The sequence below is a fragment of the Mesorhizobium sp. M0615 genome, assembly GCF_040320805.1.
Classification (GTDB): Bacteria; Pseudomonadota; Alphaproteobacteria; order Rhizobiales; family Rhizobiaceae; genus Mesorhizobium.
In genome coordinates, this window is record NZ_JAMYQI010000005.1 from 110,158 (window position 1) to 166,301 (window position 56,144).

At 63.9% G+C, this 56,144-nt stretch carries 53 protein-coding genes (2 of these 53 only partly in view); 26 read left to right on the forward strand and 27 right to left on the reverse strand.

Features of this window, described 5'->3' with window-relative positions:
- The 5 genes from NKI46_RS10100 to NKI46_RS10120 form a co-directional block, all read right to left on the reverse strand.
- Positions 1-1,285, reverse strand: the 5' portion of a protein-coding gene (locus NKI46_RS10100) for a sugar ABC transporter ATP-binding protein (RefSeq protein WP_352746015.1). Its footprint begins 263 nt before the window's first position; 1,285 of the gene's 1,548 nt are visible here — the first part of the coding sequence; the start codon lies at positions 1,283-1,285; its stop codon lies off the left edge, out of view.
- The gene (locus NKI46_RS10105; RefSeq protein WP_352746017.1) at positions 1,282-1,926 is read right to left on the reverse strand and encodes a DUF2291 family protein; all 645 of its coding nucleotides are present in this window, start codon (positions 1,924-1,926) and stop codon (positions 1,282-1,284) included. The genes NKI46_RS10100 and NKI46_RS10105 overlap by 4 nt, the downstream gene beginning before the upstream one ends.
- Positions 1,927-2,020: 94 nt before the next feature.
- Positions 2,021-2,962 carry a D-ribose ABC transporter substrate-binding protein gene (locus NKI46_RS10110; RefSeq protein ID WP_352746019.1) on the reverse strand — a complete coding sequence of 314 codons (942 nt, stop codon included), beginning with the start codon at positions 2,960-2,962 and terminating at the stop codon, positions 2,021-2,023.
- Between the two features lie 313 nt (positions 2,963-3,275).
- On the reverse strand, positions 3,276-4,103 hold the full coding sequence (locus NKI46_RS10115; protein ID WP_023688186.1) for a phosphogluconate dehydrogenase C-terminal domain-containing protein: 828 nt from the start codon (positions 4,101-4,103) through the stop codon (positions 3,276-3,278).
- A 221-nt stretch (positions 4,104-4,324) separates the two neighbouring features.
- Positions 4,325-4,552: a KTSC domain-containing protein gene (locus tag NKI46_RS10120; protein WP_023681706.1), complete on the reverse strand. Its 228-nt coding sequence runs from the start codon at positions 4,550-4,552 to the stop codon at positions 4,325-4,327.
- Between the two features lie 151 nt (positions 4,553-4,703).
- Between NKI46_RS10120 and NKI46_RS10125 the strand changes: the two genes are divergently transcribed.
- From NKI46_RS10125 to NKI46_RS10145, 5 genes are all read left to right on the forward strand, one after another.
- On the forward strand, positions 4,704-5,300 hold the full coding sequence (locus NKI46_RS10125) for an alpha-ketoglutarate-dependent dioxygenase AlkB (RefSeq protein WP_352459126.1): 597 nt from the start codon (positions 4,704-4,706) through the stop codon (positions 5,298-5,300).
- Positions 5,301-5,364: 64 nt separating this feature from the next.
- On the forward strand, positions 5,365-5,751 hold the full coding sequence (locus NKI46_RS10130; RefSeq protein ID WP_352459127.1) for a hypothetical protein: 387 nt from the start codon (positions 5,365-5,367) through the stop codon (positions 5,749-5,751).
- A gap of 77 nt (positions 5,752-5,828) precedes the next feature.
- The gene (locus NKI46_RS10135; RefSeq protein ID WP_023739052.1) at positions 5,829-6,263 is read left to right on the forward strand and encodes a cupin domain-containing protein; all 435 of its coding nucleotides are present in this window, start codon (positions 5,829-5,831) and stop codon (positions 6,261-6,263) included.
- 109 nt (positions 6,264-6,372) lie between these two features.
- Positions 6,373-7,143: a copper homeostasis protein CutC gene (locus NKI46_RS10140; RefSeq protein WP_031201829.1), complete on the forward strand. Its 771-nt coding sequence runs from the start codon at positions 6,373-6,375 to the stop codon at positions 7,141-7,143.
- The gene (locus tag NKI46_RS10145; protein ID WP_023739054.1) at positions 7,143-7,652 is read left to right on the forward strand and encodes a GNAT family N-acetyltransferase; all 510 of its coding nucleotides are present in this window, start codon (positions 7,143-7,145) and stop codon (positions 7,650-7,652) included. The genes NKI46_RS10140 and NKI46_RS10145 overlap by 1 nt, the downstream gene beginning before the upstream one ends.
- Positions 7,653-7,718: 66 nt before the next feature.
- On the opposite strand, the gene NKI46_RS10150 is transcribed toward NKI46_RS10145, so the two are convergent.
- From NKI46_RS10150 to NKI46_RS10165, 4 genes are all read right to left on the reverse strand, one after another.
- Positions 7,719-8,741, reverse strand: a complete 1,023-nt coding sequence (locus NKI46_RS10150; RefSeq protein ID WP_023739055.1) for an acyltransferase family protein — start codon at positions 8,739-8,741, stop codon at positions 7,719-7,721.
- A 288-nt stretch (positions 8,742-9,029) separates the two neighbouring features.
- Positions 9,030-9,827, reverse strand: coding sequence for an FAD binding domain-containing protein (locus NKI46_RS10155; protein ID WP_023672622.1), 798 nt, complete (start codon positions 9,825-9,827; stop codon positions 9,030-9,032).
- A 105-nt stretch (positions 9,828-9,932) separates the two neighbouring features.
- Positions 9,933-12,278, reverse strand: a complete 2,346-nt coding sequence (locus tag NKI46_RS10160) for a xanthine dehydrogenase family protein molybdopterin-binding subunit (RefSeq protein WP_023688177.1) — start codon at positions 12,276-12,278, stop codon at positions 9,933-9,935.
- A 123-nt stretch (positions 12,279-12,401) separates the two neighbouring features.
- Positions 12,402-12,902, reverse strand: coding sequence for a (2Fe-2S)-binding protein (locus NKI46_RS10165; protein WP_023725653.1), 501 nt, complete (start codon positions 12,900-12,902; stop codon positions 12,402-12,404).
- A 296-nt stretch (positions 12,903-13,198) separates the two neighbouring features.
- Here NKI46_RS10165 and NKI46_RS10170 point away from each other — a divergent pair, with 296 nt between their 5' ends.
- Both NKI46_RS10170 and NKI46_RS10175 read left to right on the forward strand, forming a co-directional pair.
- On the forward strand, positions 13,199-14,335 hold the full coding sequence (locus NKI46_RS10170; RefSeq protein ID WP_031200506.1) for an FIST signal transduction protein: 1,137 nt from the start codon (positions 13,199-13,201) through the stop codon (positions 14,333-14,335).
- Positions 14,336-14,338: 3 nt separating this feature from the next.
- Positions 14,339-15,679 carry an ATP-binding response regulator gene (locus NKI46_RS10175; RefSeq protein ID WP_352746022.1) on the forward strand — a complete coding sequence of 447 codons (1,341 nt, stop codon included), beginning with the start codon at positions 14,339-14,341 and terminating at the stop codon, positions 15,677-15,679.
- A 123-nt stretch (positions 15,680-15,802) separates the two neighbouring features.
- Here NKI46_RS10175 and NKI46_RS10180 read toward each other — a convergent pair whose 3' ends face one another.
- Complete coding sequence (locus NKI46_RS10180; protein WP_023730729.1) at positions 15,803-16,486, reverse strand: response regulator; 684 nt, start codon at positions 16,484-16,486, stop codon at positions 15,803-15,805.
- Positions 16,487-16,694: 208 nt separating this feature from the next.
- On the opposite strand from NKI46_RS10180, the gene NKI46_RS10185 reads away from it, so the two are divergent.
- From NKI46_RS10185 to NKI46_RS10195, 3 genes are read left to right on the forward strand one after another with little or no spacing between them, the layout of a single operon-like run.
- Complete coding sequence (locus tag NKI46_RS10185; protein WP_023701706.1) at positions 16,695-17,417, forward strand: fumarylacetoacetate hydrolase family protein; 723 nt, start codon at positions 16,695-16,697, stop codon at positions 17,415-17,417.
- A 4-nt stretch (positions 17,418-17,421) separates the two neighbouring features.
- Positions 17,422-18,072, forward strand: coding sequence for a maleylacetoacetate isomerase (maiA, locus tag NKI46_RS10190; RefSeq protein WP_023672629.1), 651 nt, complete (start codon positions 17,422-17,424; stop codon positions 18,070-18,072).
- A 36-nt stretch (positions 18,073-18,108) separates the two neighbouring features.
- Positions 18,109-19,149 carry a zinc-dependent alcohol dehydrogenase family protein gene (locus NKI46_RS10195; protein WP_023825747.1) on the forward strand — a complete coding sequence of 347 codons (1,041 nt, stop codon included), beginning with the start codon at positions 18,109-18,111 and terminating at the stop codon, positions 19,147-19,149.
- A 28-nt stretch (positions 19,150-19,177) separates the two neighbouring features.
- Here NKI46_RS10195 and NKI46_RS10200 read toward each other — a convergent pair whose 3' ends face one another.
- Complete coding sequence (locus tag NKI46_RS10200) at positions 19,178-20,041, reverse strand: DMT family transporter (protein ID WP_023823043.1); 864 nt, start codon at positions 20,039-20,041, stop codon at positions 19,178-19,180.
- Between the two features lie 106 nt (positions 20,042-20,147).
- Here NKI46_RS10200 and NKI46_RS10205 point away from each other — a divergent pair, with 106 nt between their 5' ends.
- On the forward strand, positions 20,148-21,566 hold the full coding sequence (locus NKI46_RS10205) for an aminotransferase-like domain-containing protein (RefSeq protein WP_352459130.1): 1,419 nt from the start codon (positions 20,148-20,150) through the stop codon (positions 21,564-21,566).
- Positions 21,567-21,570: 4 nt separating this feature from the next.
- Here the strand turns inward: NKI46_RS10205 and NKI46_RS10210 are convergent, their stop codons facing one another.
- The gene (locus NKI46_RS10210) at positions 21,571-22,464 is read right to left on the reverse strand and encodes a LysR family transcriptional regulator (RefSeq protein WP_352459131.1); all 894 of its coding nucleotides are present in this window, start codon (positions 22,462-22,464) and stop codon (positions 21,571-21,573) included.
- Positions 22,465-22,585: 121 nt separating this feature from the next.
- On the opposite strand from NKI46_RS10210, the gene NKI46_RS10215 reads away from it, so the two are divergent.
- The gene (locus tag NKI46_RS10215) at positions 22,586-24,055 is read left to right on the forward strand and encodes an MFS transporter (protein ID WP_023739061.1); all 1,470 of its coding nucleotides are present in this window, start codon (positions 22,586-22,588) and stop codon (positions 24,053-24,055) included.
- Positions 24,056-24,070: 15 nt separating this feature from the next.
- Here the strand turns inward: NKI46_RS10215 and NKI46_RS10220 are convergent, their stop codons facing one another.
- From NKI46_RS10220 to NKI46_RS10230, 3 genes are all read right to left on the reverse strand, one after another.
- Positions 24,071-24,568, reverse strand: a complete 498-nt coding sequence (locus tag NKI46_RS10220) for a MaoC family dehydratase (RefSeq protein ID WP_023681725.1) — start codon at positions 24,566-24,568, stop codon at positions 24,071-24,073.
- 159 nt (positions 24,569-24,727) lie between these two features.
- On the reverse strand, positions 24,728-25,150 hold the full coding sequence (locus NKI46_RS10225) for a phasin family protein (RefSeq protein ID WP_023672638.1): 423 nt from the start codon (positions 25,148-25,150) through the stop codon (positions 24,728-24,730).
- A gap of 108 nt (positions 25,151-25,258) precedes the next feature.
- The gene (locus NKI46_RS10230) at positions 25,259-26,554 is read right to left on the reverse strand and encodes a DUF445 domain-containing protein (protein WP_023739062.1); all 1,296 of its coding nucleotides are present in this window, start codon (positions 26,552-26,554) and stop codon (positions 25,259-25,261) included.
- Positions 26,555-26,849: 295 nt separating this feature from the next.
- Between NKI46_RS10230 and rirA the strand changes: the two genes are divergently transcribed.
- A complete protein-coding gene (gene rirA / locus NKI46_RS10235; protein WP_023672640.1) occupies positions 26,850-27,311 on the forward strand; it encodes an iron-responsive transcriptional regulator RirA in 462 nt (153 codons plus the stop codon).
- Positions 27,312-27,420: 109 nt separating this feature from the next.
- Here the strand turns inward: rirA and NKI46_RS10240 are convergent, their stop codons facing one another.
- The 5 genes from NKI46_RS10240 to hemP are packed head-to-tail and all read right to left on the reverse strand — an operon-like array spanning position 27,421 to position 31,521.
- A complete protein-coding gene (locus NKI46_RS10240; protein ID WP_023681728.1) occupies positions 27,421-28,209 on the reverse strand; it encodes a heme ABC transporter ATP-binding protein in 789 nt (262 codons plus the stop codon).
- Between the two features lie 6 nt (positions 28,210-28,215).
- Entirely contained in the window at positions 28,216-29,310 is a 1,095-nt protein-coding gene (locus NKI46_RS10245) for a FecCD family ABC transporter permease (protein WP_286461669.1), read from the reverse strand.
- 4 nt (positions 29,311-29,314) lie between these two features.
- Complete coding sequence (locus tag NKI46_RS10250; protein ID WP_031253349.1) at positions 29,315-30,196, reverse strand: heme/hemin ABC transporter substrate-binding protein; 882 nt, start codon at positions 30,194-30,196, stop codon at positions 29,315-29,317.
- A gap of 10 nt (positions 30,197-30,206) precedes the next feature.
- Positions 30,207-31,265, reverse strand: coding sequence for a hemin-degrading factor (locus NKI46_RS10255; protein WP_352459133.1), 1,059 nt, complete (start codon positions 31,263-31,265; stop codon positions 30,207-30,209).
- A gap of 49 nt (positions 31,266-31,314) precedes the next feature.
- A complete protein-coding gene (hemP, locus tag NKI46_RS10260) occupies positions 31,315-31,521 on the reverse strand; it encodes a hemin uptake protein HemP (protein ID WP_023673860.1) in 207 nt (68 codons plus the stop codon).
- Positions 31,522-31,794: 273 nt separating this feature from the next.
- Here hemP and NKI46_RS10265 point away from each other — a divergent pair, with 273 nt between their 5' ends.
- From NKI46_RS10265 to hmuQ, 4 genes are all read left to right on the forward strand, one after another.
- Positions 31,795-33,924, forward strand: coding sequence for a TonB-dependent hemoglobin/transferrin/lactoferrin family receptor (locus tag NKI46_RS10265; protein WP_352459134.1), 2,130 nt, complete (start codon positions 31,795-31,797; stop codon positions 33,922-33,924).
- 5 nt (positions 33,925-33,929) lie between these two features.
- Positions 33,930-34,364 (forward strand): hypothetical protein, encoded by a 435-nt coding sequence (locus NKI46_RS10270; RefSeq protein ID WP_023739066.1) that lies wholly within the window; start codon positions 33,930-33,932, stop codon positions 34,362-34,364.
- Positions 34,365-34,491: 127 nt separating this feature from the next.
- The gene (locus tag NKI46_RS10275; RefSeq protein WP_023681733.1) at positions 34,492-35,451 is read left to right on the forward strand and encodes an energy transducer TonB family protein; all 960 of its coding nucleotides are present in this window, start codon (positions 34,492-34,494) and stop codon (positions 35,449-35,451) included.
- Positions 35,452-35,506: 55 nt separating this feature from the next.
- A complete protein-coding gene (gene hmuQ, locus NKI46_RS10280) occupies positions 35,507-35,821 on the forward strand; it encodes a heme-degrading protein HmuQ (protein ID WP_023739067.1) in 315 nt (104 codons plus the stop codon).
- A 45-nt stretch (positions 35,822-35,866) separates the two neighbouring features.
- Here the strand turns inward: hmuQ and NKI46_RS10285 are convergent, their stop codons facing one another.
- Positions 35,867-36,931, reverse strand: coding sequence for a glycosyltransferase (locus NKI46_RS10285; RefSeq protein ID WP_023681735.1), 1,065 nt, complete (start codon positions 36,929-36,931; stop codon positions 35,867-35,869).
- Positions 36,932-37,018: 87 nt separating this feature from the next.
- Positions 37,019-40,627 carry a bifunctional proline dehydrogenase/L-glutamate gamma-semialdehyde dehydrogenase PutA gene (gene putA / locus NKI46_RS10290; RefSeq protein ID WP_352746029.1) on the reverse strand — a complete coding sequence of 1,203 codons (3,609 nt, stop codon included), beginning with the start codon at positions 40,625-40,627 and terminating at the stop codon, positions 37,019-37,021.
- Between the two features lie 164 nt (positions 40,628-40,791).
- Here putA and NKI46_RS10295 point away from each other — a divergent pair, with 164 nt between their 5' ends.
- A complete protein-coding gene (locus NKI46_RS10295) occupies positions 40,792-41,244 on the forward strand; it encodes an Lrp/AsnC family transcriptional regulator (protein WP_023739069.1) in 453 nt (150 codons plus the stop codon).
- 1 nt (position 41,245) lies between these two features.
- On the opposite strand, the gene NKI46_RS10300 is transcribed toward NKI46_RS10295, so the two are convergent.
- Together NKI46_RS10300 and NKI46_RS10305 are read right to left on the reverse strand one after the other, a co-directional pair.
- A complete protein-coding gene (locus tag NKI46_RS10300) occupies positions 41,246-42,445 on the reverse strand; it encodes a cytochrome-c peroxidase (protein ID WP_023739070.1) in 1,200 nt (399 codons plus the stop codon).
- A 4-nt stretch (positions 42,446-42,449) separates the two neighbouring features.
- A complete protein-coding gene (locus tag NKI46_RS10305; protein ID WP_023739071.1) occupies positions 42,450-42,893 on the reverse strand; it encodes a FixH family protein in 444 nt (147 codons plus the stop codon).
- Positions 42,894-43,047: 154 nt separating this feature from the next.
- Between NKI46_RS10305 and NKI46_RS10310 the strand changes: the two genes are divergently transcribed.
- Positions 43,048-43,968, forward strand: a complete 921-nt coding sequence (locus tag NKI46_RS10310; RefSeq protein WP_352746034.1) for a sugar kinase — start codon at positions 43,048-43,050, stop codon at positions 43,966-43,968.
- A 4-nt stretch (positions 43,969-43,972) separates the two neighbouring features.
- Here NKI46_RS10310 and NKI46_RS10315 read toward each other — a convergent pair whose 3' ends face one another.
- The 3 genes from NKI46_RS10315 to NKI46_RS10325 form a co-directional block, all read right to left on the reverse strand.
- Positions 43,973-44,992: an aldose epimerase family protein gene (locus NKI46_RS10315; RefSeq protein ID WP_023739073.1), complete on the reverse strand. Its 1,020-nt coding sequence runs from the start codon at positions 44,990-44,992 to the stop codon at positions 43,973-43,975.
- A gap of 205 nt (positions 44,993-45,197) precedes the next feature.
- Entirely contained in the window at positions 45,198-46,655 is a 1,458-nt protein-coding gene (locus NKI46_RS10320; protein WP_023670445.1) for an NAD-dependent succinate-semialdehyde dehydrogenase, read from the reverse strand.
- 250 nt (positions 46,656-46,905) lie between these two features.
- Entirely contained in the window at positions 46,906-47,856 is a 951-nt protein-coding gene (locus NKI46_RS10325) for an AEC family transporter (protein WP_023681741.1), read from the reverse strand.
- Positions 47,857-48,001: 145 nt separating this feature from the next.
- Here NKI46_RS10325 and NKI46_RS10330 point away from each other — a divergent pair, with 145 nt between their 5' ends.
- The 7 genes from NKI46_RS10330 to NKI46_RS10360 all read left to right on the forward strand — a co-directional run.
- The gene (locus NKI46_RS10330; RefSeq protein ID WP_023739074.1) at positions 48,002-51,070 is read left to right on the forward strand and encodes a caspase family protein; all 3,069 of its coding nucleotides are present in this window, start codon (positions 48,002-48,004) and stop codon (positions 51,068-51,070) included.
- Positions 51,071-51,168: 98 nt separating this feature from the next.
- Complete coding sequence (locus tag NKI46_RS10335; RefSeq protein WP_352746038.1) at positions 51,169-51,717, forward strand: histidine phosphatase family protein; 549 nt, start codon at positions 51,169-51,171, stop codon at positions 51,715-51,717.
- 209 nt (positions 51,718-51,926) lie between these two features.
- Entirely contained in the window at positions 51,927-52,208 is a 282-nt protein-coding gene (locus NKI46_RS10340; protein WP_010909964.1) for an acyl carrier protein, read from the forward strand.
- A gap of 55 nt (positions 52,209-52,263) precedes the next feature.
- Entirely contained in the window at positions 52,264-53,454 is a 1,191-nt protein-coding gene (locus NKI46_RS10345) for a beta-ketoacyl-ACP synthase (protein ID WP_023681743.1), read from the forward strand.
- Between the two features lie 42 nt (positions 53,455-53,496).
- On the forward strand, positions 53,497-54,768 hold the full coding sequence (locus NKI46_RS10350; RefSeq protein WP_023706061.1) for a beta-ketoacyl-ACP synthase: 1,272 nt from the start codon (positions 53,497-53,499) through the stop codon (positions 54,766-54,768).
- Positions 54,769-54,804: 36 nt separating this feature from the next.
- Positions 54,805-55,833: a zinc-binding dehydrogenase gene (locus NKI46_RS10355; protein WP_352746040.1), complete on the forward strand. Its 1,029-nt coding sequence runs from the start codon at positions 54,805-54,807 to the stop codon at positions 55,831-55,833.
- 4 nt (positions 55,834-55,837) lie between these two features.
- Positions 55,838-56,144, forward strand: partial view of a lipid A biosynthesis lauroyl acyltransferase gene (locus NKI46_RS10360; protein ID WP_352746043.1) — the 5' portion only. 701 nt of this gene lie beyond the right edge of the window; the window shows 307 of its 1,008 coding nt (coding positions 1-307); it begins with the start codon at positions 55,838-55,840; the stop codon falls past the right edge of the window.

Sequence of the window (56,144 nt, forward strand, 5' to 3'; positions counted from 1 at the left end):
GCAGCACCTTCGGCCCGGTGAGCAGCGCCTTGCCGATTACCACCTTTTGCTGGTTGCCGCCCGACAGCGATGAGACCTCCTGCGCCGGGTCGGCGACCTTGATCGCCAGTTCCCGCACCATCTGCGTCACCGCCTGCTTCTCTTGGCCGCCGCGAATGTGAAACAGGCGGACAAAACGCGACAGGCTGGCCAGTGTCAGATTGCTGGCGACGGAGAGGATCGACACCAGCCCTTCGCGTTGGCGGTCTTCGGGGATCAGCGCCAGCCCGCGCCGGATACGCCGCGTCGTGTCGCGCTCCTTGACCTTTTTGCCGGCGATGAAGATCGCGCCGGTAGCCTGGCCATGGCGGCCCATGATGCAGTCGAACAGCTCGCTCCGCCCGGCGCCCATCAGGCCGTATATGCCGAGGATCTCGCCGGCGCGCAGCGACAGCGAGACGTGATCGACCGCCAGCCCGCCGGTGGCGCGCGGCAGGCAGATGTCCTCGGCGCGGAATATTTCTTCGCCGGGAACATGGCCGTCGGCCTTGGCGAAATCCTTGGCGTCGGAGCCGATCATCTGCCGCACGATCCACCGGGTGTCGACGTTTTTCATCTCTTCCTGGCCGGTGATGTGCCCATCGCGCAGCACGGTGATGTAGTCGCCGATGCGGATCAGTTCTTCCAGCCGGTGCGAGATGTAGACGATCGCCACGCCGCGCGCCTTGAGGTCGGCGATCACCTTGAACAGGATCTCGACTTCCGCCGCACTGAGCGCCGAGGTCGGCTCGTCCATGATCAGGATGCGCGCATCGAGCGAAACCGCCTTGGCGATCTCGACCAGCTGCTGCTGGCCGATGCGCAGATCCTCGACCAGCATGTCGGGCCTTATCCCGGCCTGCAGGCGTTCGAGAAATTGCGCCGCGCGACGCTCCTGCTCCTTGCGGTCGATCTTGCGGAACCGGTTGGTGATCTCGCGCGTGGCGAAGATGTTCTCGGCGACGGTCATATTGCCAAACAGGTTCAGCTCCTGGAACACCATGCCGATGCCGCGGTTCACCGCGTCGCCCGATGACGAGAAGGAGACCTCCTCCCCTTCCAGGAGGATCCGGCCGAGCGTCGGCTGTTCGACGCCGGCGATGATCTTCATCAGCGTCGATTTGCCGGCGCCGTTTTCGCCGACCAGCACATTGACGGCGCCCTTGCGCACCTCGAAATTCGCGCGCTTGACCGCGACGGTGCCGGAATAGACCTTGGAGACGTCCTCCAGCTTCAAGACGACATCGTGAGCAACCGCAGCGCTCATGGCTTCGGCCCGATTTCTGCCTCCGCCGGCGTCACCAGCGGCAGGTCCTGGCCGCTCTCGAGCGTATAGGCGCCGAGAACCTTGGCGGTCCGGCCTTCCAGCGCGTCACGCGGCAGTTTGGCAAACAGGGCCTTGACGGCATAGGCGTTGAACGCCTTGCCGAACTGGGCGAAGTCGATCTGGTTGGTAAAATCGTTGAACTGGATGAAATCGAGGCTGTCGCGCAGCGCGGTTCCGCGCATCGCCGGTCCGATCTGTACCCGCGCATCGGCCTTGCCGTCGCCGTCGACATCGATATCCATGGTCGCGGCCCGCGACTGCGTGTTGGCTGCGATGATCTTGCCCTCGACGCGAACCGCGAAGGTCCATGGCGAATTCGCCTGCTTCTTCGGATTGCCATATTTGGCGCCGGCGGAAGCAGGATCGGTTTTCGCCAGAGCGTGGACTTCGGCAAACGGCCCGGCTTTCTGCTGGAGGTAAGGCACGACCTTCGCCGCCCATATCTCCTCGACCATCTTGTCCGGGTTGAAGACGGCGGCATTGCCGCTGTCCCCCGAAGGGGTCGGGAGGATCTTGCAGGCGGTCAGGCTGATGCCGACTGCAACGACAAGGATCGGCCAGTTCGGCTTGTTGTTCAGCATGATGGTTTGTTGTTCAGCATGGTGGTCGGCACCCACGGAAAATGGCGGCGAGGGACGACCTAGGGTCGCCCCTCGCTATTCATGTCACGCCGGCTCAGTTGGTCAGCGCAAACGTTTCCAGCTTGGCAGCATTGTCGCCATTGACCAGGACGCAGTCCATCAGTTGCTTCTCCTTCTCGGGCGACTTCTTGTTCTTGATGAAGTCGTTGGCCTGCTCGACCGCCATCTGCGCCTGCGCATAGGCCGGCTGCAGCACGGTTGCCTTGATGCCGCCCGCGGTGATCGAATCGCGCACGTCGTTGGATCCGTCGAAACCGACGACGATGACTTCCTTGCGGTTCGCCGCAACCAGCGCCGCATACGCGCCCATGGCCATCGTGTCGTTGCCGGAGATGACGCCCTTGATATCCGGGTTGGCCTGCAGGATCGATTCCATCTTGGAATAGGCTTCCGTCTGGCTCCAGTTGGCCGATTGCTGGGCGACCATCTTCAGGTCCGGATAATCGTCGATGACGTCATGATAGCCCTTCGAGCGAATGCCGGCATTGGTATCGGATTCCTTGCCGACCAGCTCGACGAAATTGCCCTTCTCGCCCATCAGCTTGACGAACTCCTGCGCGCCGAGCTGGGCGCCCTGGTAGTTGTTGGAGACGATCTGAGCCACGGCGACGCCGGTGGCGTTGATCTCGCGATCGATCAGGAACGACGGCACGCCTGCGTCCTTGGCCTTCTGCACGGCAGCGACAGTGGCGTCGGCGCCGGCATTGTCGAGGATGATCGCCTTGGCGCCGCGACCGATCGCCGTATCGATCAATTCGGATTGCTTGTTGGCGTCGTCAACATGGACGAGCACAAGCGCTTCGTAGCCGAGTTCCTTGGCCTTGGCTTCGGCGCCGACGGCTTCCGCCTTGAAGAACGGATTGTCGTGCGAGGGCGTGATGATGGCAATGAGGTCGGCCGCATAGGCGGGTACCGCCGTGCCAAGCGCCAGCATGCCGGCGAACGCCGCAAGTGTCATTCTGCGTGTGAGTTTCATGATGTCCTCCCGTTTGAAAAATTGCCTTGGCCTCTGCATTCGAATTCATCGCGCAACGCGGGCCGCCGATCGGTTCAGGCTGAATGCCGGTGCCGGCTTCCCAAAGGATCGCTGCTCCCCCGCCGTCCCTCCACTCGCCCAGGCTTCGTACTTCCCGCGAACCCTTGCTCAAGCCATCAACAGCTAAGCCAACTGGTATGATGAGTCAATCACTAATTGAGGTGACATGTTCCCACTGAGCAAAACATCTGTTCGTCATGGCGGGTGTGTCGAGCCATCGAGGCGCTCCGGCAAGCGCCCGACTCGGCCTGTCTCAGGTAATGCGCCGAATGCTCGCGGCGATCTCTTCGGGCTCGAACACCCGCTTCCAGTCGTCGCGCATCAGCACCGGCTTGCCGAATTCGATCGCCTTGTTGCAGGCATCCGAGAATACGCCCTTGGTCTCGCCGAAAATCACGGCGCCGAGCACGTTCATGTGGCCGAGCAGGAAGTCGAGCGCCGCCTGTTGGTCGACGCCTCGCGCGACGACCTCGTCGACGGCTTCCTTCATGACGACAAGCAGTGACGCGCACACCGTCTCCGATAGACCGGGCTCCAGCAGCGCCATCTGTTCGACGGTGACACGGTGCGAGCGCATGACCGGCGCCCAGATGATTTTTGCGACCGCCTCGCCCTTGGCGTAGTCCGCTTCCGGCCCCTGCATCAGCGCGCTGACCATATGCTGCTTGGCCTTGACGCCGCCAAAATAATCCTTCTTGGCCGCCATGTCGGTCTCGTCGTTGAAGATCGGCGGATGACAGGGATGGGTGACGAAATAGGTCAGGTCCGGCCGGTTGGGCAGATGGCCGGCGAAGGGTGCGGCCGCGTCGAGCACTATCACCATCGTGCCAGGCGCGAGCTTGCTCTCGATATCAGCCGCCACCTTGCCGATATGCGTGTCGGGAACGGCCAGGATGACGATATCCGCCCCGTCGAGCGCCGCATCGGCACTGACCGCGTCGAAGCCCAGTCCGGTCTTCAGCCGCTCGCGGCCGGCCTCGCTGACCTCGACATGGCGTACCGTGTAGGGCGATCCGCGAAAATTGGTCGACAGGCGGTAACCCATTTTGCCGCCGGCACCGAACAGCGCAATCGTCGTCATCTATCCCTACTCCCGCATTAAACGACGGCCGCGCCGATCGTCATGTTATTAACTGGTATAATCACCTTACCACGAATTGAGGAGTTGAACAGGGCTTTGATGAGCGGCTATACGGGCGCCCGTTTGGCATTCCACTCGCACTTGGCGGGCCTATAGCTGCCTGGGTCCCTGGTCTTCTCAGCCCGAAAACTATCCCTGCGCTGCGACTCCTGGTAGCGCCTTCAGGATCCAGTCACGCGCCGGCGCCCTTCTTCAACCAGGTGAAACCGGTAGCGATCGCGTATGAACTCGTTGAAAAATTGCCCCTTCGAGAAGGCGGCGCGGAACGCCGCATAGGTCTCGGGTTCGACCTCTTCATAGTCGTAGCGGGCTCCGCTCGGGACGAACCAGACCGAGAGGATTTTCGTCGACGGGTCGTAGTGGGTGTTGCGAATGGCAGTGGACGGCATGTCGAAAATCCTGCTTCGTCCCCAAATCTTTCGCCCCAAATCCTGCTTCGAGCATGCGTAATGCCGCAACGATGCGGAGGTTCCGTCAGGGAGGCGCACCACAACGCCGAAAATCTTGCCCGGGCCGCGAGGCTTCCTATCTCTCCGTCAGATGTCACAGACGAAATCCAGTACAACAGCGTATGCCAGCCAGGGCGATCTCTTCGGCGCGGCCGACACGCTGCCGGAAGGATTTTCCTACCGGCCGGGCCTGATCACAACGGATGAAGAGGCGGAACTGGTCCGTCACCTCAATGAACTGTCCTTCAAGCCCTTCGATTTCCACGGCCATCTTGCCAACCGGCAAGTGGCCGGTTTCGGCCTGCGCTACGACTACGACCGGCGCCAGGTCGTCGAAGCGCCGCCCATACCTCAATTCCTGCTGCCGCTCCGCGACAAGGTCGCGGACTTTGCCGGCCGGTCCGCCACAGAGTTCGCGCAGGTGCTGATCAACGAGTATCGGCCGGGCGCGGGCATAGGTTGGCATCGCGACAAGCCGCATTTCGATCTCGTCGCCGGCGTCTCGCTGCTGGCGCCCTGCAGCTTTCGGCTGCGCCGCAAAAACGGCTCGAAATGGGATCGCGAGACGATCGAGGTCGAACCGAGGTCCCTCTATCTCATGGACGGTCCGGCGCGCCACGAGTGGGAGCACAGCATTCCGCCGGTCGCCGGGCACCGCTATTCGATCACGCTGCGCACTCTGAAATAGGCGATACTCCAAGCCACGCAGCAGCCGCTCTGGAAGGCAGCACGCAGTTGTGCTTCGATTGTATATGAGCGTTGATCGCAGCAAAATCCTGGCCATCCGCGTGGCGCTCTTTCTGTGGGCATGCCTGTCCTGCGTTCTGGCTCTGCAGTGGCTCGTCGACCTCGGCATGGTCGGCGTTCCCGACGGATACATAACGCCCTATGCCCGAGCAACGAGCACGCTGTTGCATGTCCTTGTCTGGCCATGCCTGGCTCAAAGTCTCTACTTCGCTTGCCGAGCCTTGCTTGGCAAACGCTTCGAGCCTGCTCCTCTCTTCCTGCAAATCCTGATCGCCGCCGCACTGACTGTCGTGCCGGCATTCATCGTAAAACACTGTCCGCGGTCTCAGGTATGCAGCAACATCTATGAAGCGCTCACGAATACGGTGATGGACGACGGCACCGGCGGATGACGTTGTGTCTCCAGTAACTGACGAGAGTTAGAACTTTGGCGTCGCGCCGCGCGGTGGCGGTAAAACCTGGAGGAACCATGCGAAAGATCCTGGCATCGATGCTGCTGTTCGCGGCAGCGCTATTTGCAAACCCCGCTCGGGCGCTGGACAGTACCATCCCGCCGGTTGTCGTCACACCGCTTGCGGATCGCAGCCAGACGGCGTCCGGTCAGCCGATCGTGCTGCCGCAGAAAAATGTCCAGGTCCTGGTTTCAACCTATGACATTGCGGTCGGCGCCACTCTGCCGGTGCACAAGCACCCGTTTGCCCGCTACGCCTATGTCGAGGCCGGGACACTCAAAGTGACGAATGTCGAGACCGGCAACAGCAACACCTACAAGACGGGCGATTTCATCATCGAGATGATCGGCCAATGGCACCAGGCCACCAACATCGGCGACGCCCCGGTCAAGCTGCTGGTCATCGACCAGGTCGAACAAGGCGCCAAGAACACGGCGCTGCAGAAACAATAGATCTCTCGCTACGGACCTAGGCAGGGTTGCCGGGCTGGCCCAAGCAGCGACTGGCTGTTCCGGCTTCCCCACCAACCGAGCCGATGCTAGGGCTGGCCGTCATGCAATCATGAAGGATCGCCCCTTGGCAGGAAATGCTCGCCCCCTGATCGAAATCTGCGTCGAAGGCATCGATGGACTGCTGGCCGCGCAGGCCGCCGGCGCCGACCGGGTCGAGCTCTGCGCCAGCCTGGTCGAAGGCGGCATCACGCCCAGCCTCGGCACGGTGCGCGCCGCACTCGAGAGCGCGACCATTCCCTTCCATGTCATCGTGCGGCCGCGCGGCGGCGATTTCCTCTACAGCGAGGCCGAATACAGCTCGATGCTCGCCGATGTCGCAGCGCTTCGTGACCTCGGCGTCGCCGGTGTCGTCGTCGGTTGCCTCAATGCCGACGGCACCATCGATGAAACCCGCATGGGCGCGCTGGTCGATGCCGCCGGTCCGCTCGCCGTCACCTGCCACCGCGCCTTCGACATGACGCGCGACCCGGCCGAGGCGCTGGAAGCGCTGATCCGCTGCAAGGTCGGCCGCGTGCTGACCAGCGGCCAGAGGGACACCGCGGTGGAAGGCGCCGGCCTGTTGGCGGATCTCGTCCGCCAGGCCGACGGCCGCATCATCATCCTCGGCTGCGGCGCGCTGGACCCCGAAAACATCGCCGGGGTGCTGGCATCAACCGGGCTGACGGAAATGCATTTCGCCGCGCTCAAGGACGTACCGAGCGCCATGGCCTACCGCAACCCGCAAGTCGGCATGGGGGGCACCGATCTCGACCGCGAGTATCGCACCACAGTCACCGATGGGGCGCTGGTTGCGGCGACGATTGCGGCGGCCAGAGCATGATGAGCAAAGCCGTGACTGGGCGGCCATCGCCGATCAGCCGCGTCCTGCCTCAGGACGAAGCCGCCATCCTCGCGCTCAACAATGAGCACGCCGCCGAACTGTCATGGCTCGAGCCGGAACGGCTGTCCTTCCTGCTTGGCGAAGCGTTTTACATCAGGCGCATCGGCGCGCTCGAAGCCTTCATCATGACGTTCGACCAGAATGCGGCCTACGACAGCCCGAATTTCCTCTGGTTCCGCGAGCGCTATCCACGCTTCGTCTATGTCGACCGCGTCGTCGTCGCGGCGCAAGCGCGCGGCCGCGGCCATGCCCGCCGGCTCTACGAGGATCTGTTCGGGGAAGTCGCCCGCGCGGGCCACAGCATCGTCACCTGCGAGGTCAATGTCGAACCGCCCAATCCGGCTTCGGACGCCTTCCATGCGGCGCTTGGCTTTGCCGAGGTCGGTGACGCGGTGATCCATGGCGGCAAGAAGGCGGTGCGCTACTACCTCAAGGAGATCGCCGGCTGATGGGTCGCTGGCTGATGATCGGCAAGCAGATCGCCACGGCGGCATAAGATTAGGAGTCCGTAGCCCTCACCAATTCCGGTTCAGCCAGGCCCGCGCGGGCTTCTCGACCAGATAGTAGCTGCATAGTGCACAGGCGAAGACAGCCGCCAGCATCGGGATCGGCGCACTGCCCTGCTCGGCGACGAATTTGTAGAAGGGCTGTTGCCAGAGATAGAGCGAGTATGACCACAGCCCGATCATCACCATCGGCCTGGACGATAGCAGGCCGGTCAGGTGCCGGCTGCTGGTGTCCAGCGTATTGACGGCAAGCGCCAGCAACGGCACCGCCAGTAGGTAATGGATCGGCGTCGGCACCGGATCGAGGAACAGCAATATAGCCGCCGCCGCCGACACGAGGCTGACATAGGGGCTCTTCAGGAATGCCGGCAGCCGGTCATCGTGCTTGAGCAGGCAGATCGATGCCGACAGCAGGATCGAGGCGATATGCACATCGGTGCGCCAATAGCTGTGCTCGTAATCCATGCCGAGTGCCCAGTACGAAATGGCGCCATTGGCCATCGCCAGCAGCGACAGCGTCACCAGCAGCCGAACGACATTACCCCGCCCGGTCACCACCACGCTGATCAGCGCCAGGATGATGTAGGCATGCTCTTCCACGCATAGCGACCAGATGTGGTCGAGCGCGCCGGCGCGGGTGATGAGAATTCCGGCATAGTTGTAGGTGAATGTCAGCGCCGTCAGCGCCGCCTTCCATTTGAAGCCGATAAAGGTGCCGGAGAGCCCGATCATGGCTGATGTCACGAACACCAGCAGCGCGGGATAGATGCGCGAAAAGCGGCGCTTGAAGAATTTTTTCAGCGGAAAGCGTTCGATGAACAGTATCTCGCCCATCAGCCGGCCTGAGAGCACGAAGAAGAACTCGACGCCGAGCACGCCGAGATTGATCCCGGGAACGGGGAAGAAATGGCCGATCAGCACCAGTGCGATCGAAAGCCCGCGCCAGCCATCGAGATAGGCCAGTCTTGCTCTGGCTGCTTTGTCGGCTGTGGCCCGCGGCAGGGCAACAGACGCTGCGGAGATGTCGGCCATGCCGATCCTCTACGACCCAAGATCTTGGCGCAGCTCACACCGCCGCGCGCAGAATCCACCCCGTGTTCCGCCAAGCTATACATATTGCAGTGCAATATCAGATTGTGCAAGTGCGAGAATGGGGCTGGGCAGTCCCTTGGGAAGTATGCGCCTGTTCTTGCACGGGAATTACCTGAAACAACGGATTTGCGCGTGGCAGCGAACCCGCAAGGACTGGGCAGTTACAGCCCGCCGCAGACGAACAAAGGGGCCGCGATGGCCCCTTTCCATGTCAGTAGCTTTATGATGTCAGGCGTTGGCTGCCGCCACCGCGCGTTTGGCCATCACGGCGATCAAATTGGCACGGTATTCGGCCGAAGCGTGGAGGTCGGTCATCAAATTCTTCGCCGGCACTTTCACGCCGTCGAGCGCCGATGCGGCAAAATTTTTCGCCAGTGCGGCTTCGATCTCCTTCGAGCGGAACACGCCGTCATCGCCGGCACCGGTAACGGCAACGCTGACCCCGTCCTTGCCCTTGGCCACGAACACGCCGACAATCGCATAGCGCGAGGCCGGGTTGCGGAATTTTTCGTAAGCAGCCTTGGCCGGCGCGGTAAAACTCACCGCGGTGATGATCTCGCCTTCTTTCAGCGCCGTTTCGAACAGGCCGGTGAAGAATTTCGCGGCTGAAATCTCGCGCTTGTTGGTGACGATGGTGGCGCCCAGCGCCAAGAGCGCCGCCGGATAATCGGCGGCTGGGTCGTTGTTGGCGACCGAGCCGCCGATCGTGCCCTTGTGGCGCACCGCCGGATCGCCAATCAGCGACGCAAGGTGCGCAAGCGCCGGACAGGCCTTCCGCAGCTTCTCGTCATTGGCGACGTCGTAATGGGTTGTGGCGGCGCCGATGGTGACGGTCTTGCCCGACACCTTGACGCCTTGCAGTTCCTTGATCCGCGACAGGTCGATCAGGTCGGAGGGTGCGGCGAGCCGCGTCTTCATCGCCGGGATCAGCGTCATGCCGCCTGACAAAAGCCTGGCGTCGCCGCTCTTCACCAGCTTGGCGGCGTCGGCGACCGAGGCGGCGCGGTGGTAGTTGACTGCGTACATGGGATCCTCCCCTGAAGTGGTTAGGCAGTAGTGAGTAGGGAGTAGGGAATAGGGACGCTGTCATCTCCGGTAATGCCCATTCCCTACTCACTACTCCCTACTCACTCATTTCTTCGCCCTAATCGCCGCCCACACCGTCGACGGCGAGGCCGGCATGGCGATGTCCACAATCCCCAAAGCGTCGGTGATGGCGTTGATGACCGCCGGCGGCGAGCCGATGGCGCCGGCCTCGCCACAGCCCTTGATGCCAAGCGGATTGCTCGGACACGGCGTGTTCGAGGTCGACACCTTGAATGACGGCAGGTCGTCCGCGCGCGGCATGGTGTAGTCCATGTAGCTCGCCGTCAGCAGCTGCCCGCTATCGTCATAGTGCGCGCCTTCCAGCAGCGCCTGGCCGATGCCTTGCGCGATGCCGCCATGGACCTGGCCTTCGACGATCATCGGGTTGATGATGTTGCCGAAATCGTCCGCCGCAACGAACTGGACGATCTCGGTCGTGCCGGTTTCCGGATCGATCTCGACCTCGCAGATGTAGCAGCCCGCCGGGAAAGTAAAGTTCGCCGGATCGTAGAAGGCGGTTTCCTTCAGTCCCGGCTCCATGCCTGCCGGCAGATTGTGAGCGGTGTAGGCGGCAAGCGCCACCTGGAACCAGGGCAGGCTCTTGTCGGTGCCGGCAACCTTGACCTCGCCATTCTCGATGACGATGTCGCCCTCGTCGGCCTCGAGCAGATGGGCGGCGATTTTCTTGGCCTTGGCCTCGACCTTGTCGAGCGCCTTGGCAATTGCCGACATGCCGACCGCGCCCGAGCGCGAGCCGTAGGTGCCCATACCCATCTGCACCTTGTCGGTATCTCCATGGACGATCGAGACCGAGTCCAGTGGCACGCCAAAACGCTGGTTGACGAGTTGCGCGAAGGTCGTCTCATGGCCCTGGCCGTGGCTGTGCGAGCCGGTCAGCACCTCGATCGTGCCGACGGCATTGACCCGCACCTCGGCCGATTCCCACAGACCGACGCCGGCGCCGAGCGAACCGACCGCCGCCGACGGCGCGATGCCGCAGGCCTCGATATAGCAGCTCATGCCGATGCCGCGCAGTCTGCCCTGGCTGGCGGCCGCCGCTTTGCGCTTGGCAAAGCCGGCATAGTCGGACGCCTGTGTCGCCGCATCGAGTGAAGCTCCATAGTCGCCGGCGTCATAGTTCATGATGACCGGCGTCTGGTGCGGAAACTCGGTGATGAAATTGATGCGCCGCAACTCCGCCGGAGAGACCCCAAGTTCACGCGCGGCGGTCTCCATTGTCCGTTCGAGCAGATACGTGGCTTCCGGCCGCCCTGCCCCGCGATAGGCATCGACGGGTGCCGTGTTGGTGTAGACGGTGCGCACATTGGCGTGGATCGTCGGGATGTTGTACTGGCCCGACAGCAGCGTCGCGTAGAGATAGGTCGGCACGCAAGACGAGAACAGCGACATGTAGGCGCCGAGATTGGCGATGGTGTCGACTTTGAAGCCGGTGATCTTGTTGTTCTTGTCGAACGCCATTTCGACCGTCGAGACATGGTCGCGGCCATGTGCGTCGGTGAGGAAGCTTTCGGTGCGGTCGGCGACCCATTTGACCGGGACGCCGGTTTTCTTGGACGCCCACAGGCAGACGATCTCTTCGGGATAGATGTAGATCTTCGAGCCGAAGCCGCCGCCGACATCGGGCGCAATGACGCGCAGCTTGTTTTCCGGCGCGACATTGTAGAAGGCGCTCATCACTAGCCGCGCGACATGCGGGTTCTGCGACGTCGTCCAGCAGGTAAAATGGTCCTCGGCCTTGTCGTAATGGCCAAGGGCCGCGCGCGGCTCCATGGCGTTGGGAACCAGCCGGTTGTTGACGATCTTCATGCGGGTGACATGGGCCGCCGCCTGGATCGCCGCGTCGGTCGCCTTGGCATCGCCGATCTCCCAGTCGAAGATAAGATTGTCCTCGGCTTCGGCATGGACCTGCGGCGCACCTTTTTGCAGCGCCTTGGTGGCATCGACCACCGCCTTCAATTCCTTGTAGGTGATCTCGACCGCTTCGGCCGCGTCGCGGGCCTGGCCCTTGGTTTCCGCCACCACGATGACGACCGCGTCGCCGACATAGCGCACCTTGTCGACGGCCAGCGGCGACCACGCGCCCATCTTCATCGGCGAGCCGTCCTTGGAATGGATCATCCAGCCGCAGATCAGGTTGCCGATGCCGTCGGCCTTGAGCTCCTTGCCGGTCAAGACGCCGATGACGCCGGGCATCGCCTGCGCTCGTCTGACGTCGATCTTCTTGATCTGAGCATGCGCGTGCGGGCTGCGCACGAAAGCGGCATGCTTCATGCCGGGAACCACCATGTCGTCGACATAGCGGCCGGCGCCGGTGATGAACCGTTTGTCTTCCTTGCGCACGACCCGAGCGCCGATGCCTTCAATGCCCATAGGAATTCCTCCGGAATAGCGAATAGTGAGTAGCGAATAGTGAACAGTGAGTAGGGAATTGTGCTCGGAGCGGTTCGGCTAAACCGACTACTCGCTATTCACTATTCACTACTCGCTTCTTTCTTACGCTGCCTGTTTCGCCCTGCCCTTCGGCACCTTCGCCATCGTCTGAGATGCGGCGAGGATCGCCTTGACGATGTTGTGGTAGCCGGTGCAGCGGCAGATGTTGCCTTCGAGCTCGGCGCGCACCGTCGCCTCGTCAAGGCCTTCGGGATGGCGCGCGATCATGTCGGTCGCCGTCATGATCATGCCCGGCGTGCAGAAGCCGCATTGCAGCCCATGATGTTCCTTGAACGCGGCCTGCATCGGATGCAGGTCGCCGCCATTGGCAAGCCCCTCGATCGTCACCACGGTCGACCCGGAGGCCTGCACGGCCAGCATCGAACAGGACTTCACTGCCCTGCCGTCGACATGCACGACGCAGGCGCCGCATTGAGAGGTGTCACAACCGACATGCGTTCCGGTGAGACCAAGATTTTCGCGCAGGAAATGAACCAGAAGCGTTCGGTCCTCGGCAGCGCCGCTGATCCGTTTTCCGTTCACGACAAACGAAACGTCCGACATGCATCCTCCCTGGGTATGACCTTGGTAGTCATGCTGCCGATGCGGCTTTGGCGCTCGGCCATGCGCTATTGGTACACTGCACAAAGCGCAAAAAACACACGGCGCTCATTGTACTTTCGGTCATGGAGAAAACGAAAATCACGGGCCTGTCCGCCCCATTGCCAAAGAGCGAATAGGGGGCAACAATGCCCTCGACGCCAGCGCGCCGAGAGACATAAAACGGGCGCGCGCAGGAAGCGTCGGAGGATATCGGGAGGAAGCCTCTGGCCAGTTCACGGACGAGCTATGCATCCGGTTTGTCGGCGCTCACCACCGACGAGCCCGACGCCGATGCATTCGCCCTGGCGGTCGCCGTCGAGGCCGCAGCCATCGATGCCGGCTTTGCCCTGCTGTTCTTCTCCCAGAGCTTGTTTGACGCGAGCGTCCTTTCGCAAGGGCTGAAGACCCACGCGCCGACGCTGGCCTACGCCGCTTGCTCGACCGCCGGCGAGATCACCCCCCAGGGCCTGGAGGAAGGCCATGTGCTGGCGCTGCTCTTTCCCTCCGCGTCGTTTTCGGCGGTCAGCACCATGGTCGACAATCTCTCCTCGTCGGGAATGGACAGGATCACTGATGAAGTCGAGGGCTTGCGGCGGTTGCTGCGCGGACGCACCGGCAGTTGCCATGCCAAAAGCACCTTCGCGCTCTGCTTCATCGACGGCCTGTCCTTTGCCGAGGAAGCTGTAACCTCGGCCATCCATTGGGGGCTGGACGACATCCCGCTGATCGGCGGTTCGGCGGGCGACGATTTGAAATTCGAAACCACCAGGCTGATTTCGAACGGCAAGGTTGCGTCCGACAGCGCCATCATTGTGCTGATCGCCACCGAGATCCCGTTCCATGTCTTCAAGACCGACAATTTCATCCCAACCGACGAGAAGCTGGTGGTGACGGCATCCGATCCGGACCACCGCACCGTGCGCGAATTCAACGCCACCAACGCGGCTGAGGAATATGCAGCCTCGGTCGGCATCGTTGCGCAGAACCTGACGCCGATGAGCTTCGCCTCGCACCCGGTGGTGGTGAAAGTGGGCGGCGAATATTACTGCCGCTCGATCCAGAAGATGCATGCCGACGGTTCCCTGTCTTTCTTTTGCGCCATAGACGACGGCGTCGTGCTGTCCATCGCCCAGCCCAAGGACATGGTGGAATCGACGCGCGCCGCACTGCGCGACGTCGAGCAACGGCTCGGCGGCATCGACATGATCCTCGGCTTCGATTGCGTGCTGCGCCGGCTCGACGCCCGCAACCGCCAGGTGTTCCGCGACATTTCGGAGCTCTACCGGGTCAACAATGTCATCGGCTTCGGCACCTATGGCGAACAGTACCGTTCGATGCATCTGAACCAAACCTTCACCGGCATCGCCTTCGGCGAACGCCAGGCGGCGGAATAGCGCATGCCGCTCAGGGACATCAACGACGTCGACAGGCTGAAGAAGATCAACGCCGCTCTGGTCAGCCGCGTCGAGCGCTCGATGGACCAGCAGGGCAACGCCTTCTCGCTGTTCCAGACCGCAATTTCACTGGAAAACCGCGTGCGCATGCGCACCGAGGAACTACACTCGACCTTGCGCCGGCTGGAACAGTCGAACATCGACCTCAGCGCCGCCAAGGAAAACGCCGAACTGGCAAACCTGTCCAAGACCAGGTTCCTGGCCGCCGCCAGCCATGACGTGCTGCAGCCGCTGAACGCCGCCCACCTCTCCGTCTCGGCGCTGGCCGAAGTGCAGACCAGCGACGAGGGCAAGAAACTTGTCCGTCAGGTCGAGCGCTCGCTGGAGACCATGGAAGACCTGTTGCGCACGCTGCTGGACATTTCCAAGCTCGATGCCGGTGTGGTGCAGCCCGACATCGGCGATGTCAATCTGGAGACGCTGTTTTCCTCGCTGCGGTCGGATTTCCTGCCCGTGGCCGAGATGAAGGGGCTGGCGCTGAAGTTCCGCCCGGTCAGCGCCGTGGTGCGTTCGGACCGCACGCTCTTGCGCCGCATCCTGCAAAACATCCTGTCCAATGCGCTGCGCTATACCCCTTCGGGCGGCGTGCTTGTCGGCACAAGGCATCGCGGCGATACCATCCGCATCGATGTCGCCGACACCGGCTGCGGCATTCCCGACGACCAGCGCGAGGCGGTGTTCGAGGAGTTCCATCGCGGCTCCGCCATTCCAGCCGACACCGGAATCTCCGGCGGGCTGGGCCTGGGCCTTGCCATCGTGCGGCGCATGGCCGCCGCGCTCGGTCATCCCGTGACGTTCTCCTCGAGGGTTGGGCGCGGCACCATCTTCCACATCGACGTGCCGGTCGGCATCGGCGCCAGCGCCGACGCCATCGCCAGCCTTGCCGAAATGGAGCGGCCGCGCGGCTACGGCCTGTTCGGCACCAAGGTGCTGCTGGTCGAAAACGACGCCGACGTGCTGCAGGCGATGACTTTCCTGCTCGAGCGCTGGCAGTGCCTGGTGCGCGCCGCGACCTCGACCGAGGCTGCGGTCAGCCTGCTTGGCGACACCGACTGGGTGCCCGACATCGTCATTGCCGACCAGCATCTCGACGACGGCGACCTCGGCACCGCCACCATCGCCGAAGTCCGCGATTATCTCGGCCGCGCCGTGCCGGCGCTGATCGTCACCGCCGACGGATCGGAGGCCGTCGCCAAAGCCGCCCGCGCCGCCGGCATCGAACTGATGCGCAAGCCGCTGAAACCGGCGCAGCTAAGGGCGCTGCTGGCGCATTTGCTGGCTTGAGCCCCATACCCTCCCCTCGATGGGGAGGGTCGGCGCGCAACGCCGGGGCGGGGTGCAGCGCCAAGGTCCCCCACCCCGCTCCGCTTCGCGGATCGACCCTCCCCACAAGGGGGAGGGTAAAGATCAAAACCCGGCCTGATCGCGAAACAGCTCCGCATTGTCCAGCTTCGACACCTCGATCACCGCCTGCGTGCGGCTGTAGACGTTGAGCTTGCGCAGGATCTCCGAGACATGCGCCTTGACCGTGGTCTCGCCGACCTGCAGCTCGTAGGCGATCTGCTTGTTGAGCAGGCCCTGGCGCAGCATCTGCAGCACCCGCAGCTGCTGCGGCGTCAGTTTCGCCAGCCGCTGCACCATGTCGGCGCGGTCAGTGCTGTCGGCGTCCGGCGGCTGTCCCTCATAGTTTTCCGGCACGTAGATCGCGCCTTCCATCACCGAGCGTATGGCGGCGGCGAGATCGCTCTTGCGCGCCGATTTCGGGATGAAGCCGGCAGCGCCATAGGACAGCGCCTCTGAAATGATCTTCGGCTCCTCATAGCCCGAGACGACGACCACCGGCAGCCGCGGATGGCGGGTCCTGAGTTGCAGCAACCCGTCAAAGCCATGCACATCGGGCATATTGAGATCGAGCAGCGCCAGATCGAATGGCTTTATCCCACCCAGGAGATCAAGCGCTTCGGCGATCGAGCGCGCCTCCACCGTGTCGACTTCCGGGTACGCCATCTGCACGGCGCTGTGCAGCGCCTCGCGAAACAGCGGATGGTCGTCGATGATCAGAAACCGGGCGCGATCGTTGACTGCGGTCATGGTGTTCGTTTCAGTCCTCCCTGGGCACGATACTCCCGCTGGTATGGCCAGCTTATTGGCAAATAGTCTATCGCCATCTTAACCCCAGGAGGCGAAGCCGACTTTATCAGACAATCAAGGCGCAGCCGACGCTTTTGCGGAGGCTCCTGCCTTGCCCGGCGGTCCAAATCGGTCAAATGTGCCGGCAGTTGAAGCAGAAAGACCTGGCATGACAGACTTCGTCCTCCCCTTGCCCGCAACCCCATCGGTCGCCATAGAAGGCTCGGCCCAGCGTTTTGCGGTGCGCCGCATCTTCTGCGTCGGCCGCAACTACGCCGCGCACGCGCGCGAACTCGGCAATGACGAGCGCGACCCGCCCTTCTTCTTCACCAAGCCGGCCGATGCGGTGGTCGATAGCGGCACCACGGTCCCCTACCCGCCTTTGACCCAAAACCTGCACCATGAGATCGAGCTGGTGGCGGCGATCGGCAAGGCCGGCTTCCGCATCCCCCGCGCTGAAGCCCTCGAGCATGTCTGGGGCTACGGCGTCGGCATCGACCTCACCCGCCGCGACCTGCAGGACGAGGCCAAGAAAGCGGCGCGGCCCTGGGACTGGTCGAAGGCCTTCGACCGATCGGCGCCCTGCGGCCCGTTGGTATCAGCCGCCAAATCCGGCCACCCGCAAAAGGGCCGCATCTGGCTCGCCGTCGACGGCACGGTGAAACAGGAGGGCGACCTCGCCGAACTGATCTGGCCGATCGCCGATATCGTTTCGATCTGCAGCGGTGCGGTTGTACTACAACCGGGCGACCTGATCTTCACCGGCACGCCGGCCGGCGTCGGCGCGGTGGCGCCGGGTCAGACGATGACCGGCGGTGTCGACGGCATCGGCACCATCGAGATCACTGTCGGCCAAGATTCGATCGGCCAAAATTCCACCGACAAGCCGTGATCCAATGAGCGACCTCGTCCTCCACAACTACTACCGCTCCTCCACCTCCTACCGCGTGCGCATCGCGCTCGAGATGAAGGGGCTGGGCTACGACTACGTGCCGCATCATCTGCGGCATGGCGACCATCTGGAGCCGGCCTATCGCGCGGTCAATCCGCAGGGGCTGGTGCCGGCGCTGATCCTGGGCGACGGCACGCTTTTGACGCAGTCGCTGGCAATCATCGAATATCTCGACGAGACCCACCCCGAACCGTCGCTGCTGCCGAAGGACGCGCTCGGCCGGGCGCGCGTGCGAATGCTAGCGCAGATGATCGCCTGCGACATCCACCCGGTGAACAATCTGCGCGTGCTGACCTCGCTGCGCACTTTGTTCGGCGCCGGCGACCAGGATGTCATCCACTGGTTTCGCCACTGGGTGAACGAAGGGTTCCAGCCGCTTGAAAAGATTCTGGCTTCATCGGATGAGACCGGCACATTTTGCCATGGCGACGCACCGGGCCTCGCCGACATCTGCCTGGTCGCCCAGATCGCCAGCAACGCCCGCTTCGGCGTCGACCTGACACCCTACCCCGAGATCTCGCGCATCCACGCCGCCTGCATGGCGCTGCCGGCCTTTCAGAAGGCGGCGCCGGAGAATCAGATAGATGCCGAATAGGCTCACAATGCCGGAGCAGAGCACGGAGAGTTGCCGATGAAAGCCGTCGTCTTCGAAAGATTCGGCGAGGCGCCGAGAATCCAGACCGTGCCGGATCCGAAACCGGCCGCAGACGGTGTGGTCATCAAGGTCGAGGCGACCGGGCTCTGCCGCAGCGACTGGCATGGCTGGATGGGTCATGATGACGGCATCACGCTGCCGCATGTGCCGGGCCATGAACTGGCCGGCATCGTCGTCGCCGTCGGCAAGCGGGTGACCCGCTGGAAGGCCGGCGAGCGCGTCACCGTGCCGTTCTGCGTCGGCTGCGGCCGCTGCTTCGAATGCAATTCGGGCAATCATCAGGTCTGCGAACACCAGACGCAGCCCGGCTTCACCGCCTGGGGATCGTTTGCCGAATATGTCGCCATCGAGCATGCCGACACCAATCTCGTGCGCCTGCCCGAGGAGATGGAGTTCGCCACCGCCGCCAGCCTCGGATGCCGCTTCGTCACCTCGTTTCGCGCCATTGTCGACCAGGGCCGGGTGACGCCGGGCGAATGGGTGGCGGTGCATGGCTGCGGCGGCGTCGGCCTGTCGGCGATCATGATCGCCAGTTCCATGGGCGCCAATGTCATCGCCATCGACCTCACCGACGAGAAACTGGACTTCGCCAGAAAGATCGGCGCCGTGGCGACCATCAACGCCTCGACCACGCCGAACGTGGTCAAGGCGATCAAGCAGATCACCAATGGCGGCGCGCATATGTCGATGGACGCGCTCGGCCACCCCACGACATCGTTCAACTCGATTGCCAATCTGCGCCGGCGCGGCCGCCATGTGCAGGTCGGCCTGATGCTGGGCGAACACGCCCGCCCGCAAGTGCCGATGGACAAGGTGATCGCCTTCGAGCTGGAAATCCTCGGCAGCCACGGCATGCAGGCCCACCGCTACCCCGCCATGATGGAGATGATCCGCACCGGCAAGCTCAAGCCCGAACTGCTGGTCGGCAAGAAGATCAGCCTTGATGAGGCGCCTGCGGCGCTGGTGGCAATGGGCGGGTTCGAGGGGATTGGCATTGGGGTGGTGACGAAGTTCTAGGGCGGAGTCGCCCTCCACCACCAAACTCCTAGCGCGCAAATTTCTTCGCCCCGAACACGCAAGCCACCACGCCGAGCGTCACGACCACCATCAGCGGGCTGACCTGCTCGTGCAGCAGCGACGCTGCCAGCGCCAGGCCGAAAAAGGGCTGCAGCAACTGCAACTGCCCGACGGCAGCGATGCCGCCTTGGGCGAGGCCGCGGTACCAGAACACGAAGCCGATCAGCATGCTGAACAGCGAGACATAGGCGAGACCCATCCAGGCGTGAGAGCCGATGCCGGCGAAGGACGAGGGCAGCGTCGCAAAGGTCAGAACCAGCATGATCGGCAGCGAGATCGCCAGCGCCCAGCAGATCACCTGCCAGCCGCCCAGCCTGCGCGACAATGCCGCCCCCTCGGCATAGCCCAGGCCGCAGACGATGATGGCGGCCAGCATCAGGCCGTCGCCGACAGGTGAGGCCGTCACGCCTTGCATCAGGGCAAAACCGGCGACCAGCGCGCTGCCGATGCAGGAAAACAGCCAGAAGGCCGGGCGCGGACGCTCGCCACCGCGCAGCACGCCGAAGATCGCGGTGGCCAGCGGCAGCAGGCCGACGAAGATGATAGAGTGGGCAGAGGTGACGTGCTTGAGCGCCAGAGCGGTGAGCAAGGGAAAGCCGACAACCACCCCAAGGGCGACGATCACCAGCGACAGAAAATCGCTGCGCGCCGGGCGCTTCTGCTGGAACAGGACGAGCATCGCGAGACCAAGCAGCCCGGCAATCGCGGCGCGGGCCGAGGTCAGGAATGTCGGATCGAACTCCGCCACTGCGACGCGCGTCGCCGGCAGCGAGCCTGAGAAGATCAGCACGCCGACGAATCCGTTCAGCCAGCCGCTCGCGGTCTTGTCCATTCCAGGCTCCATTGCTTTCGACCTCTATCGGGCAAGTGCCTATGGTGCAGCCAGAGACAATGCAGTACAATTCCGCAAAACTGTAATGGCAGGTCGAGCAGTACGGATGAAGGAACTCGCTTTGGAAGCGGACGGCGCGCGCACCGTTCTCGCGATCACTCTGGTCGAAACTGTGATGGCGACCATCCGCCAGCGGATATCGGCGCGCAGCCTGACGCCGGGCGCGCGGCTGCCCTCGATCCGCGCCTTCGCCAAGGCCATGCAGGTGTCGAAATCCACCGTCGTCGAAGCTTATGAACGGCTTGCCGCCGAAGGCGCGATTCGCTCCCGGCCGGGTTCGGGTTTTTATGCCGCCGGATCGCTGGCGCCACTGTCGCTGGCCGAGATTGGACCCCGGCTCGATCGCGCCATCGATCCGCTGTGGGTCTCGCGCCAGTCGCTGGAAGCCGGCGACGAGATGCTGAAACCAGGCTGCGGCTGGATGCCGGCCTCATGGATGCCGCAGGCGGCCTTGCGCCGGGCGCTGCGCACCGTGGCGCGCGCCGACGATGTCGACCTAGCCGATTACGGCACGCCGCTCGGCCTGCCGCCGCTCAGGCAATTGCTCGCGCGGCGCATGGCTGGCCACGGCATCGAGGTCTCGCCCGAACAGATCATGCTGACCGAATCGGGCACGCAGGCCATCGATCTTCTGTGCCGCTTCCTGATCGAACCCGGCGATACCGTGCTGGTCGACGACCCCTGCTATTTCAATTTCCACGCGCTGCTGCGCGCCCACCGCGCCAAGGTCGTCAGCGTGCCCTACACGCCATCCGGGCCTGATATCGAGCTGTTCGCCCAGGCGCTCGCCGAGCACAGGCCGCGCCTCTACATCACCAATTCCGCCATCCACAACCCGACCGGCGCGATCCTGTCGCCGGTGACCGCGCACCGGCTGCTGAAGCTCGCCGACCAGTCGGACCTGACCATCATCGAGGACGATATCTTCGCCGATTTCGAGCACAGCCCAGCGCCCCGGCTGGCGGCGTTCGACGGCCTCAACCGCGTCGTCCATATCGGCAGCTTCTCCAAGACGCTATCGGCATCGGTTCGCTGCGGCTTCATCGCGGCACCGCGCGACTGGATCGAGCAACTCACCGACCTCAAGATTGCCACCACCTTCGGCGGCGGCCGGCTGGCCGCCGAACTGGTGCTGGCGCTGCTTAGGGACGGCAGCTACCGAAAGCACATGGAATTGCTGCGCGCGCGGCTTTCCCGCGCCATGGGCGAGACGGGCGCGCGCCTGAAGGCGATCGGCATCACGCCCTGGATCGACCAACCGGCCGGCTTGTTCCTGTGGTGCAGCCTGCCGGATGGCGTGGACGCGGCTGAAATGGCACGCCGCGCGCTGGCCGACAACATCGTGCTGGCGCCCGGCAATGCATTCAGCCTGTCGGGAACCGCCAGCCGGTTCCTGCGCTTCAACGTTGCCCAATGCCAAGACGAGCGGATTTTCAGGGTGCTCAAGGCGGCAATGGCGCGCTGAGCGCTCAGCGGTAGGCCGCGCAGACCTCCCGAACGCAATCTCGCAGCCAGCGTTGCGCCGGATCGGCATCGAGCCGTGGATGCCAGAGCATCGAGATGGTGACCTCCACCGTGGCGACCGGCAGCGGAAAGCTGACCATGCCGGCGCGTGCGCCTTGCGTGTGCCGTTCGGGCACGCTGGCGATCAGGTCCGAAGCGCGCGCCATGGCGAGTGCAGCCGAAAAGCCGGAGACCATGCACACCACGGTTCGCTGCAGGCCAAGCAGCGCCAAAGTCTGATCGATCGGCCCTCTTTCCCGGCCCCGCCGTGAAACGCTGATGTGCCGCCCTGCCGCATAACGCTCGGGCGTCACCGCGCCTTCGCTTAAGGGATGGCCGGCTCCTACGGCGCCGACGAAGCGGTCGCGAAACAGCGCCTGTATCAGCACTTCCGGTCCGGCCTCGCCGGCAACGCCGATTTCGAGGTCGATGTCGGCGTCGCGCAACGAGGCGACATCCTTGTCGGCTTTCGGCGCAAAGCGCAGCCGCAGGCCCGGCGCCTCGGCCTGGATGCGGGCGACAAGACGCGGCCCGAATTCCTCGACGAACCCTTCATTGGTGCGCAGCGTGAAGATCTGTTCCAGCTTTGCCAGATCGAGCAGCCTGGCGGGACGCAATAGCGTTTCCGCATCGTGGACGACACGGCCGGCCTGCTGCCGCAATGCCTCCGCGCGCGGCGTCGGGACCAGGCCGCGGCCGGCGCGGACCAGCAGCGGATCACCGGTCGCTTCCCGCAGCCGCGCCAGCGTGCGGCTCATCGCCGACGGGCTGAGTCGTAGCCGGCTGGCGGCGCGCGCCACGCTGCCTTCGGCGAGCAAAACGTCGAGCGCGAACAGCAGATTGAGATCGGGCGATGCCATCGGCGGATTGTAGCACATGCCATGGCGTTTGGCGCACGAATAAGATGCAAATGCTGCACCTTCCGCCATTCCACCCTGACGACTAGATCTCGGTTGCGGGACTGACAAGGAGGAAATCGCCATGGCAACTGCCGAGCAGAACGAGTGCGCATCGGCGCCGCAGAAAACCCGGTCCGCAGGCCTGGCCCACTCTCCTGTCTTGGCATTGGCCAGCCTGTCGCTCGCCACGCTGCTGTCCTCGCTTGGAACCAGCATTGCCAGCGTTGGACTGCCTTCCCTCATGCAGGCGTTCGGTGCGTCCTTCCAGTCCGTGCAATGGGTGGTTCTCGCCTATCTGCTCGCCATCACCGCCCTGATCGTCAGCGCCGGGCGCCTGGCTGACATGGTCGGCCGCCGGCCGTTGCTGCTCGGCGGCATCGCGCTGTTCACACTGGCCTCGGTGCTCTGCGGCCTGGCGCCGACGCTCTGGCTGCTGATTGCGGCGCGCGCCGTACAAGGACTGGGTGCCGCGCTGATGATGGCGTTGACGCTGGCCTTTGTCGCGGAGACCGTGACCAGGGAGAGAACCGGCAGCGCCATGGGCCTGCTCGGCGCCATGTCGGCGATCGGCACGACGCTCGGACCCTCGCTCGGCGGCTTGCTGATCGCTGGCTTTGGCTGGCGGGCGATCTTCCTCGTCAATGTGCCGCTCGGCCTCCTGACCTTTGCCCTCGCCTGGCTGGCCCTGCCTGCCCGCGGCAAGGCTGCGGGCGTTCAAGGCGGGTTCGACGCGATCGGGACGGTCTTGCTAGGCCTGACGCTCGCCGCCTATGCACTGGCCATGACGCTTGGCCGCGGCCATTTCGGCGCCCTCAACACCGGCCTGCTGGTTGCCGCCGGCATCGGCGTCGTTCTGTTCGGCGTCGCGGAGAAGAGGGCGAAGAATCCCTTGATCCGGCTTGCCCGGTTGTACGACATCCGGCTCAGCGCCAGCCTCGCCACGAACCTCGTCGTCGCCACAGTGATGATGGCGACCCTGGTGGTCGCTCCATTCTATCTGTCGCGAGCGCTGGGGCTCAATGCTGCGATGGTCGGCGTGGTCCTGTCGACAGGTCCGCTGGTCTCCGCGCTCTCGGCGCTTATCGCCGGCCGCCTCACCGATCGCTTCGGCGCGCACAGGATGATGGTCGTCGGACTGTTCAGTCTTGCCGTCGGAACCTCATTGTTGTCGCTCGCCGCAACAAAACTCGGCATTGCCAGCTATATCGTGCCGATCGCCGTCACCTGCTTCGGGTACGCCCTGTTCCAGACATCCAACAATGCCGCCGTCATGAGCGGTGTCGCTGCCGGCGAGCGCGGCATGGTGTCCGGCCTGCTCAATCTGTCGCGCAATCTCGGCCTGATCACCGGCGCATCGCTTATGGGGGCCATTTTTGCAGCTGCCTCGACGGCAGAACGGCAAAGCCAGGACATGCTGACCTCAGCGGCAGCCGCGCGCGGCATGCAGGTTACCTTTCAGACGGCAACGGTCCTGGCGGTGGCTGCGCTGTTGCTGGCACTGCTCTCGACCCGCGCCGGCGGCAGGCTGTCGGTGCGGCAACAGCCATCATGACCGAAGATAGGGAGCTTACGCTCCCGCCCGCTTGCGCCGCTCATAAAGCATGACCAGCGTTTCGGCGGTCAGCGCCGGCCTCTGTTCGCCCTCGATCTCGACCGTATTGGCGGCCTTCATCAGATACTGGCCCGGCCCCTTGTCCTCCACCGACAACAGCGTCGTGCGCAGCCGGATGCGTGCGCCGACCCTGACGGGCGCCAGGAACCGCACCTTGTCGAAGCCGTAATTGAAGGCGGCTTGCGTGTTTTCGGGGACGATGCCCATGCCCAGCGCCAGCGCGCCGATGATCGACAGCGTCAGATAGCCATGCGCGATCGTGGTGCGAAATGGGCTCTGCCGCTTCGCCCGCTCCGGATCGACGTGGATCCACTGATGGTCGCCTGTGCATTCGGCAAACTGGTTGATGCGGTTCTGGTCGACGGTCGTCCATTCCGACACGCCGAGCTCCTGCCCGGCCATCGCCCTTAACTGCTCGAAGGTCGGCGGCGTTTTCGGCCGTAGTTCCGTCATTCCTGCTTTCCCGGTGGCTCCCAGTGCCTCGGACCACGAACGGACGGCTCCTGTCAATTCGCCCGTTGCGATTCCGTTCCGCCATTTTCCGCCAAACAGCGTCCCTCGTCCATGCTCATGCGCCGCAACCGGCCACTCCTCTCATGGTTGCGTTGAGAGTCACTTCTTGTCATAGCCCGAGCGGATTTCCTCCATCGCTTCCTTGATGCGGCTGCGCAGGATTTCGATCGATTCGGTGCCGGATTTCTTGACCAGCTCGGCCACTTCGCCGGCATTTTTCAGGGCGGCTTCGAAGGATTTCCTGGCGAACTCCGCCTGTTTTGTCATCAGTTCCTGGGGATTGCCCGGCGCCTTGTAGCTCTGCGCCATGTCGCTGACTTCACGCAGCGTGTCCTGCAGCATCTCGCGCTGTCTGGACAACAATGAGGTCGCGCCGGCAGCTCCCGCCCGCGCGGATCTTTCCAGCGCCTCGAGGTTCTTGCGGTGATGCGCGAGGATCGCCTCGACATTCGGCACCTTCAGGTCACGGCCGAACCGGCTGAACATGTCCAGGAACGAATCGGAGTCGGGTTGTTTGGCCATTGCTCGTGCTCCCCAGTTGTCGCAAATGCTGAACCCTGTTCTGGACAATAGCACTCGCGCGCCGTGTGTCCATTCGCACGCCCAAGCAATTCAGCGGCAAATGCAGCATCAGCCAGCGAGAAACAGCCTCTCCGCCGTGTAGAGCACGATACCCGCCAATCCGCCGATAATCATGCCGTTGAAGCGGATATATTGCAGGTCCTTGCCGATGTTCATCTCGATCAGCCTCGTCAGCTGGGCGAGGTCCCAGCGCTTGACCTGGTCGGCGATGAATGTCGACACACCGCTCTTCTGGCTCTCCACGAACGACGACAGCGCCACGACAAAGCCCCGGTTCATGTCGGCCCTGATCTGCGGATCGCCTGAGAGATGGCGGCCGACCTCGACGAACATGTTGGCGAGATGCGCGCGAACAATCGAATTCTCCGCCTTGGCGTCCTGTTCGATGAACACGCTGAGGCTCTGCCACATGTCGCCGGCGAGCGACTTCACTTCCGGCCGCGCCAGGAAATCGCGCTTCAGCTTCTCGGCCCGTTTGGCGTATTGCTTCGAGGTTCTGAGCCGCTCGATGAAGCTGTGCGCGAAACGGTCGAATTCGGCGCGCATCGGATGGTCGGGGTCGGCCCGCACCTCGTCAAGCAGCGAACCGGCGGAAGCGACGATCTTTTTCAGCAGATAGGCGTCGGCTCTGAACAGGTTGAACAGCGACGGCAATTCCTCGCGGATTTTCTCGCGCATGGTCGCCAGCGCCTCTTCATCGTTCAGGAACCGGCCGATCACCCTGGTGAATTCGTCGAAGAGTTTCTGGTGGCGGCGGTCGTCGGTCAGTGCCGACAGCAATTCGGCCGCGAGCGGCGCCAGCGGCACCTTGTCGATCTGCTCCAGCATGCGGCTGGTGACGAAGCCGCGCAGGCCGGATTGCTCGATCGCCGCAAGCGTCTGCGGGACCAGCCGTACGACGAAGCGTGACAGGCCGGCAGAGCGTTCGGCGTCAGTCAGCCAGTCGGCGACGAGTGCTGCAAAATCGACCTCGGCCAGCTTTTCCCGCACCGGCTCCGGCGCCAGAAAATTGACCTCGATGAAGCGGCCCAGATTATCGGCGATGCGGTTCTGGTTCGCTGGGATGATGGCGGTGTGCGGGATCGGCAGGCCCAGCGGCCGCTTGAACAGCGCCACCACCGCGTACCAGTCGGCCAGGCCGCCAATGGTCGCCGCCTCGGCGAAGGCCGCCACGAAGCCCAGCCACGGATACTTGGCCTCGAACGATTTGGCCACGGCAAAAACCACGACGCAAAGCACCAGCGCAGCCGTGGCGAGGAACTTTGTCCGCCGCAACGCGAAAAGCTTGGCGCCCGTCTCGGCATCAAAACCGCCAGGCGCCAGGGACGAAGCCGATTGGGACATGATACGCCGCTCCTCATCGATCTCTTGGCTATCTGGCATGGGCTATTTAGGGGGTGTTTGGGCCCGTAGCATGATCGGATGGGCCGATTTCGTCCGGGAATTGCCGGTTTCGCACGCAAAGTTGACAAGAATGTTCATCTATCATGCAATCCCAGTCTGGAATTGTTCCAAGGTATAGGCCATATTCCGATCGGGCCAGTGTGGGCGAATCCGAAACTCCGGGTGAGAAAGCCGCACCAGCACAATCTAAAATCTGGTGCAGTTCCAGCGCGCCAGCACTCGGGTGAGGAATTAAATGCGGCTGACGCGCCAGACCAACTACGCCATGCGCATCCTGATGTATTGCGCCGCCAACAACGATCGCCTGAGCCGCATCCCCGAGATTGCGGCCGCCTATTCGGTGTCGGAGCTTTTCCTGTTCAAGATCCTGCAGCCGCTGGTCGAGCATGGCCTGGTCGAGACGGTGCGCGGCAGGAATGGCGGCGTGAGGATCGGCCGCCCCGCCGAGCAGATCAGCCTGTTCGACGTCGTACGGGTGACCGAAGAGAGCTTCGCCATGGCCGAGTGCTTCGAAAACGACGCCGCCGAATGCCCGCTGGTCGACAGCTGCCAGCTGAATTCGGCGCTGCGCGAGGCGCTCAACGCCTTCTTTGCCGTACTCTCCCGCTACACCATCGCCGATATGGTAGCTGCGCGCCCGAATGTGCGTCATTTGCTCGGCATCGACATGCTGGTCCAGCGAGCTCCGGCCGCCTGAGTTTTCTAGTGCATGTCGCTCAAAAGTGGCCCCGGTTTTGAGACAACGACATGCATAAAAACAAAGACCTAAAGCGCGTCGCCTGAGTCCGTTCAAACGCGACGCGCTTTTAGGCGGCTGACTGCGGCAAGACGAACGGCATGCTCGCCGCCGGCAACACACCGACCCTTAGCCGACAATCGAACACCTTTTCGATCAGATCGTCGCTCAGCACCTCCTGCGGTGAACCGTCGGCGGCGAGCCGGCCGCGATGCATCACGAAAATCCGGTCGGCATACATGGCCGTCAGATTGAGGTCGTGCAGGATGGCGATCACACCGCCGCCGCGCCGGGCGAAATCGCGGGCGATGTTCATGATGATCAGCTGGTGCTTGATATCGAGGCTGGAGACCGGCTCGTCGAGATAGAGATAGCGCGGCTTGCCGTCGAGCACCGGCGCCCAGACCTGGCACAGCACGCGCGCCAGTTGCACACGCTGTTGTTCGCCGCCCGAAAGCTCCTGATAGAAGCGGCCGGCAAAGCCGTCGAGGTCGACCCGCACCAGCGCCCGCTCGGGCAGACGATCATCTTCGCCCGGCAGAACGCCGGAACGGCCGCCGATAAGGCCGAGCCTGACCACTTCGTGCACGGTGAAGGGAAAGGACAGCGTCGCGGCCTGCGGCAGCACGGCACGCACAGTCGCGGCCTCCACCGGCTTCATCGCGGAGAGGTCGCGCCCGTTGACGGCCACTGTCCCCGCAAACGCCAGATCGCCCGACAACGCCTTCAAAAACGTCGTCTTGCCCGAGCCGTTGGGTCCGACGATTGCCGCAATTTCGCCCGGCCGCGCGACGAAATCGACATTGGCAACAATGCGCTTGCCGCCGATCGCCACCGAGACATCGCGTGCTTCGATCATGCCGCCTCACAAGTCGATTACGCCGCGCTTGCGCAGCAGGATCCAGAGGAAGAACGGCGCGCCGGCGATCGCCGTGACGATGCCGATTGGCAATTCGGCCGGCGCCACGATGACGCGGGCAACTGCGTCGGCAAGAAGCAGCATCGAGGCGCCGAGCAGCGCCGATGCGAGCAAAAGATAGCGATTGTCCGGACCGATCAGCAGCCGCAGCAGATGCGGCACGACGATGCCGACAAAACCGATGCCTCCGCTGACTGCGACAGAGGCGCCGACCGCTGCCGAGACGCCGACGATCGCGGTGTATTTCAGCCGCTGTACCGGGATGCCGAGATGTCCGGCCGTCGCCTCGCCGAGCGCCAGGGCGTTGAGGCCTTTGGCCAGGAACGGCATTGCCGCAAGCGCCAGGATGATGATCGGACCGACGGAAGCGATCTTCGGCCAGGTCGCGCCGCCCAGCGAGCCCAGTTGCCAGAAGGTCAGGTCGCGCAACTGCCGGTCGTCGGCCATGAAAATCAGGATACCGGTCAGCGCCATGGCAAGGGCTGCGAGCGCAATGCCGGCAAGCAGCATGGTAGCGACCGATGTGCGCCCCTGCCGCGTGGCGACGCGGTAGAGCACCAGCGTGACCGCAAGGCCGCCGCAGAAAGCGGCGAGCGGCAAGGCCAGCCCGCCGAGCGCCAGAGTGAGCGGCGCCAGCCACGTCGTGCCGAGCACGATGACGGCGACCGCGCCGAGGCTCGACCCGGCGGAAACGCCGATCAGGCCGGGATCGGCGAGCGGGTTGCGAAACAGGCCTTGCATGACCGCACCCGATACGGCCAGTGCCGCCCCGATGAGCACACCGAGCAGTACGCGCGGCATGCGGATATCGTAGACGATCAACCGGTCGCGGGCACCAAGCGCGGCGTCGTCCGGCGTGGCGCCGGTCAGCCAGTCACGAATGACACCAACGGCCGATGCATCGGAAGCGCCCGACCTCAGCGACAGGAACATCGAAAGGGCAAGCGCCACACACAGGAGCACAATAACCAGGCGAGCGCGCCCGGAACGATCGCCCTCGGCCACCTTGCCCGCCGCGCCGGCGATCGACTGATCCACCATCGGCTCAGTCCGTGACCTGGCTGCCATAGAGCGAGGCGGCCAGATCGTGGATGGCATCGGCCGTGCGCGGCCCGAAGCCGAGGAGATAGCTGCCATCCATCAGGGTCAGCTTGCGGCCTTCGCCCGCCGGCGTCGAGGTGATCGACGGGATGGCGAACAGCTCGGCCTCCGCAATCGGCGGGCCGGCATTCTTCATGGCCAGGATCACGTCCGGCCTGGCAGTGACGATCGCCTCGTCGGACATCTGCTTGTAGCCGGAAAAACCTTCGACCGCATTGACGGCACCGGCGAGCTTGATGATGCCGTCACCGGCGGTGTCGGTGCCGGCGGCCAGGATCTTGCCGCCCTGGATCGACAGCACGAACAGGATGCGCTTGCGCTGCTTGATCGACGCCGTCTGCTTCTCGGCCGCCTTCAGCTTGGCGTCGGTCTCAGCCACCAGCGTCTCGGCCTTGGCGTCGACGCCAAGCGCCTTGCCGACGATGCGGATCTTTTCCAGGATGCCGTCATGGCTGTAATGCTCGGGCACGTCGATGAACGGAACGCTCGACTTTTTCAGCACATCGACCGCTTCCTTCGGCCCACTGCCATGCAGCGCCAGAATGCCCGAAGGATTGACCGACAACACGCCTTCCGGCGACAGCTGGCGCATATAGCCGACGTCGGGCAGCGCGACCGCGGCGGCGGGGTAGCGGCTGGTCGAATCGCGGGAGACGAGATGACCTTCCTCGCCAAGCGCGTAGACGATCTCGGTGATCGAACCGCCGATCGCCACGATCCGCGACGTGTCGGCCAACACGGCCACGTTCTCGCTGGCCGGCACTGGGGCGGCAATAAACAGCGACAGGCCCATGGCCGCGGCAAGCGTCCTGAACAGTGAAATCATCGTCGTTTCCTCAGGCTGCGGTCGGGCTTGGAATGCGCGGCAGGTTCTCGGCAAGGAACCGCCAGTCGTCGCGCTCGCCCTCGCCTTCATGGCGCTTGCCGAAGAACTGGATGATCATCTTGCCGTCGGCGCCATAGGCTTCGAGCGAGGTGACATGACCGTCCTTGGTCGGTTTGCGCACCGCCCACACCTCCTGGATGTGGTCGGTGCGCAGATGCAGGTGGAACGTCTCGTCCATGACGTTGATCCACGGCCCCATCGGCTTGATCGACTTGACGGGACCGGAATGGATCTGGATGCAGCCTCGGTTTCCGACAAAACACATGATCGGCATGCCGTCGGCGGCGGCATGGTGGAACATGGCGACGATGGCGTCATTGTCGAGCAGCCAGGCATAGTCCTGGCCGACCATGCGCACGGCCTGGCGGCGGGTGAGCTTCAGCGTTTTCAACATGCCAAAGAACTGGTGGACGTCGGTCAGCCGGCTCCAGCGGTCGCGCAGATCATCGATGTCTGCGGCAATGCCCGACGTCTCCGCGTCGTCGTCGGCCAGGCCTTCGATAGACACGGTTGCCTCCTGGTTCGGCGATTCGAGTGCGGCCACGAGCTTCTGGTAGGCATAGAGATTGGACGCCGGCCGCAGATGCACCTTGTGCACCGCATCGCCGGCCGCGTCGAAGAATTGCAGGCTGCGGCGGATGTCGCCACCGTCGCGCTTTTCCACGGCAAAGCCATGCGCCCAGACCTTTGGAAAGATACGCAGGTCGATGTTTTCGCCCAGCACCATGGCATTGTGCGTGCCTGTGACAACCTTGTTGTAGACGCCGATCTTCTCGTGCACCGCGCTTTCGTTGCGGGTCAGCGCCATCACTTCGCCGACGGCGTCGAGGCCGGTCAGAAGATCGTTGACCCTGGGCTCGACGCGCACGACACCGTCGCCGCAATGCGCGGCCACCAGCTCGGCTTCGGAAATACCGAGCTCGGCGGCAAGATCGCGCTCGCGCGCTTTCGGATTGTCTGCCCGCGCTCGCCGGATTTCATGCGGTGCGGGTTTTACGCGCTGGTCCATGTCCTGCTTACCTGTCCTGCCTGGCGTTTTGGCCTGCCTGGCTGTTTCGTCACTTGTTGAGGATGAGCTTGCCCTGGCGGGTGATCTTCAGCCGATAGAGCGCCCCATGGTGCTCGATGCCGATCTCGTGCTCGCCCTGGAACAGCGTGTTGGAGGACAGCGTCCGCACCGCCAGCGGCACCCGGTCGAAGCGGGTCGGCGTCTCCTCGGAACGGCGGACGCGGTAACGAAAGTCGTTGGGATTGTGGGTGTTCATCTCTTTCGATCCCTTTCCTGTGCCGGGCAACTGGCTAGGCGTTGCAAAAATGCCGATTCATTTCTTGACTCGAATAATCATGTTTATTAGTCAGTGCAATACCGGACCAAATGAGTCAACATTTAAGACGCCGGACAGAATGAAAAATGCCAGCGAGCACCAAGCCAGCCAGCATCGAACCTGGAATTTTGGAGTTGGGGCATGGGCTTGGGAAATTGTGGACGACTGGGTCTGGCGAACGCCGATCCGGTGCATCGGCCTATGGCAAAGGCAATGGCAGCCTTGCTTGCGGGGGCAGCGACGATCGCGCTGCTGACATCGCCGGCCAGCGCTCAGCCGGCCCCTGACCAGGCCGACCAGACCAGGAAAACCGAGGACACCAAGCCGGCGCCCGCCGGCGCGACCCTGCTGGACAAGATCCTCGTCATCAGCCGCACCGGCGAGACGGCAATCGAATCGCTGGCCTCGGCCAGCCATGTTGACCAGGAACAGCTCGACCGCCGCATGGCGCCGACGCCGAACGAAATGCTGCTCGGTGTGCCTGGTGTCGCCGTGCAGGCCGATGCGCGACGCGTCAGCTCCAGCATCAACATCCGCGGCCTGCAGGATTTCGGTCGCGTCGCGGTCATCGTCGACGGTGCCAGGCAGAATTTCCAGCGCTCAGACCACGGCACGCAGTCGACCTTCTATGTCGATCCCGAGCTCATCAAATCCGTTGACGTCATTCGCGGACCGACCGCCAACACCTACGGCTCCGGCGCCATTGGCGGCGTCGTCTTCTTCGACACCAAGGATGCGGTGGATTTCCTCAGACCGGGCGAAACCTGGGCCGGCTCCGTCACCGGGCGCTATGAAAGCAACGGCAAGGGCTGGACCGCCAGCGCCAGCGGCGCCTACAAATTCAACGACGATTTGGATGTGCTGGGCAACATCGTCTACCGCGACTACGGCGACTACAAGAATGGCAGCGGCGACACCGTCGCCGGTACCGGTTTCGACGTGCTGAGCGGCCTGCTCAAGACCACAATCCGCCCGAGCGAGAACAGCGAATTGAAGCTCGGCTGGGTCGGCTCGAGCGACGGCTGGACGGAAACCAGCGGCGGCGTGCCGGCCAACGACGTCGACCTGAAGTCGAACACCTTCACCGCCCGCTACAACATCACTGACGACGCCAGGAGCTGGCTCGATCTCCACATCAACGCCTCCTACAACAAGACCAATCTCGACCTCACCACGCTGGTCCCGCAGAACCGCTTCGATCCGTCGACCGGCCTTCCCGTGCTGCTGCCCGTCGGTTCGACCTCGACCTTCGACGTTGGCACGGCCGGCGTCGACATCTGGAACACGTCGCGCTTCGAAACAGCCGGTGTTGCGCACGAATTGACCTATGGCGGCGACTGGGTGGGTGACGATGTCGAGACCGGCGGCACCGCCGGCGGCGACAGCTTCTACACCCCATCGGGCAAGCGTAGTGTTTCGGGCGCCTACATCCAGGACAAGCTCACCTGGGACTGGCTCGAGGTCATTGCCGGGCTGCGTTACGACAATTACAGCCTCGAAGACAGCACCCACGAAACGTCAGGTGATCGTCTGTCGCCGCGCATCACCGTTGGTGTCACGCCCTTCGAAAGCGCCAGCCTGGCGGGCCTGCAGTTCTATGGCACCTACGCGGAAGGCTACCGCTCGCCGTCGCTGACCGAAACGCTGATCAGCGGCAACCATCCGGCGGGCGTCACCTTCCCGTTCCTGCCCAATCCGAACCTGCGGCCAGAAACCGGCAAGACGACCGAGTTCGGCGTCAACTACAAGCTGAAGGACCTTATCGAGGCCGGCGACGCGTTCCGGCTCAAGGCCGGCTACTTCCACAACGATGTCGACGACTACATCGAAGGCGTCACGCTGTCGGCATTCGACCCGACCAGCGGCTGCCCGTTCGGCCCCGGGATTCCGATCTGCTTCCAGTACCAGAACGTCGCCCAGGCCAAGATCAACGGCTTCGAACTGGAAAGCGTCTACGATGCCGCCTGGGGTTATGCCGGGCTGTCGGCCTCGATCATCAACGGCCACACCATCTCCGATGAAGGCGAGCGGGCCGACCTTGCCACCATCCCGTCGTCGCAGGTCACCGGGCAGCTCGGCTTCCGTTTCCTTCAGGACAAGCTGACCGTCGGCGGCGAGGTGCAGTACAACGGCAAGCCGAAGGGCAACCCCGTGGCCAAGGATTATACTCTGGTCAACGCCTTCGCCAGTTACCAGGCCACCGACAATCTGAAGGTGGACTTCCGCGCCGACAATTTGTTCGACGTCAAATACACCAACCCGCTGAACGGCGGCACCACCGCCGTCATCTATGAACCCGGCATCACGCTGAAGCTGGCCGCAACCATGCGCTTTGGAGGCTGACACCCATGACAAGTTTGACGGCATCGCTTCGGCTCCTGACCTCGACGTTGGCGATGTCGCTTGGCTTGGCGCCGGCGTGGGCTCAGTCCGCGCCGGCTCCGCAACTCAGCCTCGAGCTCAATGCCGTGCAGCCCTCGGACAAGGGTTGCCGGCTGACCTTCGTCGTCAACAATGCGCTCGGCGCCGATCTGTCCAAGGCGGCTTTCGAAATCGCGCTGTTCAACGAGGCCGGCGTGGTCGGCCGCCTGAGCGTGCTCGACTTCAAGGACCTGCCGGCCGGCAAGACCAAGGTGATCCGCTTCGACCTCGCCGGCACCGACTGCACCAAACTCAGCCGCGTGCTGATCAACAGCGCCACCGAATGCGCCGGCGTCGAACCGGGCGCCTGCATGCGCGGCCTGAAGACGCAGACCAAGACCGGTATCGCATTCGGCGTTTGAGGTGGGTCTGCATCCCGCCTTCCTGCACGACAATGCGACACGACCCGTCGCAGCTCCGCCGTCATGGCCGGCAACCGATCTTGATTTGACAATCCCACCCCGCTCGCGGCAGGTCTCGCCGCGAACCATGCAGGACATCACCCCCCTCCCCGACGCCGGCAACGAACCGGCGATTACGATGGACGAGCTCGCACAGCCGGCAGCCGCGGACCGCAAATGGACTGTGGCGATCGTCGCGTCCTGCCTGCTCCATGCCGCTGCCGCAGCGGCGTTCTTCATCGGACCCGCAGGGACATTCGATTCCAGTAACGCGATACAATCCGAAGGCACCGACCAATCGGGCGCCGAGGTGGTCGGCAGCGCCTTGGACAGCCAGGCTCCCGACGCGGTCGATGTTACCCTGGTAACCGATCCGCAGCCGGCCAAGCCCGAGGCCGTTCGACCCGTGCCGCCGACCGAGGCGCCTCAACCGGTAAAGGAGCCGGCGGCGCCCAAGCCTGCGCCGGAAGCCGCCGAACAGGCGACCGCCGCGCCAGATACACTGACGGCCGCCATCCCGAATGATCAAACTGTCGCCCCAAGCGCTGAGACGTCGACTCCGCCAGGGGTTCAAACGCAAAGTTCAGAGGCACCGCCCGCCGACGAGCCCGCCGTTGATTTGCCTGCTGCCAAACCACCAGTCCCGAGCCCGCGGCCGACCCCTCCAGCCGGATCTGGAGATACCCGCGGTGCGGCAGATGGCGAAGAACGCGACGCACCGGCGGTTGCCAGCAAGGGTAAAAACCAGGACGCGGCTGGCAATGCGATGGAATCTCGTTACGGCGGTGAAATTCAAAAGAAGCTTGCCCGCGCTAACCGGCGCGTTTCGAAGGAAATTCAAGCTAAGGCTCGCAACAATGCCAGGGTCTATTTCGTCGTCATGGCTGACGGCAGCGTCAGCGACTTGCAGCTTGTCGAAAGTTCAGGGTCTGCCGAACTAGACCAATTCGCTTTGAAACTGGTGCGCCAGCAAGCCCCGTTCCCGCCCATTCCACCCGAGATCGGATTATCAAGTTGGGTGTTCAGGGCGCGGATCGGTCCGTTTTAACCAGCTCGCAGACCTTCGCCAAATGTCATCGTCCACCAATTCAAGAGGAAGCCCAATGTACATCGCCATGAACCGCTTCAAGGTCCAGAACGGCTCCGAGACCGCCTTCGAGGATGTCTGGAAGAACCGCGATTCCAGCCTTTCGGAAATGAAAGGCTTCAGAGAGTTCCACTTGCTGCGCGGCCCGGTCAACGAGGCCGAGGGTTACACGCTGTTTGCCTCGCACACGGTGTGGGCAAGCCATGAGGATTTCGTCGCCTGGACCAAATCCGAGAATTTTCGCGCCGCCCACCGCAACACCGGCACCTCGAAGGTGCATTATCTCGGCAATCCGCAGTTCGAAGGCTTTTCGGTCGTCGAAGGGGCCTGATTGAGATTTCACCCGTCGACGAGATCTGACGACGGGCAGATGCCCTCATGTTCCGGTTGAATTCCGGCCGCCCAGTCGCCGAAGCCGCTGGGCAATGTGCAGGCGCAGCCGCCGCCAGGGCTGTCCGCGTGTCAGGTAGCGCGCCAACCGCGGATCACCGGCCAGCTCCGGGAACTGGCGCACATGCTGCGTCAGGAATGCAGGTATGAAATTGCGCCCGTTGAGATCGCTGAGCCAGGCAGAATTCGCCAGCAAATAGTCTGCGGCATCCGCCGCCAACACGCTCCTGTAGCTCCTGTATGCAGGCGTTTGCCGCACATTGCCGCCGGCAAAGGCAGTTCCGGTGGACAGGTTGGAGCCATGCAGGCGATAGAGGCCGAGACCTTCTGACAGGATGAGGCTGCCGCCGGCCTGGTGCGCGAGTGTCGCCGTCAGATAATCGGTCCCGACCTTGGCCTTGAACGGGAAGGACAATACCGGTTCCAGCGCGCCACGCCGGTACATGATCGCCGAGCATGGCGACCACAGCCAGCCCGTCACCGCAGGTGCGAAATAGGTTACCGGATGCTCCGATGCATAGGCGATCCCAGGCGCCATGCCGGCAAGCCGGCCACCGGGCGCGATGGCGACGCCACTCCGATCCGGTCCGGACCGCGGTTTGCGCAAGGCAAGGAAGGTGCCGCCCAGCAAGGTGCCGCCGCCATCGACAAGGAACACATCGGAACTCGACAGTGCGGCCGAATGCGTCGTGTTGAGGTGGGCGGACAGATGCGCCAGGAGAAAATCCGGCAGCCACACGTCATCGGAATCCAGAAACGCGACGAAAGGCGCGTCGGTTGCGGCAAAGCCGTCGCGGAATCCGGCGATCTGCCCGCCATTCTCCGTGCGCGCCATCAGGCGCAGGCGCGGGTCGTCTATATCCCTTAGGAGCTGGCGGACTTGGTCGGCCGAGCCGTCCGTCGAGGCATCGTCGACGATGACGCATTCCCAATTCCGGTAGGTCTGCGCAAGCACCGAGCGGATCGCCTGTTCGACGTACGGCCGATAGTTGAAGCAGGTGATGACCACCGCCACCCGCGGCAGCTCAAACGGCCGGGACGTGTCTTCCATCTGTTCCGCTGCCCCGCTCGAGTTGCTCTCTGTCCCTTGCGCATACCCTTGCAACCCGACGCAGGCAAGCGAGCCGCGAAAAGCCCCCTAGGCCGCCGCGAGCAGGCTGGCATTGCCGCCGGCAGCCGTGGTGTCGACGCAGACAGCGCGTTCATGCGCATAGGCCGCCGGGTTGAGCACCTCGCTGACCAGCGGCACGATCGGCCCGCTGCGGTCGGCAATGACCTTGCGCACGATCCGCGCCGCCTCGGGCCTGCCCGAGAAGGCGACGACATCGACGCGCAGCGAACGCGCTTCGACTGGGTCTGACCGACCGTCTATGGCCGCCAGCGGCAACCCCTTGCCGGTCAGCGCCGACAGTGCTGCCGGCGCGCCCGGCGCCACGGCCAGCACCGCATTGCCGGCGGCCAGCGCCTGGATCGTCTGGGCAAGCAGCGTGTCGGCGTCCGGACCGAGGCACAGCACCCGGCCACGCGGCGACAGCGACAGCGTGTTGGCCTCGCCGGTCGGTCCGGGCAGGTCGACCTGGCCGAAATCGATGGCGGCTGCAGCGCCGATCGCTGCAGCGCCCTTGCCGCGCAAATGCTTTCTCAAAATGGCGATGCGGTCCGGCCTCGTCGACCAGCCGCCAAGCGTCGGATCGGGCAGATTGTCGGCGAGTTCGGTCGCAGTCACCTTGTGGCCCTCGGCAATCTCCGTGCCCGCCTCCGGCCCCTTGCGGAACCGCCGGAGATAATGCGGCCCGCCGGCCTTCGGCCCGGTGCCCGAAAGCCCCTCGCCCCCAAAGGGCTGCGAACCGACGACCGCGCCGATCTGGTTGCGGTTGACATAGATGTTGCCGGCGTGGATGCCGTCGACGAAATGCTGGACGCGGCCTTCTATGCGGGTGTGCAGGCCGAAGGTCAGGCCATAGCCCTTGCGGTTGATGGCGGCGATGACGGCGTCGATCCCGTCGGCGTCGAAGCTGGCGACATGCAGCACCGGGCCGAACACTTCGCGCTCCATCTCCTCGATGCCTTTGACCCGGAACACATGCGGCGCAACGAAGCGGCCGTCCTTCGGTGCTTCGAGCTTGGCAATCAACCGGCCCTGAAGCCCCATCTTGGTGCAATACTCGCGGATCGATTCCTGCGCCTCGTCATCGATGACCGGCCCGACATCGGTCGAAATCTGCCAGGGATCGCCGATGGTGAGCGCTTCCATGGCGCCCTTCAGCATATCCAGCATCTTCTTCTCGACATCCTTCTGCACGTAGAGCACGCGCAGCGCCGAACAGCGCTGACCCGCACTCTGGAAGGCGGACGCCAGGATGTCGCGCACCGCCTGTTCGGGCAGTGCTGTGGAATCGACGATCATGGCATTGAGACCGCCGGTCTCCGCGATCAGCATGGCGTCGGGCGCGGCCGTCTCGGCCAGTTGCTTCTCGATCAGCTTTGCAACCTCGGTCGAGCCGGTGAAGCAGACGCCGGCAATGCGCGGATGCGCGGTCAGCGGTCCGCCGACCGACGGGCCGTCGCCCGGCAGAAGCTGGATCACATCTTCCGGCACGCCGGCCTCGCGCAGCAGCTCGACGGCGCGGAAGGCGATCAGCGGCGTCTGTTCGGCCGGCTTGGCGATGACCGAATTGCCGGTGACGAGCGCTGCCGCGATCTGGCCGGTGAAGATGGCGAGCGGGAAATTCCACGGCGAAATGCACACGATCGCGCCGCGCGCCTCGGTGCCCGCTTCGTTGTTGGCCGCTTCGGCAGCGTAGTAGCGCAGGAAGTCGACGGCTTCGCGCACTTCGGCCACGCCGTCGGCCAGCGACTTGCCGGCTTCCCTGGTGGCGAGCGCGAAAAACTCGACCGCATTGGCCTCATAGAGGTCGGCTGCGCGGTTGAGGATGGCGGCGCGCTCCGCAACGGGACGCTTCGCCCAGGCCGGCTGCGCTTCCACAGCAAAGCGCACCGCGGTCGCGACCTGCTTGACGGTGGCTTCGGCGACCGTGCCGACGATCTCGGCAGGCTTTGCCGGATCGACCACCGGGCGCTGCTTGCCGTAGCCGGCGGCGCGCGTGATCGGCTTGGCATGCCAGCGCTCGGGCCCGGCAAAGGCCGCCTTGGCCTTGTCGATCGCCGCCAGCGTCACCGGATCGGTGATGTCGAACCCCTTCGAGTTGCGCCGACCAGCGCCGAAGATCGTCGCAGGACGAGCGATTGCCGGATTGGCGGCGGGGCCCTGGCTCTCGACCGTCTCGAGCGGATCGCGCGCAATATCCTCCGGCTCGACGTCCTCGTCGGTGAGCTGATGGACGAAGGAGGAGTTGGCGCCATTCTCCAGCAGGCGGCGAACCAGATAGGCCAAGAGGTCGGAGTGCGCGCCGACCGGCGCATAGATGCGGCAGCGCGTGCCTTCGGCCCGGCGCACCGTCTCATGCAGCGCTTCGCCCATGCCGTGCAGGCGCTGGAATTCGAAAGCGTCACGGTTGTCAGCCATCGACAGGATGGCGGCGACGGTATGGGCATTGTGCGTGGCGAATTGCGGATAGATGCGGTCGGTCATCGACAGCAACTTTTTGGCGCAGGCCATGTAGGAAACATCGGTGTTGGCCTTGCGGGTGAAGACGGGGTAGCCGGAAAGCCCGAGCGTCTGTGCCCGCTTGATCTCGGTGTCCCAATAGGCGCCCTTGACCAGCCGCACCATGATGTTGCGGTCGTACTTTTCCGCCAGCGCATAGAGCCAGTCGATGGTGAAGGCCGCGCGCGGGCCGTAGGCCTGGACGACGACGCCAAAGCCATTCCAGCCGGCAAGCTCCGGCTCGGACAACACACGCTCGATGACGTCGAGCGACAGGTCGAGCCGGTCGGCCTCCTCGGCGTCGATGTTGAGGCCCATGCGCGAATGGCGTGCGGCCAGCGCCAGCGACAGCAGCCGCTCGGCCATCACCGGCAGCATCTTTTCCTTCTGTGCCTCTTCGTAGCGCGGATGCAGCGCCGACAGTTTGACCGAGATGCCGTGGTTCTGGCGGATATCGGGACCGTTGGAGCCTGAATCGAGCGAGGAGATCGCATCGGCATAGGCCTTGAGGTAGCGCAGCGCGTCGGCCTTGGTGCGGGCCGCCTCGCCCAGCATGTCGAAGGAATAGAGATAACCTTTCTGGATCATCGACTTGCCGCGCTTGACGGCTTCCGCAATGGTGCGGCCGAGCACGAACTGCTCGCCCATTTCGCGCATGGCGGCGGCGACCGCCTTGCGGATCACCGGTTCGCCCAGTCGGCGAACCATCGAGCGCAGCGTGCCTTCAATGCCGCCCTCGCCTTCGTCGAGCACACGGCCGGTCAGCATCAGCGCCCAGGTCGAGGCGTTGACGAAGATCGAGCTCGAACCGCCCGAATGCGCCGACCAGTCATGCGGTGCGATCTTGTCGGCGATCAGGTCGTCCATAGTCTCGGTGTCAGGCACGCGCAGCAGTGCCTCGGCCAGGCACATCAGCGCCACTCCTTCCTTGGTGGAGAGGCCGTAGGCCGAGAGAAAAACCTCCATCAGCCGCGGGTCGGACGAGCCGCGCACCGCGCGCACCAGATCCGCGGCACGGGCCGAGACGGCTTTGCGGTCATCGGCCGAAAGTTCTGTCGCGGCAGCCAAGCGCTTCACAGCCGCGTCTTCGTCGGGCAGGTAGTTGGCGCGGATCTGCTGGCGGATGGTGTCGAGCGGCATGGCGGTCCTGCGGAGCAAGCATCTGGGAGCGGGCCGGCGGTCGCCGGACCGAATGGCGCAAGCTAGCACAGAGCCGCATTTTCGGCCGGTCCAAAGAAATCGACATGGCAGGCCGATCGGTCTATCATTGCGGTTAAATTATTATCAGGTGGACTGTGATACCGGTGACAGAAGACCAATTGGACCGCATCGACAAAAACATCCTGTCGGCGCTGGCGCGCGACGGGCGGCTGTCCATGTCGGAACTGGCCGGCAAGGTCGGCCTGTCGAAGACGCCGGTGCAGGCGCGGGTGAAGCGCCTGGAGAAGGACGGCTATATCAGGGGCTATCAGGCGATCATCGATCGCGAGCGCATGGGCGAAGGCCATGTCGCCTTCGTCCAGGTCAAACTGTCGGACACGCGCTCGGCCGCGCTCGATGCTTTCAACCGTGCGGTGCAGGCCGTGCCGGAGATCGAGCAGTGCCACATGATGGCGTCGAGCTTCGATTATCTCCTGAAAGTCCGTACCACCGACATCGCCGCCTATCGCCGCGTGCTCGGCGAGCGCATCTCGGCACTGCCGCATGTTGCGCAGACCTCGACCTTCGTGGCCATGGAGACGGTGAAGGATCGCTAGCTCACTCCGACAGCGTCTTCAAAAACGCCACCAGCGCCGCGCGTTCGCGGTCCGACAGTTGCAACGGGTGCACTTCGGAGGTGCCTTCAACGGCCGCCTCCGCCTTCGCGTAGTGCGCCACCACCTCCTCCAGCGTGGAGAACTGTCCGGCATGCATATAGGGCGGCCGTGTCGCCGCGCCCCGCAGCGACGGCGTCTTGTAAGCACGCATCAGTTCGGGTGCTGCCTTGACGATGAAGCGCAGTTCTCCGCAGGCGCCGGCGTCGCCATCGCGGAAGGCGCCGAAGCAGTTGAATGGGTCGGCCTGAACCTGGGCCACCGCATCGAAACGGCCGCGATCCAATGGCAAATCCCTGACCGGCCGCACGCCGGTGTTGTGGAAAGCGTTGTCGGTGAAGCGCGGGCCGTTATGGCAGGTGACGCAATTGGCCTTGCCGATGAACAGTTTCAGCCCGAGCATCTCCTCCGGCGAAAAGGCATCGTCGGCTTTCGGCTTGGCGCCTGACGCAAGATCGATGGCAAAGCGGTCAAAGCGCGTCTGTGCCGGTTCGATCGACCGTTCGAAGGCGGCGATCGCCTTGCCGATGTTGGAAAAGACGCGGTTGACGTCGTCCATTTGGGCCGCGGTCATTGCCTTCCATGCCGCCTGCTCGGCCTCATTGCCGAGCGGGCTGGCGTTGGCCGGCACGGCGGAAAGATCCGGCAGTGGCCCGAAGATGCGCTCATAGCGCTCGCCGAACCGCTTCTGGATGTAATGCGCGAAGGCCGCGCGGTTCCCCGCCTGCTCGAGCGGATTTTCCAGCGGCGTCAGCGCCTGCGCCCACAGGCTGTCGCGCCGTCCATCCCAGAAGAACCACGGATTGCGGGCGATGCCGGCCAGCGGCATCGAGCGCCTGTTGGTGCGGCCGACACCGACGGATTGCGGCAGGTCATCCTGGAACTGCCGGTCGATCTTGTGGCAGGTCGAGCAGGATACGTTTCCGTCGCGGCTCATGCCCTGGTCGAAGAACAGAGTGGAGCCCAAGGCGGCGGCGGCCGGCACGTCGGCGAACCGGTTGGTGGTGTCGGGTTTGAGCGCCGGCAAGGTGTTCAGCGCCAGCGAAGCGATGGTCTTCTTCTCGGCATCGGAAAAATCCGGTTTGCCGCAGCCGGCAACGAGCACGACCGCCGCCAATGCCAGAAGGCGCAACAGGCCGTTCATCCGCTCACAGCACCACGTTGAAGACGACCGTGTCGGAACCGGCCGCCGCCGAAATGGCGAAGCGCAACTGCCACACGCCGCTCATGGTGAATTTCAGCCCCTCGATGCGGTAACGCCCCTCGCCAAGATAATCGGTCGCCTGCGGACTGGTCGGCAAGCCGTGATTGTGCTGCGGCATGCCGCCGGACACCGAGATCGCCGCACCTTCCACGGAATCGCCCTTGACCGTCTTCAGGGTCAGCAACCAGGATTGCAGTTCGCCTTGCCGGATAACGCCGCGTTCCGGCTGAATGCTGGCGACAAACAAGCCGTTCGCCGTCTTCTTCGAGCGCGAAACATCGGGGCCCGGCGCCGACTGCGGCGCGGTCAGATAGACGATCGCCAATATGCCAGCCAGCAAGGCGGCCAGACCAACGCCCGCAAGAAGATAACGCCATATCGATGCCAAACCGGTTCCTCTTCTGGACATAACGTCTCGGGAAGCAATTCGCGTCCCGCCGCTTCTGTGGGAAAACGCTTCTGGCGCAAAAAACCGCCGCCGCCAAGCATGGCGCTGCCGGCCGCAAAAAGCTACAGCAGCGAACTGGTCCGGAGACAGATACATGGCAGCAGACGGCGTCGCTTCGATCGGTGAATGCATGCTCGAGCTGTCCGGCCAGGCCGGGCCGAACTGGCGCATGGGCTTTGCCGGCGACACGTTCAACACGTTGTGGGCGCTGCATGCGCTGAGCGGCGAGCGGCCGGCGACCTATGTCTCGGCCTTCGGCGACGATCCCTTCTCGCAGGGCCAGATTTCGTTCTTCGCCGAAAACGGCATCGACATCGGCGCCAGCCCGGTCATCCCAGGCGCGCGGCCCGGCCTCTACGCCATCACCTTGACCGGCGCCGAACGCGCCTTCACCTATTGGCGCAGCGACGCGGCGGCCAGGCGGCTTGCCTCGGACCCGGCCGCCTTGGCAAAAAGCCTTGAAAACCAGGCTCTTGTGTATTTTTCCGGAATCACCTTGGCAATTCTGGATGCCGCCGCGCGCAAGACGTTGCTGGCAGAAGTGGCCAAGGCGCGGGCTGCCGGTTCGCTCGTCGCCTTCGACCCCAACTACCGGCCGCGCCTGTGGCAGAGCCGCGAGGAGGCGCAAGCCGCGATCCTCGACGCGCTTGCCGTCACCGACATCGCGCTGCCGACCTTTCCCGACGAGCAGATGCTGTTTGGCGACTCGGCACCGCAACCGACCGCCGAACGGTTCGGAAAACTCGTCGGCGAAGTCGTCGTCAAGAATGGCGAGAAGCCCGCGCTGATCGCTGCTGGCGGAGCCCTGCAGCCGGTTCCGGCCCAGCATGTCGCCACCCCGGTCGACACCACCGGCGCCGGCGATTCCTTCAATGGCGGCTATCTCGCCGCCCGGCTTGCCGGCCATGCCCCGGCGGATGCCGTGCAGCGCGCGCATCGCGTCGCCGCCGCTGTCGTGCAGGTGCGAGGCGCGCTGGCGCCGTTCGAGGTTCTAAGAACCGCTTTCGAGGGCTAAGACCTTAGGGAAGCCTGAAACGATATTCCGTCACCTGATGATAGATCTGGCCCGGCCACAGCGTGGCCTGTGGGAAATAGGGCCGGTTCGGCGCGTCGGGCCACGTCTGCGCTTCCAGGCAAAAGCCGGAAAACGCCTTGTAGCGCCGTCCGTCCAGGCCGCCCGAGGTCGGCGCGACATACTGGCCGGTGTAAAGCTGCAGGCCCGGCTCGGTGGTCCAGACCTCCATCTCGACGCCGGAATTGGCGCCTTGCGCCCACGCCACCTGGTGAAGCGGGCCCCGGGCTGACGCCAGGCAGAAATTGACGTCGTAAGGAAGCTGCCCGCCTTCCGTTTCCATGCGCAGCGGCCGCGCCTGGCGGAAGTCGAAGGGCGTGCCGTCGACAGGTTTGACGACGCCGGTCGGGATCATCTCGCCATCGACAGGCGTATAGGCGCCGGCATTCAGCATCAGCCGGTGGTCGAGAATGTCACCGGTGCCGCCATCGTCGAGATTGAAATAGGAATGCTGCGCCAGGTTGCACAGCGTCGGCTCCTCGCAGGTGGCGGTCAATTCTATCGAGAGCGTGCCGGGGATCTTCAGCCGGTAGGTGCAGGTGACGTCGAGCGCGCCGGGAAAGCCCATCGTGCCCTCGGGATCGTGCAGGGTCAGCGTGACAAAATCCCGGCCGTGCAGCGAAACCGTCCACGGCCGGTGGAAGAAGCCCTCCGAGCCGCCATGCAGCGTGTGCTTGCCGAGGAAATTGCGCTCGGTCTGGTAGCGCTGGCCGGCAATGGTGAAGCGGCCGTCGCGGATGCGGTTGGCGTAACGGCCGACGACCGCGCCGAAGAAGGCCCGGTCGGTCTCGTAAGGTTCGAAGCGGTCGTAGCCCAGCACCAGCGGCGCGTCGTGACCGGCGAGCCGCAGATCCTGGATGATTGCGCCGAGCCCGATGATGTTGGCGCTGACGCCGCCGCCCCGGATGGTGAAACGGCGAACGGGTTCGCCTGCCTGCGTCGTGCCGAAGACTTCGCCGTCCTTCATCTTCTATGTCCAAATGCTAATTCGTCGATCTATCGACTTAGAGCAATTCCAGGAAAAGTGTGAAACGGTTTTCCGTCCGGAATTGCAAAAAACAAAGAACTGGAGCGGTTCGGCGTTTCCGTGAAACGCTGAACCGCTCCAGTCCGGCTGAATGTCGTCTGGCAAGGGCCGGCCCGCGGCTTGCCCTGCCCTGCCCGTCAATGATTTAGAGGCCGAGGCCGCCAATGCAGACATATTTGGTGTCGAGATAATCCTCGATGCCCTGATGTCCGCCTTCCTTGCCGAGGCCCGATTCCTTGACGCCGCCGAACGGCGCTTCCGGCGTGGTGATCAGGCCTTCATTGACGCCGACCATGCCGTATTTCAGGCCTTCCATGACCCGGAAGGCGCGGCCGAGGTCGCCGGTGTAGAAATAGGCGGCAAGGCCGAACTCGGTGTCGTTGGCAAGCGCAATGGCTTCCTCCTCGGTCTCGAACTTGAACACCGGGGCGATCGGGCCAAAAATCTCTTCCTTCATGAAGCGCATGTCAGGCTTCGCATCGGCGATGACGGTCGGCTGGAAGAATGAGCCGCCAAGCGCGTGGCGCTTGCCGCCGGCAACGACCTTGCCACCCTTCGACGTGGCGTCGGCGATGAATTCCTCGACCTTCTCGACCGCCTTCACGTCGATCAGCGGTCCCTGCTGCACGCCCTCTTCCAGGCCCGAGCCAACTTTCAGCGCATTGCTGGCAGCGGCCAGCTTCTCGACAAACTTGTCGTAGATGCCGGCCTGCACCAGGAAGCGGTTGGTGCACACGCAGGTCTGGCCGGAATTGCGGTATTTGGCGGTGATGGCGCCGGCGACGGCGCGATCAAGGTCGGCATCGTCGAAGACCAGGAACGGCGCATTGCCGCCGAGTTCCATCGAGACCTTCTTGACGGTGACGGACGACTTCTGGATCAGCAGCTTGCCGATCTCGGTCGAGCCGGTGAAGGTGATCTTCGACACCAGCGGATTGGCGCAGATCTCGTCGCCGATTTCGCCGGCAGCACCCGTCAGGATGTTGATGACGCCCTTGGGGAAGCCGACTTCCTCGGCGAGCGCGCCCCATGCGAGGCCGGAATACGGCGTCTGCGAAGCCGGCTTGACCACGGCGGTGCAGCCGGCGGCAAGCGCGGGGCCGAGCTTGCGGGCAAGCATGGAGGAGGGGAAATTCCACGGCGTGATGGCGGCAATGACGCCGACCGGCTCCTTGGTCACCAGGATGCGGCGATCGCCCCATGGTGATGGCACGACATCGCCATAGGTGCGGCGGCCTTCCTCGGCAAACCACATGATGTAGGCGGCAGCCGAACCGATCTCACCCTTGGATTCGGCGAGCGACTTGCCCTGCTCGATGGTGAGCAGTTCGGCCAGCACATCCTGATTGTCCATCATCGCGTCATGCAGCTTGCGCAACAGCTTCGAGCGCTCCAGCGCGGTCGTCTTGCGCCAGGTCTTGAAGGCTTCGCTTGCGGCTTCGATGGCGCGGCGGGTTTCCGCCTTGCCCGACTTCGGCACGGTGCCGATCTTGAGACCGGTGGCCGGGTTGTTGACGTCGACCGTTTGGCCGCTGTCGGCCTGCACCCATTCGCCATTGATGAGATTGGCCTGGCGCATGAAATGGCTGGTTTTCTGCAGCATGGTCTAGCCTCCGTTCGGCGCATTGACGGGCCGGTTTCCTGGATCTCTTGAACGAGCGTGCACAATGGCGGCGGAGCCGACACGCTGAAGCCACTGCTCTTTACCTAGGGCAAGCCCGGCAAGCAATTGCAAGATGGCATATAGGCTTTGGGCCAGCCCAACGCCAGAGAAATTCACATGTAAATTAGTTTGGGCCGCAGCCTTGCCAAAGACCAGCCTTGCCAAAGACCAGCCTTACAGAAGACCAAGCCTACCCAAAGACATGCACCACCACCGTCAGCCAAAAGGCGGTTGTAACAACCGCGCTTGCCGTGGCGATGGTCATCTGGTTCGACGCCAGCGCCTGGCCGGTGTTGAACTGCACGGCGATGAGATAGGAATTGATGCCGGACGGCAGCGCCGCCACCACGACCGCCACTTTGGCCGTCAAGGGCGGCAGGCCAAACAGCCAGACCAGGCCGAGCACCAGCGCCGGCATCAGGAACAGTTTCAGCGTCGACAGCGCCAGCGCCGGTCGGATGTTACCGGAAATGCCGAAACGGCGCAGGCTGAGCCCCATGGCGAACAGCGCCACCGGCCCGGCGGTGTTAGCCAGCGCATCGGCCAGTCGCATGGCAAGGTTCGGCAGCGGCGCGCCGGTGAGGCGCCATGCCAGCCCGGCCAGGATGCCGATGATCAACGGATTGGTGAACAGTCTTCTCAGAAAGCTCTGGATGATGCGCAGCGGGTGTACGGGCTCGCTGCCGCCGCGGCCAAATATCTCGAACATGATGATCGAAGCCATCATCATGGTCGGCAGATGCACGGAAACGAGCAGCGACAGCACTTCGAATCCGCTGGACCCGAATACGCCGAGAACGAAGGGAATGCCCAGCAACACCACATTCGAGAAGGATGACGACACTCCACCGACGATGCCGGTGCGCGCGTCCCGCCCAAAGATCCGTGTCGTCACCAGATGGCCGGCGGCCCATGTCATTGCAACCGCCGCGAAATAAGCACCCCACAGCGACCAGGGCGCCACGCCGTGGAAATCCGAATTCACCATCGTCCGAAACAGCAGCAGCGGCATCGCGACGTTGATGGCGAATTCGGAGATGCCGTCCCCGCTGGCCGGTTTCAGATAGCCGGTGAGCCCGGTGACATAGCCGAGCGCGACGAGGCTGAAGACGAAAAGAACGGTTTCGGTGAGCGGAGACATTTTTCAGGGATAGGCGAGCCCGGATTCCAGCGCAATCGCCATGATCTTCAGAAACTGATCCTCGATCCGCCCGGCGCCTGAATTTGATCATGGTCGGGTGGCAGCGCTATACAGGCTTGGGATCGTCAGGGCGGACACACAGCGAATGGTTGCGACGCCGAAACAGCGTCATTTCAGACGGGAGTGGCTGGTCAGACAGGAGTGGCTGGTCAGACAAGTGTGGCTGGTCAGACAGGGGTGGCTGGCGGGTTTCGTCGCTATACTGCTTTGCCTTGGCGTATCTGAGGCCCAGGCCGCCGAGACCAAAAGTCTCAAGGGCGTGGCGCTGATCATCGGCCAGTCGAAATACGAGCACATCGCAGCCCTTGCCAACCCGGCCAACGACGCCCGCGACATGGCCAAGATGCTTACCGACCTCGGCTTCGATGCCCGCAACGTCACCGATCGCGATGCCGCCAAACTGAAGCGCGATCTCGATCGCTTCGTCGAGGATGCCGAAGGCGCCGACGTCGCCTTCATCTATTATTCCGGCCACGGCATCGAGGCGGGCGGCGAGAATTATCTGGTGCCGGTCGATGCCGACGTCTCGTCGTTGAAAAATGCCGGTGAGGCGCTGGTGCCGATTTCAGCCGTCATGGACGAGCTGAAAAAGACCGTGCCGGTGACGATCGTGCTGCTTGACGCCTGCCGCACCAACCCGTTTCCGCCGGATGCCGTGGTGCGCCGGGGGCCGACGGCTTCCGCCGAGCCTGTCGGCGCCGGCGGGCTGGAACCGGTGCGCGGCGCCAAGGCCCTCGGCAATGCACCAGCCGCCGATGCGAGCCTGGGAACCGTGGTCGGCTTCGCCGCCGAGCCGGGCCGACCCGCACTTGATGGCGCAGCCGGCGAAAACAGCCCCTACGCCGCCGCCCTGCTGCGCCACCTCACCGCGATGAAAGGCACGGAATTCGGCTCGGTCATGCGCATGGTCACCGAGGAGGTCTATCTCGACACCAAGGCAAAGCAGCGCCCCTGGGTCAGCGAGAGTCTGCGTCGCCTGCTCTATTTCGGCGTCGCGCCGCCGGAACCGACCGGCGACGACGGGCTGATCACCGGTGAGCGGCGGCAATTGCTGCTGACCATTTCCGACCTGCCCGATCCCAAACGGGCTCAGGTGGAGTTGGCTTCTCTCCAGGACGGCGTGCCCCTTGACGCGCTCTACGGCGTGCTCAAGGCGCTCGGCACGGAAAAGATCCCTGAGGATCCCAACGACCTGCAGAAGGTGCTGGACAGCCAGGCCGAGCGTCTGAAGAAGATGATGGCCGAGCGCGCCGCATTACGCACCGACGATCCCGAGATCAGTCGCCTGGTCGCATCCGCCGACAAGGCCATAGGCCAGGGCGCCATGGTGACGGCGCGCAAATTCCTCGACGACGCGGTCGGCCGGATCGAGGAAAACAGCGGTGCGGTGGATGAGGCCGAGGACCTGCTCCGGCAAAAGCGCATCGCCGACGCCGCCATCTATGCCAAACGCGCCGACGCCGCCGCGCTGGTCTTCGACTACAAATCCGCCGCCAACGACTATGCCAAGGCGTATTCGCTGGTCGAGAAGTGGGACGAAAAGCTGCGCTGGAACTACAAGAACCAGGAGGCCGAGGCGTTGAACGCTCATGGCTACGCCACCGGCGACCTCGATGCGCTACAACAGTCCATCGAGGCCTATCATGTCATCTTGAACTTCATTCCCAATGGCGAACAGAGCCGCGATTGGGCAATCACTCGCAACAACATGGCGGTCGTGCTGCAAACCATCGGCGAACGCGAAACCGAGACCGCGCATCTGGAAGAGGCAGCGCAGATCTTCCGCGGTTCGCTTGCCGTTTTCGAGCGCGAGAAGGACGACCGCAACTGGGCCGCGGCGCAGAACAACCTGGCCAACGTGCTTCTGAAGATCGGCGAACGCGAGAGCGACCCGAAGCGTCTCAATGAAGCGGTGGCGGCGACGCGCGCCACCCTTGAGAAGCGTCCGCGCGACAAGCTGCCGTTGGACTGGGCCGGTTCGCAGAACAATCTAGGCCTCGCGCTCTATGCACTCTCCGAGCGTGAGCCTGCCGGCGAGCATCTCACCCAGGCGGAAGCAGCCTACCGGCTGGCGCTTGAGGAATACACACGCGAGAAAGCACCCGTGGAATGGGCGATGGTCGAGAACAATCTCGGCAACACGCTTGTAACGCGTGGCATCCAGCTCAACGACAAGGCGAAGATCAACGAGGCGGCCGACGCGTTTCGCGCCGCGCTGGAAGTGCGAACCCGCGAGACTTTCCCGGTGTCCTGGGCGACCAGCCGCCTCAACCTGGGCAATGCGCTGAGCGGTATCGCCCGCTTCGATATGGGCACGGCTACGCTCGAAGAAGCTGCTGCTGCCTATGACGACGCTCTGACGGTGTTTACCCGCAAGCGCTTCCCGATGGACTGGGCGTCAGCCCAGAACAATCTCGGCTCGATCTATCAGACGCTGGGCCAGCGCACGCGTGATGCGGCCAAGCTGGAACAGTCGGCGGCAGCCTTCCAGGCGGCACGGCAGGTCTATGTCAGGCGGAAGTTCCCGCAGGACTGGGCGATGAGCTACTACAATCTCGGCAACACGCTGCAGCTTCTCGGCGGCGTCACCGACAAGCCCGAGCATTACAGCGAGGCGGTCGACGCCTACGGCAATGCGTTGCGCGAGTACAAGCGCGAGACGAACCCGCGGCAATGGGCAATGGCCCAGGCCGGCCTTGGCTCGACGCTGCACTGGTTGAGCATGGGCAATGGCGATGCCAAGACCCTGCAGGATTCGATTGCGGCGCGGCGAGCCGCGCTCGAAATACTCACCATCGAGGCCGCGCCGGTCGACTGGGCCAACGCTCAAAATGGCATCGGTATGAGCCTGCTCAACCTCGGCAATCTCCAGCGGACCGACAAATATCTCAACGACGCCGAAGCGGCGTTCACGGCGGCGCTGAAGGTGTTTACGCGCGAAAGTCAGCCGCTGCAGTGGGCCTTCGAGCAGAACAATATCGGCGACGTCCACTGGAACCGCGCCAGCTATGGCGCGGGCAAGCCGGAATATCTCAAGGCGATCGAATTCTTCGAGAACGCCAAGCAGGGCTTCACCGAAGCCGGCTACACCATCCCTATCCCGCTCACCGATCAGAAGATCGAGCTGGCGAAGAAGCAAATGGCGAAAATGTGAAGCGAACCGAGGGTTCGCCTTTCGCTTGTCTTTGTGCCGGCTTTCCGATCCCTATATCAGAATGACCGGAGCGGCATCCGGCTCCCGGAAAGGTTTCGATGATTCGATTTGTGCTGTCGCTGTTCCTGCTTGCTGTTCCCGCCGTCGCCCACGCGACCGACGCCGGCTGGGCGCTGCTGCGTGACGGCGGCCATGTCGTGCTGCTTCGCCACGCACTGGTCACCGGCACCACCGACCCCGCCAATTTCGTCATCGACAACTGCGCCACCCAGGTCAACCTATCGGCGCGCGGCAAGCAGCAGGCGAGCAAGATCGGCGCCTTGTTCGGCGCCCGCGCCGCCCCCATCGAGCGGGTGCTGTCCAGCCGCTATTGCCGCTGCCTCGACACTGCCCGCATCGCCTTCGAAGCGGAGCCGGAGCTCTTTGCGCCGCTAGACCTCCTGAGGAGCGATCCGACCGAGAAGGCCGCGCAGCTCGACACGGTGATGAAGGAAATCCGCGCCTACACCGGTTCCGACAATCTGGTCATGGTCACGCATCTCGAAAACATCGTCGCGCTGACCGGCGTCTCGCCGCGCGAGGGCGAAGCGGTGGTGGTCGAGCCGCAGGGCGATGGCTTGCGCGTGCTCGGCCGCGTCACGTTCTGAGAGAGCCAGTGGTCAAGCTCCGTGAAAACTAAGCTGACGTAACGTCAACTGGAAGGGCCACCGGCTTGTCGGGCGGCCCTTCTTGTCTTCACGGGAGGGCCATCCCATCTGCGCCCCGCGCATCAGGCCTTTTCCTGCCGGGAAAAACCGATTAGACAGCGCCCAAACCAGATGCGGACAGATTCCGCCCGCAACCGAAGGAAGAGCCCTTGTCCACCACGTTCGACAAAGTCGCCAAGATCATTGCCGACACCAGCGAGATCGATATCGACACCATCACTCCCGAGAGCCACACGATCGACGATCTCGGCATCGACAGTCTCGATTTCCTCGATATCGTCTTTGCCATCGACAAGGAATTCGGCATCAAGGTGCCGCTGGAAAAGTGGACCCAGGAAGTCAATGACGGCAAGGCTTCGACCGACGATTACTTCGTCATGAAGAACCTGTGCGCCAAGATCGACGCGCTGGTCGCCGCCAAGACCGCCTGATATCGGCTGGCGCGCGGCCTTGACGGGCTGCGCCGCCTGACCCACAAAGCCGCTCATGAGCAGCCCTCGCGACGTCGTCATCACCGGTATCGGCCTTGTCTCCTCGCTGGGAGAGGGTCCGGATACCCACTGGCAGAAGCTGGCGCAGCCGGGCCTGCAGCCGGTGCTCGAATCCGCGCGCTTTGCGCCCTACACCGTGCATCCCCTGCCGGAGATCGACTGGAACTTGCAGATCGCCAAACGCGGCGACCAGCGGCAGATGGAAACCTGGCAGAGGCTGGGCACCTATGCCGCCGGCATGGCGCTGGATGACGCCGGCATCAAGGGCAATGACGATCTCTGCACGACGATGGACATGGTGGTGGCCGCCGGCGGCGGAGAGCGGGACGAGGCGGTCGATGCCGCCATCCTCGCAGCGTCCGAGAGCCGCAACGACCGCGACGTGCTGCTCAACGAGAAACTGACCACCGAATTGCGGCCGACCCTTTTCCTGGCCCAGCTCTCCAATTTGCTCGCCGGCAACATCTCCATCGTCCACAAGGTGACGGGGTCGTCGAGGACCTTCATGGGCGAGGAAGGTGCCGGCGTCGCGGCCGTCGAGACCGCCGCCGCGCGCATCCGCTCCGGACAGTCGACGCACATACTGGTCGGCGGCGCCTTCCAGACCGAACATTCCGACATGCTGCTCGGCTATGAGCTGGCCGGTTATCTGCATCGCGGCCCATGGAAGCCGGTCTGGCAGAGACAGGGCGCCGAGGGCGGCGGCCTGGTCTCCGGCTCCGGTGGCGCCTTCCTGGTGCTGGAGCAGCGCGAACACGCGCAAAGCCGTGGGCGGAAAATCTATGCCGAGCTCGGACCGGTCGTCTCAGGCCGCGCCCGGCGCTCGCGCGGCGAGCTTGACGCCGAGATCGCGGCATTGCTCAAACAGGCGGCTCTCCCGAACGGCAAGTTGCTGGCCCTGTCGGGCGCCTCCGGGGCGCATACCGCAACGTCAGCCGAAAAGTCAGCGCTGGATGCCAATCCGGCGATATCGGCGCGCGGCTTCGCCACGCTGACCGGGCATATGAAGGAAGCGCAGTTTCCATTCGCGGTCGCCCTCGCCGCCCTGGCCGTCGACCGCAAGGCCGCCTACCCCGTATTCGACGCCGCGGCCGAGAAGCCGTTCGAAGGCATTCCCGAAACCGTGCTCGCAACGGCAATCGGCTATCACCAATTCGAGGGCATGGCGCTGGTCAACGCTGCTTGAAGCAGCGCTGCGCGATCATGCTGCAAAGTTAAGAGGTTCCGGATGGCCAATCTCAGAGATCACATGGGCAGGCCGATCGTCGCCGTCACCGGCATCGGCGTGGTAACCTCGCTCGGCATCGGCAAGGCAGACAATTGGGCGGCACTGACCTCCGGCAAATCGGGCATCCACCCGATCACCCGCTTTCCCGTCGACCACCTCAACACCCGCATCTCCGGTATGGTCGATTTCCTCGACTCAAGCTCGAAAGGCGCCAGCCTGCTGACCTACGAACTGGCCGAAACCGCCGCGAATGAGGCGGTGGCCGAATCCGGCCTCGATTCCTCTGATTTCGGTGGCCCGCTCTTCCTCGCCTCGCCGCCGGTCGAACTCGACTGGCACGACCGCTTCGCGCTCTACAATTCCGACGGCAAAGGCGCCGGCGCCGAAAGGCTGCTCAGGGTGGCGCGCGGGCTGAAGGAAACAGATACGTTCGCAAGCACGCAGTTCGGCGCGATCGCCGACCGGCTGGCCGACCGCTTTGGCACGCGCGGCCTGCCGATCACGCTGTCGACGGCCTGCGCTTCGGGCGCCACCGCCATCCAGCTCGGGGTCGAGGCGATCCGCCGCGGCGAATGCGACCGGGCGCTGTCGATCGGCGCCGACGGTTCGGCAACCGCCGAGGCGCTGATCCGCTTTTCGTTGCTCTCGGCGCTGTCGACCCACAATGACATCCCGGAAAAGGCGTCAAAACCCTTCTCCAAGGACCGCGACGGCTTTGTGCTGGCCGAAGGCTCCGGCGCTCTGGTGCTGGAATCGCTTGAGGCGGCCCTTGCACGGGGCGCAAGCGTTCTCGGCATCCTGCGCGGCTGCGGTGAAAAGGCCGACGATTTCCATCGCACCCGTTCCAAGCCCGACGGTTCCCCGGCGATCGCAGCAGTGCGCGCCGCTCTTGCCGATGCCGGCTTGAGCAAGGACGAGATCGACTACGTCAACGCTCACGGCACCTCGACGCCGGAAAACGACAAGATGGAGCATCTGTCGCTGTCGACCGTGTTCGGCGATCGCATCGGCTCGATGCCGGTCTCGTCCAACAAGTCGATGATCGGCCACACGCTGTCGGCGGCGGGTGCTGTCGAAGCGGCGTTTTCGCTGATGACCATGCGCGAAAGCGTCATTCCGCCGACCATCAACTACGACAATCCCGACCCGGCAATCGTGCTCGACGTGGTGCCCAACAAGAAGCGCAATGCCGAAGTCGGCACCGTGCTCTCGAACTCGTTCGGCTTCGGCGGCCAGAACACTTGCCTTGTCATGGCGCGGGAACCGGTCTAAGCGACCTTTTTCAGCCAGACTGAACTGACAGGCTCCATGCGCGCACTGCAACTTATCGAGGACCGCCGTCTTGAAACGGTGGACCTGCCGCCCCCGCCGCCCCCCGCATTGGGCGAAGTCACGCTGCGCATCAAGGCGGTGGCGCTGAACCATATCGACGTCTGGGGCTGGCGCGGCATGGCGTTCGCCAAGCGCAAGCTGCCGCTGGTCGTCGGCGCCGAAGCTTCCGGCGAGGTCGAGGCTGTCGGCCCCGGCGTGTCCAGCCTGCTGCCCGGACAATTGGTGTCGATCTACGGCGCGCGCACCTGCGGCCTTTGCCGCGCCTGCCGCGAAGGCCGCGACAATCTCTGCGAACATGTCTCGGGCGTCCACGGCTTCCATCTCGACGGCTTTGCCCAGGAGAAGATCAACCTGCCGGCGCGCCTGCTGGTCCCTGCTCCTCCCGGCGTGACCGATGTCGGCGCGGCTGTCGCCCCCGTCACCTTCGGCACCGTCGAGCACATGCTGTTCGACAATGCCAAGCTGCAGCCCGGCGAAACCATCCTCATCCATGCCGGCGGCTCCGGCATCGGCTCGGCGGCGATCCAGCTGGCCAAGCGCATGGGTTGCACCATCATCACCACGGTCGGTTCCAACGACAAGATCGACAAGGCCAAGGCGCTCGGCGCCGACCATGTCATCAACTACCGCGACGATCGTTTCGAAGGCGTCGTGCGCAAGCTCACCAGGAAGAAGGGCGTCGACGTCGTCTTCGAACATGTCGGCGCCGACACCTTTGCCGCCTCGATGCTGTGCCTCAAGCGCGGCGGCCGCCTGGTCACCTGCGGCTCGACCTCCGGCGTGTCGACGCAGATCAATCTGATGCAGCTGTTCCAGCAGCAGCTGAAGCTGCTTGGGTCCTTCGGCTGCCGCATGGAGAACATGGCCAACACCATGCAGAAGATGGCGGCGGGACAGGTCGCACCTGTCATCGACACCGAAGTCGGCTTCGACGGCATCGACGCCGCGTTGAAGCGCATGGAAGGCCGCGACGTGTTCGGCAAGATCATCCTGCGCGTTTCTTAGGACCATGGCCGGCTCGGTGTTCAAGAAAGCCCGCCGGGACTTCATGTTCCGCTATGGCCGAAGACTGCGCCAGATGGAGCACTGGCTGGTGGCGCGCGTGGCGATGACGATCATCTCGCTGCTGCGCCTCTTGCCCGCGGACAGGGCGCTCAATTTCGCCGACCGGGCGGCACGCCGCATCGGTCCGCGCGTCGGGCGCCACCGCGTCGCCGTCAACAATCTGCGCCTTGCCTATCCCGAAAAGAGCGATGCCGAGATCGAGGCCATCGCCTCCGACATGTGGGGCAACATGGCCCGGCTCGCCGCCGAAT

Bases quoted from the DNA above. Each gene is read 5' to 3' on its own strand.
- NKI46_RS10110 (WP_352746019.1), bottom strand. From the start codon at position 2,962: ATGAAACTCACACGCAGAATGACACTTGCGGCGTTCGCCGGCATGCTG.
- NKI46_RS10310 (WP_352746034.1), top strand. From the start codon at position 43,048: ATGGCAGCAGACGGCGTCGCTTCGATCGGTGAATGCATGCTCGAGCTG.
- NKI46_RS10195 (WP_023825747.1), top strand. From the start codon at position 18,109: ATGAAAGCCGTCGTCTTCGAAAGATTCGGCGAGGCGCCGAGAATCCAG.
- NKI46_RS10135 (WP_023739052.1), top strand. From the start codon at position 5,829: ATGCGAAAGATCCTGGCATCGATGCTGCTGTTCGCGGCAGCGCTATTT.
- NKI46_RS10180 (WP_023730729.1), bottom strand. From the start codon at position 16,486: ATGACCGCAGTCAACGATCGCGCCCGGTTTCTGATCATCGACGACCAT.
- maiA (WP_023672629.1), top strand. From the start codon at position 17,422: ATGAGCGACCTCGTCCTCCACAACTACTACCGCTCCTCCACCTCCTAC.
- NKI46_RS10275 (WP_023681733.1), top strand. From the start codon at position 34,492: ATGCAGGACATCACCCCCCTCCCCGACGCCGGCAACGAACCGGCGATT.
- NKI46_RS10330 (WP_023739074.1), top strand. From the start codon at position 48,002: ATGGTTGCGACGCCGAAACAGCGTCATTTCAGACGGGAGTGGCTGGTC.
- NKI46_RS10325 (WP_023681741.1), bottom strand. From the start codon at position 47,856: ATGTCTCCGCTCACCGAAACCGTTCTTTTCGTCTTCAGCCTCGTCGCG.
- NKI46_RS10250 (WP_031253349.1), bottom strand. From the start codon at position 30,196: ATGATTTCACTGTTCAGGACGCTTGCCGCGGCCATGGGCCTGTCGCTG.
- putA (WP_352746029.1), bottom strand. From the start codon at position 40,627: ATGCCGCTCGACACCATCCGCCAGCAGATCCGCGCCAACTACCTGCCC.
- NKI46_RS10345 (WP_023681743.1), top strand. From the start codon at position 52,264: ATGAGCAGCCCTCGCGACGTCGTCATCACCGGTATCGGCCTTGTCTCC.
- NKI46_RS10160 (WP_023688177.1), bottom strand. From the start codon at position 12,278: ATGGGCATTGAAGGCATCGGCGCTCGGGTCGTGCGCAAGGAAGACAAA.
- NKI46_RS10300 (WP_023739070.1), bottom strand. From the start codon at position 42,445: ATGAACGGCCTGTTGCGCCTTCTGGCATTGGCGGCGGTCGTGCTCGTT.
- NKI46_RS10140 (WP_031201829.1), top strand. From the start codon at position 6,373: ATGAAGGATCGCCCCTTGGCAGGAAATGCTCGCCCCCTGATCGAAATC.
- NKI46_RS10145 (WP_023739054.1), top strand. From the start codon at position 7,143: ATGAGCAAAGCCGTGACTGGGCGGCCATCGCCGATCAGCCGCGTCCTG.
- NKI46_RS10230 (WP_023739062.1), bottom strand. From the start codon at position 26,554: ATGTCCCAATCGGCTTCGTCCCTGGCGCCTGGCGGTTTTGATGCCGAG.
- NKI46_RS10210 (WP_352459131.1), bottom strand. From the start codon at position 22,464: ATGGCATCGCCCGATCTCAATCTGCTGTTCGCGCTCGACGTTTTGCTC.
- NKI46_RS10155 (WP_023672622.1), bottom strand. From the start codon at position 9,827: ATGTACGCAGTCAACTACCACCGCGCCGCCTCGGTCGCCGACGCCGCC.
- NKI46_RS10115 (WP_023688186.1), bottom strand. From the start codon at position 4,103: ATGACGACGATTGCGCTGTTCGGTGCCGGCGGCAAAATGGGTTACCGC.
- NKI46_RS10130 (WP_352459127.1), top strand. From the start codon at position 5,365: ATGAGCGTTGATCGCAGCAAAATCCTGGCCATCCGCGTGGCGCTCTTT.
- NKI46_RS10165 (WP_023725653.1), bottom strand. From the start codon at position 12,902: ATGTCGGACGTTTCGTTTGTCGTGAACGGAAAACGGATCAGCGGCGCT.
- NKI46_RS10335 (WP_352746038.1), top strand. From the start codon at position 51,169: ATGATTCGATTTGTGCTGTCGCTGTTCCTGCTTGCTGTTCCCGCCGTC.
- NKI46_RS10105 (WP_352746017.1), bottom strand. From the start codon at position 1,926: ATGCTGAACAACAAGCCGAACTGGCCGATCCTTGTCGTTGCAGTCGGC.
- NKI46_RS10125 (WP_352459126.1), top strand. From the start codon at position 4,704: ATGTCACAGACGAAATCCAGTACAACAGCGTATGCCAGCCAGGGCGAT.
- NKI46_RS10355 (WP_352746040.1), top strand. From the start codon at position 54,805: ATGCGCGCACTGCAACTTATCGAGGACCGCCGTCTTGAAACGGTGGAC.
- NKI46_RS10245 (WP_286461669.1), bottom strand. From the start codon at position 29,310: ATGGTGGATCAGTCGATCGCCGGCGCGGCGGGCAAGGTGGCCGAGGGC.
- NKI46_RS10320 (WP_023670445.1), bottom strand. From the start codon at position 46,655: ATGCTGCAGAAAACCAGCCATTTCATGCGCCAGGCCAATCTCATCAAT.
- NKI46_RS10185 (WP_023701706.1), top strand. From the start codon at position 16,695: ATGACAGACTTCGTCCTCCCCTTGCCCGCAACCCCATCGGTCGCCATA.
- NKI46_RS10200 (WP_023823043.1), bottom strand. From the start codon at position 20,041: ATGGACAAGACCGCGAGCGGCTGGCTGAACGGATTCGTCGGCGTGCTG.
- NKI46_RS10120 (WP_023681706.1), bottom strand. From the start codon at position 4,552: ATGCCGTCCACTGCCATTCGCAACACCCACTACGACCCGTCGACGAAA.
- rirA (WP_023672640.1), top strand. From the start codon at position 26,850: ATGCGGCTGACGCGCCAGACCAACTACGCCATGCGCATCCTGATGTAT.
- NKI46_RS10175 (WP_352746022.1), top strand. From the start codon at position 14,339: ATGCCGCTCAGGGACATCAACGACGTCGACAGGCTGAAGAAGATCAAC.
- hmuQ (WP_023739067.1), top strand. From the start codon at position 35,507: ATGTACATCGCCATGAACCGCTTCAAGGTCCAGAACGGCTCCGAGACC.
- NKI46_RS10255 (WP_352459133.1), bottom strand. From the start codon at position 31,265: ATGGACCAGCGCGTAAAACCCGCACCGCATGAAATCCGGCGAGCGCGG.
- NKI46_RS10150 (WP_023739055.1), bottom strand. From the start codon at position 8,741: ATGGCCGACATCTCCGCAGCGTCTGTTGCCCTGCCGCGGGCCACAGCC.
- NKI46_RS10205 (WP_352459130.1), top strand. From the start codon at position 20,148: ATGAAGGAACTCGCTTTGGAAGCGGACGGCGCGCGCACCGTTCTCGCG.
- NKI46_RS10270 (WP_023739066.1), top strand. From the start codon at position 33,930: ATGACAAGTTTGACGGCATCGCTTCGGCTCCTGACCTCGACGTTGGCG.
- NKI46_RS10350 (WP_023706061.1), top strand. From the start codon at position 53,497: ATGGCCAATCTCAGAGATCACATGGGCAGGCCGATCGTCGCCGTCACC.
- hemP (WP_023673860.1), bottom strand. From the start codon at position 31,521: ATGAACACCCACAATCCCAACGACTTTCGTTACCGCGTCCGCCGTTCC.
- NKI46_RS10265 (WP_352459134.1), top strand. From the start codon at position 31,795: ATGGCAGCCTTGCTTGCGGGGGCAGCGACGATCGCGCTGCTGACATCG.
- NKI46_RS10215 (WP_023739061.1), top strand. From the start codon at position 22,586: ATGGCAACTGCCGAGCAGAACGAGTGCGCATCGGCGCCGCAGAAAACC.
- NKI46_RS10315 (WP_023739073.1), bottom strand. From the start codon at position 44,992: ATGAAGGACGGCGAAGTCTTCGGCACGACGCAGGCAGGCGAACCCGTT.
- NKI46_RS10285 (WP_023681735.1), bottom strand. From the start codon at position 36,931: ATGGAAGACACGTCCCGGCCGTTTGAGCTGCCGCGGGTGGCGGTGGTC.
- NKI46_RS10225 (WP_023672638.1), bottom strand. From the start codon at position 25,150: ATGGCCAAACAACCCGACTCCGATTCGTTCCTGGACATGTTCAGCCGG.
- NKI46_RS10220 (WP_023681725.1), bottom strand. From the start codon at position 24,568: ATGACGGAACTACGGCCGAAAACGCCGCCGACCTTCGAGCAGTTAAGG.
- NKI46_RS10240 (WP_023681728.1), bottom strand. From the start codon at position 28,209: ATGATCGAAGCACGCGATGTCTCGGTGGCGATCGGCGGCAAGCGCATT.